Genomic DNA, 57,671 nt, shown 5'->3' with positions numbered 1-57,671 from the left:
GTAAGCCAGACGGTCCTCGGGGTAATCCGGGTCCAGCGGCACGTAAGCGCCACCGGCCTTGATGATCGCCAGCAGGCCGATGACCAGCTCCACGCTGCGCTCGACACAAATCCCCACCAGCACGTCCGGGCCGACACCCGCTTCACGCAAGCGATGGGCAAGCTGGTTGGCGCGGGCATTGAGCTGCGCGTAGCTAAGTTGTTCTGCCGCAAAAATCAGTGCCGGAGCGTCCGGCGTAGCCTGTACCTGGGCTTCGATCAGGCTGTGCAGGCAGTGCTCACCAGGGAAATCGGCAGCCGTGGCGTTCCAGTCGCGAACAATCTGCTGCTGTTCGTGATCATCCAACAGCGCCAGCTCACCAATCGCCGCCTGCGGATCACGCACCAATGCCTGCAAAACCTGCCTCAGATGCGCCGACAACTGCGCCATGTGCTGCTCGCTGAAATGCTGGCGGGCATAGCTGAAGCGCATCGACAGGGTTTCGCCCAGATTGACCACCAGAGTCAGCGGGTAATGAGTCTGCTCCTGGGTGTGCAGGCCGCCGAACACCAGCCCCTGCGGCGCGGACTGTTGCAGCGCTTCGGACACCGGGTAGTTTTCGAACACCAGAATGTTGTCGAACAGCGCCTCGCCAGCGCTGCGTGCCCAGCGTTGAATCTCGTACAACGGTGTGTGTTCATGCTCACGCAGGGCGATGTTCTTCGCCTGCACTTGCTGGACCCAGTCCGCCACCCGCTGTTCCGGGCGCGGGCTGGCGATTACCGGCAAGGTGTTGATGAACAGCCCCAGTTGCTCCTCAACACCCGGCAGGTCAGCCGGACGCCCGGCCACGGTTGCGCCGAAGGTCACGCTGGACTGCCCCGTGTAGCGTTGCAGCACCAGCAGCCAGGCCGATTGCACCAGCGTGTTGAGGGTGACGCGCTGCTCGCGGGCAAACTCGTTCAACTGGCGGGTGCCATCGGCATCGATCAGTTGCAGGTAATCGCCATGCCCCTGCTCGCTCCCGGACGCTTTGAAGGCCTGAACCAGCCGGGTCGGCTCGTCCAGTTCGGCAAGCTGGCCGGTCCAGAAACGTTCACTGAGCGCAGCATCCTGGCGTTGCAGCCATTCGATATAGTCGCGATAACGACTGACTTGCCTCGACAGCGTCTGGCCGCTGTAGCGTTGCAGCACCTCGCCCAGCAGGCGCGAGCTGCTCCAGCCATCCATGAGAATGTGATGGCTGGTGTAGATCAGTTGATGCGTCTGCTCGCCAGTGCGCAATACGGCCAGGCGCAGAAGTGGCCCCCGAGCCAGGTCGAAGCCCTGCTGGCGATCGGCATTCGCCCAATCGTCGATCCATTCGCCTGATTGCGCACGAGCATCCAGTTCGACAAACGGCATGCTGACATTGCGCAACACCACTTGCAGCGACTGCTCAAGATGGCTGACAAAGCCGCTGCGCAGTACTTCATGGGCATCCAGCGTGGTCTGCCAGGCGGCACGGAAACGCGGCACGTCCAGGCCACTGACCTCGACGCGCATCTGGTTGATGTAATTGCCCGCGTCCTGCTCGAATAGGGTGTGGAACAGCATGCCCTGCTGCATCGGTGCTAGCGGGTAGATGTCTTCGATCTGCGCCGCAGGGATTGGCAAACTGCTCAACTGCGACTGGCTCAGGCGTGCCAGCGGGAAGTCCGACGGAGTTACCCCAGCCACGCCGTCAGTGGTGCAATGCGCAATCAATTGTTGCAGTTCAACCGCATATTCGTCGGCCAGCCGCTGCACGGTGTCGCGTTCAAATACCGCACCGCTGAAGGTCCAGCTCAGGCGCAATTCGCCGCCATACACCTGGCCATTGATGCTGAGCGGCGCAGCCAACGGTGCATCGGCGCTGTGCGACGCGCCGCTGCTCTCGGCCGAGGGCGTGAACAACGCGCCTTGTGCGTCGAAGCTGCCGTCGAACTGCCCGAGGTAATTGAACACGATACTGCCCAGCGGCAACGCTTGCAGGGTCTGCCGCGCCGATTCACTGCCCAGATAACGCAGGGTGCCGTAACCGATGCCCTTGTCGGGCACTGCGCGCAGCTGTTCCTTGATGGTCATGAGCGAATCGGCCAACGTGGCCTGCGGCGTGAGCCGGACCGGGTACAGGTTGCTGAACCAGCCGACCGTACGGGTGATGTCCAGTGTGTCGAAGAGGTCTTCGCGGCCATGCCCTTCCAGACGAATCAGGGCATGCGGCTGCGCGGTCCAGCGACTGACCACCCGCGCCAGCGCGGTCAGCAGCAGGTCGTTGATCTGCGTGCGATAAGCCGCCGGAGCGTCTTGCAGCAGTTGCCGGGTCTGCTCGCCATTCAGTTGCGTGACCACCGACAGCGCGTGCTTCTGTTGCTGACCGCCGTACGGGTGATCGCAGGGCAAGGCGTCGCTGACGTCCTGCAACTGCGTCTGCCAATAATCCAGTTCCTGCGTCAACGCAGGGCTTTGCGCGTAGGCCTGCAAGTGCTCGGCCCAGCTTTGCAGCGAGCTGGTTTTCGTCGCCAGCGCCAATGGCTGGCCTGTTGCGATGGCGACATACGCCTGCTGTAGGTCTTCCAGCAGCACCCGCCACGACACGCCATCCACCACCAAGTGATGGATCACCAGCAACAAACGCTGCTCGCCCTGCGGCAAGTCGATCAGCACCGCACGCAGCAACGGGCCGTTTTTCAGGTCGAGACTGCGTTGTGCTTCATCGGCCAGTTCAGGCAAGCGCTCGGCACTGTCCAGTTCGTGGGTCCAGAGCAGGTCGCGAGTGTTCAGCGCACCGAACGTGGCTCGCCATTGGCCGTCTTGCTGAGCAAAACCCAGGCGCAGCGCGTCGTGCTGTTCGATCAGCGCGGTCATTGCAGCTTGAAGGTGGATTGCATCCAGCGTTTGCAGGGGCTTGAGCATCAGCGCCTGATTCCAGTGCTGACGCTCTGGGATATCCTGTTCAAAAAAACGTGCCTGAATCGGCAGCAACGGCAACGAGCCACTAACCTGTTCGACCGCGGCAGTTGGTTTTTTCTGGATCAGTTTTGCCACCGAGGCCAACTGGCTGATGGTCTGCTTTTCGAACAACTGCTTGGGGCTGAGCTTGATGCCCTGGCGCTTGGCGCGAGCGATGATCTGCAGGCTGAGAATCGAGTCGCCGCCCAGTTCGAAGAAGTTGTCGGTGCTGCCGACCTGCTCCAGTTTCAATACGTCCGCCCACACGGCGGCGAGCTTTTCCTCGATCTCGCCGACCGGCGCGGTGTAGCGCTGTTTGACCGCGCCGGGTTTAGGCAAGGCGCGCTTGTCGAGCTTGCCGTTGGCGGTCACGGGCAGCCTGTCCAGCAGCATGATCTGCGCGGGCACCAGGTATTCGGGCAAGCGCGCAGCCAGTTGCTCGCGCAGGCTGTCGACACTGAGGCTCGCACCGGCCGCCGCAACGCAGTACGCCACCAGTTGCAGGCGTGTTTCGTCGCTTTCCAGCGGCTGCGCCAGCACCACGGCTTCGGCGACGTTTTCCAGGGTTTGCAGCAACTGGCCGACTTCCCCCGGCTCGACCCGGTAACCGCGGATTTTCACCTGATCATCCGCGCGCCCCAGATACTCCAGCACGCCGTCCACCCAGCGCGCACGGTCGCCTGCCCGGTACAGGCGCTGACCCTCGGCGTGCGGGTCCGGCACGAAGCGTTCGGCGGTCATCGCCGCACGGCCCAGATAGCCCTGCGCCAGACCGCGACCGCCCAGATACAGCTCGCCAGCCACACGCTCGGCAACCGGGTTGAGATAGGCGTCCAGCACCCGCGCTTTGCCATTGGCCAGTGGTTGACCGACCGGCACACTGCGGCAAGCGTCAACGCGCTCGGCGACTTCATGGGTGAGGATGCCGACCGTGGTTTCCGTCGGGCCGTAGTGGTTGACGATCCGGCAGCCCGGTTTGAGCGCGCGGATTTGCTCGATCAACGCCCAGGAACTGGCCTCGCCACCCAGAATCAGCAATTGGCCCGGCAGCACGTCGGTCGGGTTGGCGGCTTGCAGCAGCCCCTGCAAATGGCTGGGTACGATTTTCAGCACTGCAACCTGATGCTCGGCCATGTAACGGGCGAAGCCATCAGGGTCGAACGCTTGCTCGTGGGAAAGCAGATGCAGCGGGCGCCCAGACGCCAGCGCACCAAACAGCAAGGTATGGCCCAAATCTGCGGCGACAGTCGACACCATCGCCATGCTCGCCCCGTCATCCAGCGACAGGCGCTCAAGCACGCCCTGCACGTAGTTGGCCAGCGCGCCGTGGCTGATCACCACGCCCTTCGGCTGCCCGGTGGAGCCGGAGGTGTAGATGATGTACGCCGGTTGTTCGGCGATGACACGCACATTAAGCGTACTGCCATCCACCTCGGACCATAGCGCAGCATCGAAGGCCAGCACCGGGCACACACCCAGTTGCGCGGCCTTGTCGTCGCCGGACGCGTGAATCAACAACTCCGCGCCGCTGTCACGAGCCAGTTTCTGCAAACGCTCGGCGGGCTGTGCGCTGTCCAGCGGCAGGTAAACGGCACCGAGTTTAAGCACCGCCAGCAGGCTGACCACCCATTCCACAGAGCGGTCCAGGCACAGCGCAATGGTCATGCCCGGTTTGATGCCCTGCGCATGCAGGTAGCGGGCGAACTGGTTACTGCGTTGTTCAAGTTCGTCAAAGCTCAACACTTGCTGACCAACGCGCAACGCGGTCTTGCCACGGCCGATACGCAGGCCCTGTTGCCACAGGCTGAGGAAGTCGCCGCAGGCAAAATCGGCGGTCTGTTCAGCAATCGGCAGCGACACCGTTTGCGGCTGATCGGCAAGTCGCTGGTCGGTGTCTGCGACCAGCGCTTGCAGTACAGCGCGTAGCGCCTCGGCCATGCGCTCGATGGTCAATGGCTCGAACAGGTCGGTGGCGTAAGTGAAATAACCGCGTATGCCGCCCGGCGTGTCGGTGAAGTCGAAGGCCAGATCAAAGCGTGCATCGCTGCTGCCAATCGGAAACTCATCGACAGTCAGGCCCGACACACGTTGCCCGCTGTCTTCGGCCGCCAGCACGTGCTGATTGATCTTGAACTGGAACAACGGGTTGTGGCCCAGATTACGCTCGGGTGCCAGCGCGTCCACCAGATGTTCAAAGGGCAGCTCCTGATGCGACTGGGCACCGGTCACGACCTGTTTCACCTGATCCAGCAACTGCGCAAAGCTCTGCTGTTCATCCACCTGCACACGCAGAACCTGAGTGTTGATGAAGAAGCCGATCAGGCCTTCCAGCTCGCTGCGGGTGCGCCCGGCGTTGGGCGCACCAATGCGAATGTCGGCCTGACCACTGAAACGCGACAGCACCACCGACAGTGCCGCCAGAGTCAGCATGAACAAGGTCTGGCCACTGTTACGCGCCAGGCTTTTCAGTTGCGCGGACAATTGTTCCGGCACATCGACGCGCACCGTCGCGCCACGCTGGCTCGGTTGCAGCGGTCGCGGATGATCCAGCGGCAGGCTCAATAGCGGATGCTCTGTGCCCAACTGCTGTTTCCAGTAGTTCAACTGACGCTCGCCCTCCCCGGCTTCCAGCCACGCGCGCTGCCAGATCGCGTAGTCGGCGTATTGAACCGCCAACGCAGGCAATTGCGCTGGCTGCCCGGAGAGTTGTGCCTGATACAACTGCACAAACTCACGAATCAGCACTTCGCCGGACCAGCCATCGGAGACGATGTGATGCATGCACACGGTCAGGACGTGCTCGGTTTCAGCCAATTGAAACAGCCTGACCCGCAGTAATGTACCGCTGAGCAAATCGAAGGGCTTTTGCAGCTCGGCGCGCACCTGGTTTTCGATGTCGGCTGGCGCAACCGAGGCAAACTCAAGGGCAACGGTCGCCTGCTGAAGAATCTCCTGATAGAACGCGCCGTCCTCGGAAACAAACCGGGTGCGCAGGGTTTCGTGGCGCTGCACCAGATTGTCCAGCGCTGTACTCAATGCCTGCCGGTCCAGCGCGCCATTCAGACGCACTGCCATAGGCACGTTGTACGCGGCGTTGCCCGGCTCCATCTGCCAGAGAAACAGCATGCGCTGCTGGGCGTAGGACAGCGGGATACGCGCTACATCATGCCGGGTTACAGCGATGGGCAGCAGTTTGAAGCTCTGCCCGGTCTCGTGCATCTTGTTCAGAATCTGGCGGCGCTGTTCGACAGGCAAACCGACGAAACGCTGGGCGATACGCTCTGCTGCAGACTTGTCCATGTCAGATACCTGCCATTTCATTCATCATTTTTTCAATATCGGACAAGCCGTCCTCGGTCAGCGACAAACCGCTGCTGGCGAAAGCCTGAATAAATTCGTTCAATTGCGGTTTCTCGAAAATCAGGCGCAGCGGGATGTCGATCCCCAGGCCCGTGTGAATTCTGGAAATCAGTTGTGTGGCCAGCAGCGAATGGCCGCCCAGTTCGAAGAAATCGTCGCTCAACCCGACGCGCTCGACTTTCAGCACGTCGGCCCAGATCGCAGCCATTTGCTGCTCCTGTTCAGTCGACGGCGCAACGTACTGGCGCTGCAACTGGCTGGCGTCCGGTGTCGGCAGGGCTTTGCGATCCAGCTTGCCGTTGGCGCTCAGCGGCATGCTTGCCAGCCAGACGAAGTGGGTCGGCACCATGTAATCGGGCAGTGTTTCCTTGAGATACGCCTTGAGTGCATCACGCAGGTGATCGCCGCTGTGCTCAGCCACCAGATAGGCTGCCAGCTGCTTGCCGGATGGGCCGTCAACGTCGATGACCACCGCTTCCTGAACGCTGCCGTGCTCCAGCAGGCTGGCTTCGATCTCGCCCAGCTCGATACGCAGGCCGCGAATTTTCACCTGATGGTCGATACGCCCGGCGTATTCGATAACGCCTTCATCGCGATAACGCGCCAGATCCCCGGTCCGGTAAAGACGCCCGCCCTGCTCGTCGAAGGGGTCCGGCACAAAGCGTTCAGCCGTCAGCGCAGCGCGATTGTGATAACCCCGCGCCAGACCGATACCGCCCAGGTACAGCTCTGCCGAGACGCCCTGCGCGGCAGGCAGCAATCCGTCGTCGAGGATATGGGTTTTCAGGTTATCGATAGGTCGACCAATCGGCACGCTGAGCACGTCGTCTTTGGTGCAGGTCCAATGCGTCACGTCGATAGCCGCTTCGGTCGGGCCGTACAGGTTGAACAAACCCGTCTGCGGGAGACGCTTGAGCACCTGACCGGCCAGTTCGGCAGGCAGTGCTTCGCCGCTGCACACCACACGACGCAGGCTGTTACAGCCTTCTACCTGCGGATGAGTCAGAAACGCCTGGAGCATCGACGGGACAAAGTGCAGCGTCGTGACCTGATGTTCGCGGATGGTCTGCACCAGCCGCTCAGGGTCGCGATGATCGCCCGGCAACGCCACGGCCAAACGTGCTCCGGTCAGCAGCGGCCAGAAGAATTCCCACACCGAGACATCGAAACTGAACGGGGTTTTCTGCAATACCGTATCGCTGCCATCCAGCCCGTAGGCCTTCTGCATCCAGTGCAAACGGTTAACCAGGGCGCGATGGCTATTGCCCGCGCCCTTGGGCTTGCCGGTTGAACCCGAGGTGTAAATCACATACGCCAGATTCAGCGGATGGCTGAGGTTTTCCGGGTTGGCAGTGCTGTAACCGGCCAGCCAATCGCCCTCCTGATCCAGACAAAGGCTCTGTACTTGAACCGGCAGGCGCTGTAGCAGCGCACTCTGAGTCAACAGCAAACCGACACCGCTGTCCTGCATCATGTAAGCCAGACGGTCCTCGGGGTAATCCGGGTCCAGCGGCACATAAGCGCCACCAGCCTTGATGATCGCCAACAGGCCGATAACCAGCTCGAGGCTGCGCTCGACACAAATCCCCACCAGCACATCCGGGCCAACACCCGCCTCACGCAAGCGATGGGCAAGCTGATTAGCGCGGGCGTTAAGTTGCGCATAGCTAAGTTGTTCAGCCGCAAAAATCAGCGCCGGAGCGTCTGGCGTGGCCAGCACCTGCGCCTCGATCAGGCTGTGTAGACAGTGCTCACCAGGGAAATCGGCAGCCGTGGCGTTCCAGTCGCGAACAATCTGCTGCTGTTCGGCAGCGTCAAGCATCGGCACTTCAGCGATGCGCTGACCCGCATTGGCGCAAATGCCCTGCAACAGCGCGAGCCAGTGCCCGGCCATGCGCTCGATGGTGCTGCGCTCGAACAGCGCGGTGGCATAGGTCAGGCCCGCGCTCAAACCGCCATCGTGTTCGGCGGTGTTGAGGGTCAGGTCGAACTGCGCCGGATAGCTCTCGGAAATCAGCGCTTCGACCTGCAAACCGGGCAGTGCGCGCACCTCGGCGCTGACCTGGCTCTGGTGATTGAACATCACCTGGAACAGCGGGCTGTGGCTGAGGCTGCGTTGAGGTTGCAAGGCCTCGACCAGCTGTTCGAACGGCAGTTCCTGATGCGCTTGAGCTTGCAGGGCCGCCTGTTTGACCTGCTGCAGCAGCTCGCTGAACGTGGTGTGCAGGTCGAATTCGGCGCGCAGCACCTGGGTGTTGACGAAGAAACCGATCAGGCCTTCGGTTTCCGCGCGGGTGCGGTTGGCAATCGGCACGCCGACACGAATGTCCGGCTGGCCGCTGTGGCGATGCAGCAAGGTCTGGAACGATGCCAGCAACAGCATGAACAGTGTGACGCCCTGTTGCCGCGCGACCTGTTTCAAGTCGTCGATCAACGCTGGCGCCAGCTCGACCGCCAGCCGCGCACCGGCGTGGCTTTGCACGACCGGGCGCGGATGATCGGCGGGCAATTCCAGAATCGGCTGCTGTTCGCCCAGTTGCTGCTTCCAGTAATCCAGCTGCCGCGCCTGTTCTCCGGCGTCCATCCAGTTGCGCTGCCACAGCGCGTAGTCGGCGTATTGCATATCCAGCGCGGTCAACACCACCTCACGGCCCTGGCTGTAGCCTTCGTACAGGCGCACCAGTTCATCGACCATGATCGGCATCGACCAGCCATCGGAAACGATGTGGTGCTGGGTCAGAATCAGCACATGTTCGTCAGCAACAAGGTTCAGCAAGCGAACGCGCAGCAGCGGGCCCTTTTCCAGATCGAACGGGCGCTGCATTTCCTGCTGCACGCAGGCTTCAAGGGTTTGACCGGCAGGCACGGACTCGACCATCAGGGTCAAGGCACGCGGCGCATGGATGATCTGCACAGCCTGTTCGCCCTGCTGGCGGAAGGTAGTGCGCAGGGTTTCGTGGCGGGCAATCAATGCGCTGAAACTGTGCTCCAGCGCGGCAATGTCCAGCGAGCCGCTCAGACGCAGGGCCGCAGGAATGGTGTAAGCAGTGCTTTCTGGATCAAGCTGCCAGAGAAACCACTGGCGCTGCTGCGCGTAAGACAAGCCCAGCGGCTGGCTGCGGTCGGCCTTGATAAAGCGTGGCGCAGCATTGCCCTGCCCGTTGCCCGCCGCCTGGGCGAAGGCTGCCAGATCACGTGCCTCAAACAGGTCGCGCAACGACAGTTCGACGTCCAGTTGCTGACGGATGCGCGAGATCACCTGAGTGGCTAGCAACGAATGCCCGCCCAGTTCAAAAAAGTTGTCGCTACGCCCGACCTGCTCGACTTTCAACACATCGGCCCAGATCGCCGCCAGTTGTTGCTCCAGATCGCCTTGCGGGGCGATGTAGGTCGCCTGCAACTGGCTGGCATCCGGCGCGGGAAGCGCTTTGCGGTCCAGCTTGCCGTTGGCGGTCAGCGGCATCTTGTCGAGGACGATGAAATGCGTCGGCACCATATAATCCGGCAGATGCGCACGGAGCTCGGTCTTCAGGGTTTCGCGCAGGCTTTGCTGATCCTGATCAGGCTCGGCTGGGACTAGATACGCGGCCAATTGCCCGTCCACGGCCAGCACGATCACTTCGCGCACGGTCGGGTGCGCTTGCAGGCGCGCTTCGATTTCACCCAGTTCAATGCGGAAACCACGGATCTTCACCTGATGGTCGATACGCCCGGCGTATTCGATCACTCCGGCAGCGCGATAACGGGCCAGGTCGCCGGTGCGGTACAGGCGACCGCCGTCGCTGGAGAACGGGTCCGGCACGAAGCGTTCGGCAGTCAGCGCCGCGCGATTGTGATAACCGCGCGCCAGACCGGCATGGCCGATGTGCAGTTCACCGCTGCAACCCTGGGCGACCGGGTTGAAATCAGCGTCCAGCACGTACCACGACAAATCCGGGATCGCCTCGCCAATCGGGCTGGCCGGGTTTCGCGTGTCGGCCTCGGTTATTGGCCTGTAGGTCACGTGAACCGTGGTTTCGGTAATGCCGTACATGTTGATTAGCTGCGCTGCCTGATCGCCGAAACGGTCGAACCACGGTTTCAGGCTGGCCACGTCCAGCGCTTCGCCACCGAAGATGACTTTTTCCAGTGACATCGGTACGGGCGAATCACACGCCACACGCATCAACTGCTTGAACGCCGACGGCGTCTGGTTAAGCACCGTGACCTGCTGTTCAATCAGCAGCGCATGAAACTCTTCCGGCGAGCGGGTCACTTCACGCGGCACGATCACCAGTCGGCCGCCATGCAGCAGCGCGCCAAAAATCTCCCACACCGAGAAGTCGAAGGCGAAGGAATGGAACAGCGTCCACACGTCCTTTTCGTTGAAAGCAAACCACTCGTCCGTGGCAGCAAACAGGCGCATCAGGTTGTGATGGGCGAGTAAGGTGCCTTTCGGCTTGCCAGTCGAGCCGGAGGTGTAGATCACGTAGGCCAGATTGTCCGGCGTGGTCTGGTTGACCGGGTTTTCCGTGCTGTAACTGTCCAGCGCATCCGCCAGATCCAGTGTCTGAACATGTGCAGGAATCGGTAACTGGCCAAGCAAATGTGCTTGAGTCAGCAACAGTTCGATGCCGCTGTCGTGCATCAGAAAGCTCAGGCGATCCTGCGGGTAATCCGGGTCCAGTGGCACGTATGCGCCACCGGCCTTGAGGATCGCCAGCATCCCTACGATCATGTCCAGACTGCGTTCAGCGGCCAGCCCCACGCGAACATCCGGGCCAACGCCCTGCTCGCGCAGTTTATGGGCCAGTTGGTTGGCGCGGCTGTTGAGCTGTTGATAGCTCAATTGCTCGCCAGCAAAAGTCAGGGCGATGGCCAGCGGCGTGCGCTCGGCCTGGGTTTCGATACGTTGATGGGCGCAATATTCACTTGGATAAACCGCAAGGTTAGGGTTCCAGTCGCGCAGAGTGTCTTGCCGCTCATCGACGCTTAACAGCAGTAGATCAGCGATACGCTGGTTGGCGTCGCGGCACATGCCATTCAGCAAGTTGCGCCAATGCCCGGCCATGCGCTCGATGATTGCGGCGTCGAACAGGTCGGTGGCGTAGGTCAACGAAGCGGCCAGGCCGTTCGGGCGTTCGCAGGTGTCCAGGGTCAGGTCGAACTGCGCCGTGTGTTTGTCGGACACCTGATATTCCAGGCGCAGACCGGCCAGTTCGCGGGCCTCGTTGTGGCCTTCGCTCTGGTGGTTGTAGGCCACCTGAAACAGTGGGCTGCGGCTCAAGTCGCGCTGCGGTTGTAAGGCTTCGACCAGTTGTTCGAACGGCAGGTCTTGATGGGCTTGGGCCTCGACAGCAGTCTGCTTGATCTGTTGCAGCAACCCGGCCACGGTGGTTTGCGTGTCGAAGTCGGCCTTGAGCACCTGAGTGTTGACGAAGAAACCGATCAGCCCCTGGGTTTCGCTGCGAGTGCGGTTGGCGACGGGCACGCCGACGCGTATATCGGCCTGACCGCTGTAGCGGTGCAACAAGGTCTGTAACGACGACAGCAACAGCATGAACAGGGTGATGCCCTGCTGCCGCGCCAGAGTCTTGAGGTCGTTCAGCAGCGCGGCATCCAGCTCGACATTCAATCGCGCTCCTTCGTAGCTGCGCAGCGCCGGGCGCGGTCGATCGGTGGGCAGTTCCAGAATCGGCTGTTGCTCGCCCAGTTGTTGCTTCCAGTACGCAAGCTGGCGTTCCTGCTCGCCCATTTCCAGCCAGTTGCGCTGCCAGAGGGCATAGTCGGCGTACTGAATCGGCAACGGCGTCAATTCGGCCTTGCGGCCCAGCGTGGCGGCCTGATAGCACTGCATCAGCTCGTCGACCATGATCGGCATCGACCAGCCATCGGAGACGATGTGGTGCTGGGTCAGCACCAGTACGTGCTCCTGCTCGCTCAGTTTGAGCAGCCTGACCCGCAACAGCGGCCCGTGTTGCAGATCGAAGGGCTGTTGCACTTCCTGATCGACATAACGCTCGACCGTTTCGCCAGCCGCCAGTTGATCAACGTCTAGCGCAAACGGCGACGCCGGATGCACCACCTGCAACGCCTCGTCGCCCTGCTGTTCAAACGTGGTGCGCAGGGTTTCGTGACGCTCGATCAGGTGTTCGACGCTACGCCGTAATGCCTCGACATCCAGCGCGCCATGCAGGCGCAGCGCCAGCGGAATGTTGTAGGCCGCGCTGTGCGGTTCCAGTTGCCAGATGATCCATTGCCGCTGCTGCGCATAGGAGAGCGCAGACGGGGCCTGCGTCTCCCTTACAGCGATCGGCGTGACCCCGTAGAGATTCACCCCCTGGCGCTTGAGCAGGACCGCCAGCGCCTTGCGTTCACGGGCGGACAGCGATTTAACGGAGTCAAGCAACTGTTGCACTGGGGTCTCTCCTGCTAAGCAATCAAATTATCAATTTCCTCCGCTGATAAACGTTTGAGTGCCTCCAGTGATTTAGTCAATTCGTCCAGCGCATGGTCACTTTCGCCATTTTTTTCTTGCAGCGTGGTGCAGAAGTCCGTCAGCACCGGCTGTTCGAACAGGTCCTTGAGGCCGACCTCGCGCTGCAACTGCTCACGTACTCGCACCAGCATCTGTACCGCCAGCAGCGAGTGGCCGCCGAGTTCGAAGAAGTTGTCGCTACGACCGACCTGCTCGACCTTCAGCACATCGGCCCAGATCGCCGCCAGTTGCTGCTCAAGCTCGCCTTGCGGAGCGATATAGGCCGCTTGCAGCCGGCTGGCATCCGGCGCGGGCAGCGCCTTGCGGTCCAGCTTGCCGTTGGCGGTCAGCGGCATCTTGTCGAGGACGATGAAATGCGTCGGCACCATGTAATCCGGCAGATGCGACCGGAGTTCGGTCTTCAGAGTTTCGCGCAGGCTTTGCTGGTCGTGGTCAAGCTGGGCTGGGACTAGATACGCGGCCAATTGCCCGTCCACGGCCAGCACCATCACTTCGCGCACGGCCGGGTGCGCTTGCAGCCGCGCTTCGATTTCACCCAGTTCAATGCGGAAACCACGGATCTTCACCTGATGGTCGATACGCCCGGCGTACTCGATCACTCCAGCAGCGCGATAACGGGCCAGGTCGCCGGTGCGGTACAGACGACCGCCGTCGCTGGAGAACGGGTCCGGCACGAAGCGTTCGGCAGTCAGCGCCGCACGGTTGTGATAACCCCGCGCCAGACCCGCATGGCCGATGTGCAGCTCACCGCTGCAACCCTGGGCGACCGGGTTGAAATCCGCGTCCAGCACGTACCACGACAAATCCGGGATCGCCTCGCCAATCGGGCTGGCCGGGTTTTGCGTGTCGGCCTCGGTTATTGGCCTGTAGGTCACGTGAACCGTGGTTTCGGTAATGCCGTACATGTTGATCAACTGCGCTGCCTGATCGCCGAAACGGTCGAACCACGGCTTCAGGCTGGCCACGTCCAGCGCTTCGCCGCCGAAGATGACTTTTTCCAGTGACATCGGTACGGGCGAATCACACGCCACACGCATCAACTGCTTGAACGCCGACGGCGTCTGGTTGAGCACTGTGACCTGCTGTTCAACCAGCAGCGCATGGAAGTATTCCGGCGAGCGGGTCACTTCACGCGGCACGATCACCAGTCGGCCGCCGTGCAGCAGCGCGCCGAAAATCTCCCAAACCGAGAAGTCGAAAGCGAATGAATGGAACAGCGTCCACACGTCCTTTTCGCTGAATTTGAACCAGTCATCCGTGGCAGCAAACAGGCGCATCAGGTTGTGATGAGCGAGCAAGGTAGCTTTTGGCTTGCCGGTCGAGCCCGAGGTGTAGATCACGTAGGCCAGGTTGTCCGGCGAGGTCTGGTTGACCGGGTTTTCGGTGCTGTTACCGTCCAGCGAATCCGCCAGATCCAGTGTCTGAACATGTGCAGGAATCGGCAGTTGGCCCAACAAATGTGCTTGAGTCAGCAACAATTCGATACCGCTGTCCTGCATCAGAAAGCTCAGGCGATCCTGCGGGTAATCCGGATCCAGCGGCACGTATGCACCACCAGCCTTGAGGATCGCCAGCATCCCTACAATCATGTCCAGACTGCGTTCAGCGGCCAGCCCCACGCGAACATCCGGGCCGACGCCCTGCTCGCGCAGTTTATGGGCCAACTGGTTGGCGCGGCTGTTGAGCTGTTGATAGCTCAATTGCTCGCCAGCAAAAGTCAGGGCGATGGCCAACGGCGTGCGCTCGGCCTGGGTTTCGATACGTTGATGGGCGCACTGCCCGGTCGGGTAATGCTGCACGCTTTGCGTCCAGGCAGTCGGCAGGGTCAACTCGCCGAGACGTGCCGTCGCGGATGTACTGAGGCTTTGCAGCAAGTGATCGAAATGCGCCGCCAGTTGCAGAATGCCTTCTGCACTGAAGTGTTGGCGGTCGTAACTGAAACGTACCGACAGCACATCGTTGGCCTCGACCACCAGTGTCAGCGGGTAATGCGCTTGCTCCTGATTGCGCAGGTCGCTGAACGTCAGACCGTCCGGCGCGCGCTGCAAGGCTTCAGACACCGGGTAGTTTTCGAATACCAGTATGTTGTCGAACAGCGCCTCGCCACTGTTACGTGCCCAGCGCTGGATGTCATACAGCGGCGTGTGCTCATGCTCGCGCAAGGCAATGTTCTTCGCCTGCACCTGCTGCACCCAGTCGCCGACAGTCTGTTCCGAACGCGGGCTGGCGATCACCGGCAAGGTGTTGATGAACAGGCCCAGTTGCTCCTCGACGCCCGGCAATTCAGCCGGACGCCCGGCCACCGTGGCACCAAAGGTCACGCTGGACTGACCGGTATAGCGTTGCAGCAGCAACAGCCAGGCGGATTGCACCAGCGTATTGAGGGTCACGTGCTGCTCGCAGGCAAACTCGCTCAAGCGCCGGGTGCCGTCGGCGTCGATCAACTGGATGTAATCACCATAGCCCTGCTGATCGGTTGATGCTTTGAAGGCTTGCAGCAAGCGGGTCGGCTCATCCAGTTCAGCCAGCTCTGCGGTCCAGAAGCGCTCGCTGACATCAGCGTCCTGATCCTGCAGCCACTGGATGTAATCGCGATAACGTCCCGCCTGTTTCGGCGGCGCCTGACCGCTGTAGCGTTGCAGCACTTCGCCCAGCAGCCGCGAGCTGCTCCAGCCGTCCATCAAAATATGGTGACTGGTGTAGACCAGCTGCCACGCGTCGTCGCCAGTGCGCACTACCGCCAGGCGCAACAGCGGGCCGTGCGCCAGATCAAAACCCTGCTGACGGTCGGCCTGCGCCCAGTCGTCGAGCCAGTTTTGCGGCTTGCCACGCGCATCCAGCTCGACAAAAGGCAGTGTGACCTGACGTTGCACGACTTGCAGCGACTGTTCGCTCTGGCTGACAAAGCAGCTGCGCAGCACTTCGTGGTTGTTGACCGCTGATTGCCACGCGTTATGGAAACGCGGCACATCCAGCCCGCTGATGCTCACGCGCATCTGGTTGATGTAGTTGCCCGCGCTCTCATCGAACAGCGAGTGGAACAGCATGCCCTGCTGCATCGGCGACAGCGGGTAGATGTCTTCGATCTCGCCCGCAGCAATCGGCAAGCCGTCGAGTTGCGTTTGAGTGAGGCGCGCCAGCGGAAAGTCCGACGGTGTGACGCCCTGATGCCCGGCGGTGCAGTGGTCGATCAGCGTGGTCAGCGCCTGCTCGTAGCGGCGCGCCAGGGTATCGATGGTCGAGGCGTGGTACGCCTCACGGCTGAAGCTCCAGTCCAGTTGCAGCTGGCCATCGAACACCTGACCGTTGAGGCTCAGCCAGTTGCCCAGCGGGCCGTCTTCGCACAGCGCAGTGCCAGTTTTGTCGGCACTCGGCACGAACAACGCGCCTTGTTGTTCGTTGAAGCTGCCGTCGAACTGGCCCAGGTAATTGAACGTGACCCGCGCCTGCGGCAAGGCGGCCAATTGTTGCGTAAACGACGGCTCGCCGAGATAACGTAATACGCCGTAACCAATACCTTTGTTCGGCACAGCACGCAGTTGTTCCTTGATGCCGCACAGGCTCGCACCCGGAGCAATGTGTGGCGTGAGGCGAACCGGAAACAGGCTGCTGAACCAGCCGACGGTACGGCTGAGATCGGTGTCGTCAAACAAGTCTTCGCGGCCATGCCCTTCCAGCTGGATCAGCACCGACGGCTGCTGACTCCACTCGCACAACACTTGCGCCAGCGCGGTCAACAGCAGATCGTTGACTTGCGTGCGGTACGCGGCAGGTGCAACTTTCAGCAGCTTGTGGGTCAGGTCCTTGCTCAACCAGGATGACGCATGGGCCGCATCGCGATTGCGCATCGAACCTTCGGGCTTGTCGCGCGGCAGCGGTTGATCGTCGCCCTGTAAAGCGTGTAGCCAGTAATCGCGCTCGGCTGTCAGCGTTTCGCCGGTCGCATACTGTTGCAATTGCTCAGCCCAATGCTTGAGCGACGTGGTTTTCGCTGCCAACGCCACAAGCTGGCCCTTAGTCAGGGCGACGTAAGCCTGTTGCAAGTCTTCCAGCAGCACCCGCCACGACACGCCATCCACCACCAAGTGATGGATCACCAGCAACAAACGCTGCTCGCCCTGCGGCAGGTTGACCAACAGCGCCCGCAGCAGCGGACCGTTTTTCAGGTCAAGACTGCGCTGCGCCTCGTCGGCCAGTTCAGGCAAGCGCTCGATGCTGTCCAGCTCATGAACCCACAGCAGGTCGCGAGTGTTCAGTGCGCCGAATGTGGCTTGCCATTGGCCGTCTTGCTGGGTGAAACCCAGACGCAGCGCGTCGTGCTGTTCGATCAGCGCGGTCAGTACAGCTTGAAGATGGATTGCATCCAGCGTTTGCAGGGGCTTGAGCATCAGCGCCTGATTCCAGTGCTGACGCTCGGGAATGTCCAGTTCGAAGAAGCGCGCCTGAATCGGCAGCAACGGCAGCGAGCCACTGATCTGTTCGACCGGCGCAGCAGGCTTTTTCTGGATCAGTTTTGCCACCGAGGCCAACTGGCTGATGGTCTGTTTTTCGAACAACTGCTTGGGGCTGAGCTTGATGCCTTGGCGCTTGGCGCGGGCGATGATCTGCAGGCTAAGGATCGAGTCGCCGCCCAGTTCGAAGAAGTTGTCGGTGCTGCCGACTTGTTCCAGTTTCAGCATGTCCGCCCATACGGCGGCGAGCTTCTCCTCGATCTCGCCGACCGGCGCGGTGTAGCGCTGCTTGACCACGCCCGGCTTGGGCAAGGCGCGCTTGTCGAGTTTGCCGTTGGCGGTCAGCGGCAGGCTGACCAGCAGCATGATCTGTGCGGGCACCATGTAATCGGGCAAGCGTGCAGCCAATTGCTCGCGCAGGTTGTCGACGGTCAGGCTGGCACCGGCTGCCGCGACGCAATAGGCCACCAGTTGCAGACGGGATTCATCTTCATCGACAGGCAATGCCAGCACGCTGGCTTGCGCAACCGAAGGCAGGTTCAGCAGCACCCGCGCCACTTCGGCAGGCTCGACACGATAACCGCGCACTTTGACTTGATCGTCGGCACGGCCGATGAATTCCAGCAAGCCCTGATGATTGCGACGCATGCGGTCGCCGCTGCGATAGGCGCGTGCGCCATTCTCTGCAAACGGGTCCGGCACGAAACGCTCGGCGGTCAGCGCAGGCTGACCGATGTAGCCCAGCGCGACACTGTCGCCACCGATGTACAGCTCGCCCGCCACCTGAGTGCCAACGGGGTTCAGCACATCATCCAGCACATAAGCACTGGCCCCCGGCAATGGCGCACCGACCGGCACCTTAGTGGATAGATATAAACCTTGTGGGAGCGAGCCGGGCGACGCTTCGCTTGCTCGCGAAAGCGGTAGTAGAGCCTCAGCCTTTTGCAAGCCTGTGCTGGCCTCTTCGCGAACAAGTTCGCTCCCACAGGGGATCGTGTCCACTTTCAATTCATGGGTCAGTACGCCAACAGTGGTTTCGCTCGGGCCGTAGTGGTTGATCACCCGGCAATCCGGTTTGAGCTGACGCACCTGCTCGACCAGCGCAGGCGAACAGGCTTCGCCGCCGACGATCAGTGCATGCTGCGGCAACACATCGGCAGGCTGGCTGGCCTGCAACAGCGCGGCCAGATGACCGGGCACGATCTTCAGCACGCCAACCTGATGCTCGGCCATGTAAGCCGCAAAGGCATCCGGGTCGAAACCCAGCGCCTCGGTCAGCACATGCAGCGTACGTCCTGAACACAGCGCGCCGAACAGCACGGTATGACCAAGGTCGGCGGCGATGGTCGAGACCAGCGCCATGCTCGCCTCGGGAGCCAGTTGCAACTGCTCCAGCAGTCCACGCACGTAAGAGGCCAGCGCGCCCTGGCTGACCAATACGCCCTTGGGCTGACCGGTGGAGCCGGAGGTATGAATAACGTAAGCCGCTGAATCGGCTGACAGCGTGATATCAGGACGACTGACCGGCAAGTCCTGCCACAGCGCAGGTGTCCAGGCCAGGCCCTCACAACCGGCAACATCCAGTGACGTCTGACGCACATCGCCTTCGGCGCACAGCAGCACTTTGGCCTGGGCGTTGCTCAGCATCTTTTGCAGGCGCGCATCCGGGGCTTTGACGTCCAGCGGCATGTACACACCACCGGCCTTGAAGATCGCCAGCACCGCCGTGAGCCAGTCCAGCGAACGCTCCATCAACACCGCAACCGGCTGGCCTTCGCCAATACCCATCCGGATCAGATGATGGGCCAGCTGATTGGCGGCCTGATCCAGCTCCAGTGTCGTCAGGCTGCGATCAAGACACTGGGCAGCCAGTGCATGCGGCTGGTGTTCAACCTGTTGGCCCCATAGCTGAAGCATGTGCGGCGCGGGTTCGCGCACTTCGCGTGGTGGCTCGATTGCCAGTGCACCGAGGCTGAACAACGGCGCCTGCGGCGCATCGAGCAGGGTTTTGAACAGCGCAAGCATTTCGGGAATGAACCCTTCGACGGTGGCGCGTCGATACAGGTCGCTGGCGTAGGCCATGTCGCCATGAATCAGTGTGCCGTCGTCGGTGATGTCCAGCGCCAGATCGAAATGCGCGCCCTGCTTGTCGAAGGCGTATTCGCTGACTTCCAGCCCGGCCAGCTTGAGCGCGGTTTTCTGTTTGAGGATTACGTTCTGGTTGAACTTGGCCTGAAACAGCGGGTTGTGGCCCAGGCTGCGCTCGGGTGCCAGTTGATCGACCAGTTGCTCAAAGGGTACGTCCTGATGCGCCTGCGCGCCGAACGAGGTGTCACGGATCTGCGCCAGCAGGTCAAGGTAGCTGAGGCGCTCGTCCACCTGGCAGCGCAAAACCTGAGTATTGATGAAGAAGCCGATCAACCCTTCGGTTTCAGCACGACCGCGGTTGGCGTTTGGCACGCCGATGCGGATATCGCGCTGCCCGGCCTTGCGCGACAGAAACAGCGAAAAACCGGCCAGCACCAGCATGAACAGGGTCATGCCCTGCGTGCGCGCAAAGGCGTTGAGCTGGCGCGACAGATCAGCGCCGAAATCAAAGCGCAGGTGCTCGCCCTGATAGCTTTGTGTCACCGGGCGCGGGAAATCCTGCGCGGCGTCCAGCAAAGGTTGTTCGTCACCCAACTGGCTGCGCCAGTAATCCAGTTGCCGCGCGCCCTCGCCCGCCTCCAGCCAGCTGCGCTGCCAGATAGCATAGTCGGCGTATTGCAGCGGCAGCTCTGGCAGCGCTGGTTCGCGACCTTCGCAATACGCCTGATAGCAGTGCACGAACTCCTGAATCATGACGTCCATCGACCAGCCGTCGGAGACGATGTGGTGCATGCTCACCACCAGCACATGCTCGTCACTGGCAAGACGGAACAGGTGCGCACGCAGCAACGGGCCTGTACGCAAATCAAACGGCTGGCTGGTGACGGTAATAACTCGCAACGCCAGTTCGGCATCGCGCAGTTCGACATCAGCCAGACCGGACAAATCAATGCTGTCCAGCGCCACGGTCTGATCATGCAGCAGCACTTGCTGCGCCTGATCACCGTCGGTATGGAACACGGTACGCAGCACCTCATGGCGCTCGATCAGATGATCAAAGGCGCGGCGCAATGCCGACTCGTTCAGCGGGCCTTGCAGACGCAGGCCGGTGGTCATCTTGTAGGCGTCGCTCTGCGGGTCGAGCTGCCAGAGGAACAGCAGGCGTTGCTGGGCGAACGACAGCGGAATCGCGCTGAAATCATGACGGCTGACCGGTACCGGCAACAGGCTGAAATCCTTGCCTTCCTGGCGCAAGCGGGCGAGGAACTGCTGGCGTTGTTCCAGAGGCAGGCCGACAAAACGTTTCGCGATGCGTGCAGCGGTGGTCCCGGTCATGCGCCAAATTCCTCCAGTGAGTCCATGAACTGGTCCATGTCGCTCCAGTCGTTATCCGTGGTGTTGTCGGTCAGCGCGGCCACTTCGAAGGCGAGATCGCTGAGCAGCGGTTTTTCAAACAGGGTGCGCAACGGCAGGCTGATGCCCAGTCGCGTCTTGATCCGGGCGATGACTTGCGCGGCAAGCAACGAATGGCCGCCCAGCTCGAAAAAGTGATCATCCAGACCGACCTGCTGTGCGTGCAGGACTTCTTGCCAAATAGCAGCGAGGCAGATTTCCACATCGCTGTGCGGCGCGCGATAACGCGCCTGCAACTGGCTTGAATCGGGCGCTGGCAGTGCCTTGCGGTCCAGTTTGCCGCTGGGCGTGAGTGGCAACTCCGGGAGCAGCAATAAATGCGTCGGCACCATGTAATCCGGCAGGCTGGATTGCAACTGGCTCTTGATGCCCTGGCGCAGCGCCAGTTGCTCGGCGTCGCCGTTCGCCATGACCTGCGGCACCACGTAAGCGACCAGCTGCGTGCTGCCCGTCAGCTCGACAGCCAGTACCACCGCTTCACGCACGCCTGTGCATTGCTGCAGGCGCGATTCGATTTCGCCCAGTTCAATACGGAAACCGCGGATTTTCACTTGATGGTCGACCCGACCGATGTACTCGACAGCGCCGTCAGCGCGCAGCCTGGCGCGGTCACCGGTGCGATACAGGCGCTCACCGGGCACGAACGGATCAGCCACGAAACGCTCGGCGCTCAGGCCGGGCTGGGCGTGATAACCCCGCGCCAGGCCGGGGCCGCCGATATACAACTCGCCCACTGCACCCTGCGGCAGCAGATTCAGTTGATCGTCGAGCACGTACAGCCGTCGTCCCGCCAGCGCTCTGCCAATCGGCACACCGCGCCACGACACCTGTTCCGCAGTCAGTGCACTGCAATCGTGAATGCTCGATACCACCGTAGCTTCGGTCGGCCCATAGGTGTTGAGCAGGCGCACGTGCCCGAGCCCGGCCTTGTGCCACAGGCGCAGGCCTTCGACGGCCATCGCCTCGCCACCGACGTGAATCTGCCGCAGCGCGCCGTAATGCGCAGGCGGGCTGGCGGCAAAATCCTGAACCAGTGTCAGCCAGTAGGCCGCAGGCAGGTCAGCCAGGGTTACGCCATGTTCGACGACAGCCTGATGGAAGGTGGCGCTGTCCCACAAACGCTCGTCACGCAACACCACGGCCGCGCCGCGACACAGCGGTGGGTAGAACTGCTCGACGAAGCCGTCGAAGCTATGGGTGGCAAATTGCAGCACCCGGTCGCCTTCGCGCAAGTCACTGTAGTTCGCGCCCAGCGTTATAAATTCGGCCAGCGCGCCATGACTGATCGCCACGCCTTTTGGCCGACCGGTAGAGCCCGAGGTGTAGATCACGTAGGCCAGATTGGCCGGATCAACGGCAATGTCCGTGTTTTGCGGGCTGGCTGCCGCACTGCTCATCTGATCGATGCACAGGCACTGAATACCCGCCAGCTCAGGCAGCGTCGTCTTTTGCTGGCTGTGGGTCAGCAGCAGTTTCAGGCCGCTGTCCTGCAGCACATGACGTAGACGCTCGCTCGGCGCGCTCAGGTCCAGCGGCACATAGGCACCGCCTGTCTTGAGCACAGCCAGCAGCGCGACGGGCATGTCCAGCGAACGGCCCAGTGCCACGCCGACCAGAACGTCCGGGCCGACGCCTTGCTCACGCAGTTGCCAGGCCAGACGGTTGCTGCGCTCATTCAGTTCGGTGTAACTCAGGCTGGGCGCCTGGCCTTTACGGGCGAGGATCAATGCCGGGGCGCTCGGTGTGCGCTGCACTTGCGCTTCGAACTGGCGATGCGCGGGGGTTGTGGTGTCGGCTTTGGCTGCGCTGTCGATATCCAGCAACTGAGCGCGCTCATCGGTCGACAGCATCGACAGTTCGGCAACGGTTTGCAGCGGGTCGGCACAGACCGACGCCAGCAGGTTGCGCCAATGTGCGGCCAGACGAGCGATGGTCGCCTGGTCGAAAATATCGGTGGCGTAGGTGAAAGCGGCGTTCAGTTGCTCACCTTCGCCGCTGGTGGCAAGCATCAGGTCACTGGCCGCGGCGTGCGAACGCTGGGCAAGTGCCTGTTGCTCGGCAGGCAGATTGGCCACGCGCAGGCCACCGCTCAATTGTTTGTCCAGCAGGTCGGCAACCACCGGCTGGTGGTTGAACATCATTTGAAACAGCGGGTTGTGGCTCTGGCTGCGCTCGGGTTGCAAGGCGTCGATGATCGCGTCGAACGGCAACTCCTGATGCGCCTGAGCACCGGTCGAGGCATTACGCACGGTGTGCAGCAAATCGACAAAGCGCGTCTGCGCCGTCACTTCACTGCGCAGCACTTGGGTGTTGATAAAACAGCCGATCAGCCCTTCGGTTTCGCTGCGGGTGCGGTTGGCGATCAGGCCGCCGACACGAATGTCGGTCTGCCCGCTGTAGCGGTGCAGCAGGCTTTTGAAGGTTGCCAGCAGGACTACGAAAAGGGTCACGCCCTGACGTTGCGCGAGGGTTTTCAGGTTACGCAGCAGCTCGGGCTCCAGCGCCAGTTCCAGGCGCGCGCCATCATGGCTGGGCAGCGCCGGGTACGGGCGGTCTGTGGGCAGCTCCAGTACCGGGTGCTCTTCGCCCAGATGGCTGCGCCAGTAATCCAGCTGACGTTCCTGTTCGCCAGCCTCCAGCCAGCTGCGTTGCCACAGCGCATAGTCGCGGTACTGCACGGGCAGCGGCTGAAAAGGCAGCGGTTTACCAGCCAGCAGCGCATCATAGCCGCGCAGCCATTCGTCGATCAGCACGTTCATCGACCAACCGTCGGTGATCATGTGGTGCAGGTTGAGCAGCAGTAGGTGTTCCTGTTCGGCGAGGCGCAATACCTGCACGGTAAACAATGGCCCGCGCTGCAGGTCGAAGGTCTTCGCCGACTGTTCGGCCATCGCCTGCCGCGCACTCGCCCAGCGCTGTTCGCAAGGCTGCTGGCTCAGGTCGATCAGACGGATGCTGACGGGTGTCGGCGGCGCAACACGCTGAAACGCCCGGTCGCCTTCCTGACCGAAGGTGGTGCGCAGGCTTTCATGCCGCTCGACCAGCGCACTGAAGGCTCGTTCCAGCAACGGCAGCTCCAGCGGGCCATTCAGGCACACCGACATCGGCAGGTTGTAGGCTGCGCTGTGCGGGTCCAATTGCCAGAGAAACCACATGCGTTGCTGGGCATAAGACAGCCCGTCACGCTCGGCCAGCCCTGCGCAGGAAGGGATCGGGAACAGCGAGAAATCCATGTTCTCCTTGCGCATGCCATCGAGAAACAGACGACGTTTTTCAAGGGGCAACTCGACAAAACGACGAGCGAGTTTCTGGGCGTGTTCGGGGTTCATGGGTCGATCCTTGCTGAATGGGGCTGACCGTCGGGCGGGGTCGTATCAACAAGAACGAATTGGCGGGGAAATATTTAGAAAGGTTTGTTGTGGCGTGGAGCGACTCTTCAGGGTTAGGCACAAGTCCGCTTGTGCTTCTGGCCGAAGGCCGTGGGAGCGTCGCCCGGTCCGCTTCCACAAAAGCACCATTACTTGTGTTCATCAGTACCGGCGTCTACGCGGAGCATCGCACGGTAGTTAAAACCTTGTGGGAGCGAACTTGTTCGCGAAAGGGCAGGTACATCCTCCAAAAATGTACCGGCTGAACTACCGTCTTCGCGGACAAGTCCGCTCCCACAAAAGCACGATTACTTGAGTTCTGCAGGACCGGGGTATAACGCTGGCGCGGAGCGTTGGCACGGAAATCAATAAACAACTACTTATCCGAATGCCCCTGCGCCATGGCCACCACCACTTTGCGTTTGCCGGTGAACGGTGCGCGGGAGTGGGCGGTGAGCATGTTGTCGAGCATCAGTACGTCGTTTTCCAGCCATGGGAAGCTGACGGTGCAGTCGTCGAGCACGCCACGAATCTCGTCCAGCAGGCTTTCTTCGAGGGGTGAGCCGTCGCCGTAGTAAACATTGCGCGGCAGGTCTTCTTCATCCACGACATCCAGCAGGGTTTCGCGCACTTCCGGTTGCAGGTTGGAGATGTGAAACAGGTGCGCCTGATTGAACCAGACGGTATCGCCGGTCACTGGATGGCGGGACACGGCCTGGCAGATCTGCCGGGTGCGCAGTTCGCCGTCGTCTTTCCATTCGCACTCGATGTTGTGCGCCCGGCAGTAGGCTTCGACCACGGACTCATCTTCGGTATTGAATACCTGACTCCATTCCACATCGAGCCCGTTGCCGTAGTTACGCACGTACATCAGCTTCTTTTCGATGAAGCGATCACGAATACGCGCCGGAATGCGCCGGTAGATCTCACGGCTGTCGGCAATCGGCGTTTCGCCACCGGTCTGCGCCGCGATCATGCTGTAGAACCAGATCTTCATCGGCCAGTCCAGCGTGTAGGCCTGCTCGTTGTGCAACGGGATGCTCTGATGCGCCGGGTATTCGGTGGAGGTATACACACCCTTGGTCACGTTACTGCGCGGCGTAGAGCCAAACTCGTAGTTGAGCAGCGGATCGCCGAAACCGGCAGCGAACTCACGAAACGCTTCCGCACCGCCGACGTCGAAGCCGCGAAACAGAATGCCGCCCGCGCTGTACAGGTGCGCGGCCACCAGTGGCTTGAGTTCGCCCAGCGCTTCCATCAAGTCCAGACCGGGTTCGGGTGCCTGTACCAGCATGGGCAAGCTGCCCGCCCCTGCAAGCAGCGGCCGGATATCCAAACTCAACGCATGACTCATGATGTCTCTCCCTTGATGGCAAAAGCGCCCGAGCCCCTGCGGCCTGGCGCAACACCAATGTCCAGATTGAACGTACTTCGCCACGAGAAAATTAGCCGTCCAAGCCCTCTTCCTGTGCCATACGGGGGATTCCGGTAGCTCTGAAACAATTTTTTTCATTTAAACGCAAAATATTCCTACAGGAATCTCATTCTCATTCGTCTTTAATTGAATGCGAGGCTTTATATCGCCCGCGCGTACAGACAGAAGGAGTCGCTTTGCGGCTGCTTTACATCGTGAATCGAGATTGTTTATCCATGTCGAAGAAGTCCCGTTCAAAAATCTGGTTTCTCGTCCACAGCTGGCTTGCCCTGCCCATCTGGTTTTTTGTGCTGATCGTCTGTGTGACCGGCACGCTGGCGGTCATCAGCAAGGAAATCATGTGGCTGGCCAACCCGGAGATGCGTGACAACCGCCCCTCCGACGACGCCCAACGCATGAGCTTCGAGCAGATTCGCGCAACCATCGAGCGCAACGAGCCGGACCTCATCGTCGGTACAATCATGCAGCCTGACGGCGATTACTTCGCCCTGAGCGTGTTCGTCACCTACCCGGACGGCCGCTCGGTGCCGGCTTACGTCAACCCTTACACCGGGGTGATTCAGGGCCTCACGCCGTCGTTCGACTTCCGCCGCTTCACCCGCGCGCTGCACGGCTGGTGGCTGGTGCCGTTCACCAATGGCTATTCGTGGGGCTGGTACCTGGTGTCGATTCTCGGCCTGCCCTTGCTCGCGTCGCTGGTGACCGGGCTGGTGGTCTACAAGAAATTCTGGCGCGGCTTTTTCAAGCCGGTACGCTTCAGCCAGGGCCCGCGGATTTTATGGGGCGACCTGCATCGCCTCAGCGGCGTGTGGTCGATCTGGTTCATTGCGGTGATTTCCATCACCGGCACGTGGTTTCTGATTCAGGCGATTCTTGGCGATAACCAGATCAGTATCTCGAGCAAATCCCAGGTTGCCTCGATCATTCCACACAGCACCGTGCCGCTGACTGCCGACGGCCGCCCGGCACCGACCATCAGTCTGGAAAAGGCCGTGGAAATCGCCAAGGAGCGAATTCCAGGTCTTGAAGCCAGCTTCATCACTCCGCCCTTCAATGCCTACAGCAACATGCAGGTTGGCGGGCGCAGCTGGTATCCGCTGATGTTCCAGACCGCCGAAATCAACCCGTACAGTGGCGAAATCGCAGCGTCACACCTGTTGTCGGACCGCAACAAGCTGGAGTTCGTCACCGAATCCATGCGCCCGCTGCACACCGGCGACTTCGGCGGTATCTGGATCAAGCTGATCTGGGCGTTCTTCGGCCTGCTGTTGAGCATGATGGTGCTCAGCGGGCTGCTGATCTGGAGCAAGCGCACCGCGCTGGCGACGCTCAATGCCCTCAAGCGTGAGTCCAGAACCAGCCCGGCCACCTTCACCCCGGCATCGACTCCGGACACCACCCGCTCGCCACTGGCGACCCGCACCCCGGAGAACAGCCTGTGAGCAAGGCCGCTGTTGCACAACCTGCATCGTCGCTGAGTCGTTTCTGGCACAGATGGCGTTTCCACATCAACGTGCTGCTGGTGCTGATTCCGCTGGGCTTCATGCCCAAGTACTTCTCCGACAACGCGCTGGATCGCGGCGATCAGGGCCTTGGCCAACGCGACGTCGGCGAGATTCAGGTCGACCCGTGGAGCCTGCGTCTGGCCGAAGACCGTAACGAAGCCCCGCGCCTGTCCGGCCCGTCGGGCTACATGAAAAGCTTCAATGCCGCGCTGTGCAACGCCTGCATCGACCGGGTCAAGGCCACTTACCTGCGCATCGGCAAACCACGCAGCCTGCGCACCGCCGGGGTTATTTTCTTTGGCGGTGGCTACCGCATGAGTGCGTTCATGCAGATTCCCGAAAACACCAGCGCCGACTCAGACCTGTGGATCACCATGGAAGGCTGGGACGGCGCCGTGCATCAGACTTCCATTCCGCTTCAACAGGCTTCGCCCACCACCGTGGCGTGGCTGAAAAAACAAGGAGCCAAACCATGAGTGCCCGCCCTTCCCTGCGCTGGCTGACGGCCAGCGCCCTGTGCCTGCTTGGCTTGAGTGGCAACGCACTGGCGCACAACCCGATGTGCGAATGCAAACAGATCGACAACGAGCAGATCCGCTGCACCGGCGGTTTTTCCGACGGCAGTGGCGCACCGGGCGTGACCCTCGACGTGATCGGCTATGACGAAACCATCCTGGTGCCCGGCAAGCTGGGTGAGGATTCGACCGTGACCTTCAAGCGTCCGGCTTCCGAGTTCTATGTGCTGTTCGATGCCGGCCCCGGCCATGTGGTGGAAATCGATCAGGCGGACATCCCCAGCCCATGAGTGCGCCAACCCGACAAATCGTCCGCCCGGCCGGCGCCGGGCATGAAACCCTGTACGTCCTGCTGCTGTGCCTGCTGATCCTCGGCGTCGCGGCCGGGGTAGTCAGCCTGCACCGTGATACTCAGGAAACACACAGCCTTGCCAGCCATCAGCTTGATGCGCGACGAGACCTGACCGCTGCCGAACAAGGCATCTACGCCGACCTGCGCGTGACCCTCGACGAAATTCGCCTGCTGGCAACCGAACAGCAAACCCCTGTTACCCCGCAACAACTGGGTGACGAGGGCTTTGCGCCGTTCGCCCAGGACGCCAGTTCGGTGAGCCGTGGCGGTCACGCGTGGCAAATGGTCGAGCAGTCCTATCTGGGCCTGAGCCAGACGCCGAACGTGGCCGGCTCGTTTCTGATGCGCATCGATTCGGACAACCAGCCTGACATCTGGATCAACCGCAGCGCCTCGATCGCACCTGTCAGCGACCTCGGCGACAAAGCCCTGGTCGAAGCGGGCTGGAAACAGGTCGTCGCGCAATTCGATGCTGGCGTAACCCGTCAGCACCCACACTGAAACTTCGCATTCCTTTGAAAGAAGACCGCTTGCCCATGCCTATTTCATTCAAACGCCATCCCTTGCTGCGCGTCCTGTTGGCAGGGTTGTTTGCCGCCCTGCTGGCACCGTCCAGCTACGCCGCCGACCCGGCCAAGCGCCTGCGCATCGGCATCACGCTGCACCCGTATTACAGCTACGTGAGCAATATTGTCGGTGACAAGGCCGACGTCGTGCCGCTGATCCCGGCCGGTTTCAACCCGCATGCCTACGAACCGCGCGCCGAGGACATCAAGCGCATCGGTTCGCTGGACGTGATCGTGCTCAATGGCGTCGGCCACGACGATTTCGCCGACCGCATGATCGCGGCCAGCGAAACGCCGAACATCAAGACCATCGAAGCCAACGCCGACGTACCGTTGCTGGCCGCCACCGGGGTTGCAGCACGCGGCGCAGGCAAGGTGGTCAACCCGCACACCTTTCTGTCGATCAGCGCATCCATCGCCCAGGTCAACAACATCGCCCGCGAGCTGGGCAAGCTGGATCCGGACAACGCCAAAACCTACACCGCCAACGCCCGCGCCTATGGCAAGCGCCTGCGGCAGATGCGCGCCGACGCCCTCGCCAAACTGACCAAGGCCCCCAACGCCGACCTGCGCGTGGCCACGGTACACGCCGCCTACGACTACCTGCTGCGTGAATTCGGCCTGGAAGTGACAGCAGTGGTGGAACCGGCACATGGCATCGAGCCCAGCCCGAGCCAGTTGAAAAAGACCATCGACCAACTGCGCGAACTGGATGTGAAGGTGATCTTCTCGGAGATGGATTTCCCGTCCACCTACGTCGACACCATCCAGCGTGAATCCGGGGTCAAGCTGTACCCGCTGTCACACATTTCCTATGGCGAATACACCGCCGACAAGTACGAGAAGGAAATGGCCGGCAACCTCGACACCGTGGTGCGGGCCATTCAGGAGTCGGGCACATGACTGTCGCGCAGAACCTCGACATCGTCAGCCAGGGGCCAGGCATCGAGTTCAACCAGGTGAGCCTGACCCTGGGCCGCACGACGATTCTCGACCGCGTGCATTTCAACGTGCGCGCTGGCAGCGTACACGCGCTGGTCGGGCCGAACGGCGGCGGCAAAAGCTCGCTGATCAAGACCCTGCTCGGGCAGACACCGCATCAAGGCCAATTGAGCCTGCAATGGCCTGCCGCGCCGGGCCTGATTGGCTATGTGCCGCAGGCGCTGGAGTTCGATCGCGGCCTGCCGATGACCGTCGACGATTTCATGGCTGCCATGTGCCAACGACGCCCGGCGTTTATGGGCTTGTCGAAACACTACGCGGCAGCAATTGGCGATGCGCTGGAACGGGTCGGCATGCAGGACAAGCGCAAGCGGCGCATGGGCGCGTTGTCCGGTGGTGAACGGCAGCGCGTGCTGCTGGCGCAGGGGCTGATTCCTGCGCCGCAATTACTGGTGCTGGATGAGCCGATGTCGGCTCTGGATGAAGCTGGCATTCAAGTCTTCGAGCGCCTGCTTGGTGACTGGCGCCGAAGCGGTATCACCGTGCTGTGGATCGAGCACGATCTGGATGCGGTGCGGCGTCTGGCGGATCAGGTGACCGGGCTCAATCGCCGCGTATTGTTCGACGAGCCTGCCGCCACGGCACTGACGCCGGAACGCCTGCTGACGTTGTTTTCTGCTCATCCGCGCACTGCCGATGCCGTTAACGGGAGCGCTGCGTGATGGATTACGAAACGTTTCGCCTGTTCATTCAGGGCCTCGCTTCATCCGGCTATCTGCCGGAGGCGCTGGCCTATGGCTTTGTGGTCAACGCCCTGCTTGCGGGCCTGTTGATCGGCCCGGTGCTGGGCGGTCTGGGCACGCTGGTGGTGGTCAAGCGCTTTGCGTTCTTCTCCGAAGCGGTGGGCCATGCGGCACTGACCGGCGTGGCCATCGGTATTCTGCTCGGTGAGCCGTACACCGGGCCTTATGGCGCGCTGTTCGGCTATTGCCTGCTGTTCGGTATCGTCCTCAACTACCTGCGCAACCGAACCGGACTGGCACCGGACACGCTGATTGGCGTGTTCCTCTCAGTGTCCCTGGCGCTCGGCGCAAGCCTGCTGCTGGTGCTGGCCGGCAAGATCAACGTGCACATTCTGGAAAACGTGCTGTTCGGCTCGGTACTGACTGTCAACGGCAATGACCTGCTGGTGTTGCTGATCGTTGGTTCGCTGGTCATGGGCCTGAGCCTGCCGTTGTACAACCGCATCATGCTGGCCAGCTTCAATCCGCAACTGGCTGCGGTGCGCGGCGTGGCAGTGAAGGCGCTGGATTACCTGTTCGTGATTCTGGTCACACTGATCACCGTTGCCGCCGTGAAAGTCATCGGCGCGATTCTGGTCGGTGCGTTGCTGGTGATTCCAGCGGCGGCGGCACGCCTGTTGAGCCAGTCGCTGAAAGGCTTTTTCTGGATTTCAGTGGCCATCGCAACCGTCAGCACCCTGTGCGGCATTCTGCTGCCTATCGTCTTCGACCTGCCTGTGCCGTCCGGCGCGGCGATCATTCTGGTGGCTGGCGTTGCCTTTGCCCTGGCCGCCATCGCCCGCGGCACGCTGCCCGCCCTGAAAGGGAATATTGGATAAATGCCTACTTTACGTACATTGACCCTGGCGCTGGCCATGACCGGCCTGTTCAGCAACAGCCTGTATGCCGCCGACGCCAAAGCCGACAGCGCTCAACCGGTACGGGTGCTGGCCAGCCTGCCGATTACCTACGGGCTGGGGGAAATTCTGCTCAAGGACAGCGGTGTCATGCTGGAACGCGCTGCCGCGGCCAACCTGCCCGGCTCGCGCCAGACTGCTTACTTCACAGGGCGCGGTGCCGATGCATTGCGCGGCTTGGCGAACAACGCCGATGCGGTAATCGGCTTGCGGTCGATCTGGGCCGATGACCCGCTTTACCCGAACGCACGCCGCAGTAATATTCGCATCGTCGAAATTGATGCAGCCCGCCCGGTGGACGGTGGTTTACCGGGGATTGCCGTGCAGCCGGGCCAGGGCACTGACGGGCTGAACAGTCAGCCGTGGCTGGCGAGCAACAACATGGGGCGCATGGCCGATGTGCTGGCGGCGGACCTTGTGCGCCTGGCACCGAGTGCGAAGCCGAAGATCGAGGCCAATCTGGCGGCGTTCAAGCAGCAGTTGCTCAAGCTGAGTGCCAGCAGCGAAGCGGCACTGGCCGGTGCCGACAACTTAAGTGTGGTGAGTTTGTCAGACCACTTCGGCTACCTGATCAGCGGGCTGAATCTGGAGCTGATCGACAGCCAGGTGCTGACCGACGAACAGTGGACGCCCGAGGCATTGAGCAAACTGAGCGCGACCCTCAAGGATAACGACGTGGCGCTGGTGCTTGATCATCGTCAGCCGCCAGAAGCGGTGAAGTCTGCAATTGAAGCGGCAGGCAGCACGTTGCTGGTGTTGGGGATTGATGGCGCTGATCCGCTGGCGGAGTTGCAGGGGGATATTCAGGGGGTTATCGGGGTGCTGGCTGGCAAGGGGTGAGGTTATCGTTGCTCACGCTCCAGCGTGGGGAATGCAGGTCGCGACGCTCTGCGTCGCACGATAGCCGCGCGGAGCATCGGCACGATAGTTGAGATTATCGTTCCGCACGCTCCAGCGTGGGAATGCAGGTTGCGACGCTCTGCGTCGCAAAGAGGACGCGGAGCGTCCAGAACGGCATGACGACGCGGAGCGTCGCACGATAGCCAGTTGCGGAGCGTCGCACGATAGTCAAGGCTGTACCGGCCTCTTCGCGAGCAAGCTCGCCCCCACAGGACTTGTGTATAACACTCAATCAGGCCGTCTGCGCTTCCATTTTCTGGCGCAGGCTCAGGGGGCGCATGTCGGTCCAGACTTCTTCGATGTAGGCCAGGCACTCTTTCTTGAAGCCGCTTTTGCCAACGGTGCGCCAGCCGTTGGGGATGGCTTTGTAGTCGGGCCAGATCGAATACTGTTCTTCGTGGTTGACCACAACTTGAAAGACGATGTCTTCCCGATCGAATACTGAAGTCATTGCTGTTCTCCGTGTTGGTTCAGTGCTGCTGTGCCAATTCATAGCAGCTATAGGGATTGAACGTATCGCTACGTCGAAAAATTAAAGCTGTGCGACAGCGGCGTTGAGTGCGCGACCAAAGATTTCGGCCACTTCGTCGACCTGCTCGGCGGTGATCACCAGCGGTGGCAGGAAGCGCACCACGCTGCCGTGTCGACCACCCAGTTCCAGAATCAGCCCGCGCTTGAGGCATTCGCGCTGGACCAGCGGTGCCAGACGGGCAAATACCGGCGGATGACCCTGCGCATCGCGCACACCGGCCGGATCGACCAGCTCGACACCCAGCATCAGCCCGCGCCCGCGAATATCGCCCAGTTGCGGGAAGTCACGCTGCAAGGCATGCAAGTGCCTAGACAGGCGCGCGCCCATCGCCGTCGCGTGCTCGCAAATATTGTGTTCCTGAAGATAGCGCATTACCGCCGAACCGGTAGCCATCGCCATCTGGTTGCCACGGAAAGTTCCGGCGTGGGCGCCCGGCAGCCAGGTGTCGAGCCATGACCGATAAACCACCACCGCCAGCGGCAGGCTGCCGCCGATGGCTTTGGACATGACCACGACGTCCGGGATAATCCCGGCGTGTTCGAAGGCGAACATCTTGCCGGTGCGGGCAAAACCACTCTGGATTTCATCGACAATCAGCGCCACACCGGCCTTTTCAGTAATACGCCGCACGCCGCGCAACCAGTCCAGGTCAGCAGGAATGACCCCGCCCTCGCCCTGCACCACTTCAAGAATGACCGCTGCAGGCAACTGCACACCGGCTTCCGGGTCGTTGAGCAGGTTCTCCAGATAATGCAGGTTGGCACGCACGCCCTGTTCGCCGCCAAGCCCGAACGGGCAGCGGTAATCATAGGGGTACGGCAGAAACTGCACGCCTGTGCCGAGCAACGCGCCGAGCGGCTTTTTCGGCCCCAGGCTGCCCATCAGGCTCAACGCGCCCTGGCTCATGCCGTGATAACCGCCCTGAAACGACAGCACCGTGCTGCGTCCAGTGGCAGTGCGTACCAGTTTCAGCGCGGCTTCCACTGCATCGGTACCGGTCGGGCCACAGAACTGTATCTTCGCGTCATCGGCCAGTTGTTGCGGCAGCAGGCCGAACAGGTCCTGAACGAACTGGTCTTTGACTGGTGTGGTCAGGTCCAGGGTGTGCAGCGGCAACTCATCATTGATCACCTGCTGAATCGCTTCGATGATCACTGGATGGTTATGCCCCAACGCCAGCGTACCCGCGCCTGCCAGGCAATCGATGAAGCGCCGCCCTTCGACGTCCTCGACGTGAATGCCCTTGGCTCGTTTGAGCGCCAGCGGGATGCGCCGCGGGTAACTGCGCGCATTGGATTCCTGGCGATTTTGCCGGGCCAGCAATGGCGACTCTTCGAATTGATAGAGCGTTTCAGCCGCTGCCGGGGCAACCCGTGTCAACTGATCATCGATAAGCCTGGTAGCAACTGACATCTGTGCAACCCTCAATACGCTGGTTGAATGACCTGATGCATGACGGTTGGCCATGCGGGTTCAGGCGTTTATTCCTTCCCTTGAAAACGCGCCAGCGAGCTGCGGATTTACACCCGGTTACGAGTTTTTTATCCGCAACGCCAGCGCGCCGACGAGAGGCCGATCAGAGCCCTTCCAGTTCCGCCATCAAGTCCGCCAGACGGTCGAATTTCTGCTCGTCAACCTGCGCTCCGCCAAGGCTTTGCAGATGCTCGGCCAACGCCTGAACGGTGTTGAATTCGAACATCGCCCGCAATGGCACGTTGCGCTGCAACAGCTTCTGCGCACGGGTCACGACCTGGGTAGCGAGCAGCGAGTGCCCTCCCAACTCGAAGAAGTTGTCGGTAATGCCCACCCGCTCGACCTTGAGCACATCGGCCCAGATGGTCGCCAGTTGCTGCTCCATCTCGGTCTGCGGCGCGAGGTATTCCTGCTGCGCCTGACTGACGTCCGGCGCAGGCAGGGCCTTGCGGTCAAGCTTGCCGTTCGGCGTCAGTGGCATGGCCTCCAGAATCACCAGATGCGCAGGCACCATGTAGTCCGGCAGGCTGGCTTTGAGGTGGTTTTTCAGCTCGTCTCGCAGCGCATCGGGATCCTGCGTGGCAGCGCTTGGCACCAGATAGGCCGCCAGCACTTTGCCCAGCGGACCGTCGACGTCCAGCACCACCGTCTCGCGGATCGCCGAATGCTCCAGCAAGCGGGTTTCGATTTCGCCCAGCTCGATGCGATAACCGCGAATCTTCACCTGATGGTCGACCCGGCCGACGTATTCCAGCACGCCGTCCTTGCGCCGCCGCGCCAGGTCACCGGTGCGGTATAGACGCTCGCCCGGTGCACCGAACGGATGCGGCACGAACACCGGCACGCTGCGCGAGGGATCAGCGACGTAACCACGGCCGACCCCGGCCCCGGCCACGCACAGCTCACCCACTGCGCCCAGCGGCACGAGGTCCAGCGCTTCGTCGAGCAGGTACAGGCGGTTGTTGTCGGTCGGCGAACCGATCGGCAGATAAGCGCTGCATGTGGACGCTGCATCAACGCGGAAGAACGCCACGTCGTCGGAACACTCAGCCGGGCCATAGGCATTCACCAGCCCGATCTGCGGGTAGCGTTGCAGCCACTGGCTGGCCAGCTCGGGCGGCATGGCTTCGCCTGTCGGCAGCATCCAGCGCAGACTGTCGAGCGTTGCCTGTTGCTCGGCGAGCAGGCCGGTTATCAGCGACGGCACGCTTTCCAGCACGCTGATGCGCTGGGCCTGCACATGCGCCAACAAGGCCTGCGGGTCGCGGGCGATGTCGTTCGGGACAATGTCCACCCGCGCGCCAAACAGCGGCGCAGCGAGGAACTGCCAGACCGAGATGTCGAAACTCTGCGAAGCGGTCTGGGCGATGACATCTCTTTCGCTCAGGCTCAGATATGGCACCTTGCTCAACTGGTTATTGAGCATGCCGCGCTGCTCGACCATCACGCCCTTCGGCAGCCCGGTGGAGCCGGAGGTGAAGATCACGTAAGCGAGGTTGTCCGGTGCGCTGTAGCGGCCGGGGTTGTGCTGCGCTGATTCGCTCTGCTGCACAGTTTCCCAGACCAGCAACTGCGGACGAGCGGACTCGGGCAGCGCTTCAAGTAGCGCCCTGCCCTGTTCCAGACATTGCGCGCTGCACACTAGCAGCGGCGTGCCGCTCTGGCCGATGATGCCGCTCAGTCGCGAATCGGGCAGCGCCGGGTCCAGCGGCAGGTAACCGCCACCGGCCTTGAAGCTGCCGATGATCATGCCCGGCAGTTCAACGCCACGCTCGGCGAGCAAGGCAACCGGCTGATCGAAACTGACACCGGCCTCGATCAGGGCATGGCCCAGACGGTTGCTGGCAATATTCAGCTCGGCATAACTGAGCTGGCGATCCAGGCAACTGACCGCAATGCGCTGCGGATGTGCTTCGACCTGCGCTTCGAACAGCTCGACGTAGCTTTTATCCAGCGGGTACGCGTGCTCGCTCTGGTTGCAGCCCTCGATCAGGAACGTGCGCTCCTGCTCGCTGACCAGTGCCAATTCGCTCATGTCGCCGTGGAAGCCCTCGATCAGCGCCAGCAGCAGACGCTTGAACTCGCCGAGCATGTTCTGCACGGTGGACTCATCGAAATAACGCTGGTCGTAAGACAGATGCAGGCTCAGGTCATCACCCGGATAGCAGACGGCCGTCAGCGGATAGTTGGTGTGGGTGCGACCGGAATCCGACGTGGCGTTGAGGCTTTGCGCACGGTCGAGCACCGAAACTTCCACCGGCGCATTCTCGAACACGAACAGGCTGTCGAACAGCGGCTGGCCTTTGGGCAGTTCGCTGTTTTCCTGAATGGTCACTAGTGGCAGGTATTCGTACTCGCGCAGTTGCATGTTGCTGTCCAGCAACTGGCTCAGCCACTGGCGCACGCTGCAACGCTGATCGTCGCCGGGCATGCCGACGCGCAGCGCGATGGTGTTGATAAACAGCCCAACGGTGCGCTGCATTTGCGGCAGTTCCACCGGACGACCGGCCACCGTGACGCCGAACACCACGTCGCGATCACCGCTCATGCGCCGCAGGGTCAAGGCCCACGCTGCCTGGGCGAAGGTGTTGACGGTCAGTTGATGCTGCTGCGCCAGCTCGCGCAGTCGTGCGCCGTCGCGTTCATCAAGGCGGGTATAGCAATCGCCCACGACCATGCCGCCGCTGTCGCCCGCATGTTCACGCAGGAACGGCCGGTCGCTGGGGATCGGCGTCGGCCGTTCGAAGCCGCGCAGGTTGTCTTGCCACCAGTCACGCGCCTGCGTCAGGCCACGGCGTTGCAGCCAGCCGATGTAGTCGCGATAACGCGGGGCAGGCGTCAGTTGTGCTTCACGACCTTCGCCCAGCGCAGTGTAGATATCGAAGAAGTCGTTCATCAGCAGCGAACGGCACCAGGCATCGATGAGGATGTGGTGGTTGCTCATCATGAACCAGTAGCGCGCTTCATCGACGCGAATCAGGCGCAGGTGGAACGGCGGCTGATCGAGCAGGTTGAAATCGGCCTCGCGCTCGGACTTGAGCAAGGCCTGCAAACGCGGCTCCTGCTGGTCCTCCGGTACATCACGCCAGTCCAGATAATCAATCGGCGTGCTACCCGGCTTGTGGATGACCTGCAGCATGGTTTCGCCGATGTCCCAGCAGAACGAGGCGCGCAGCGCTTCATGACGGGCGATCACCGCCTGCCAGGCCTGGGCGAAACGCTCCGGGTCGAGCGCGCTGTTGATGCGATAGCGGTCCTGCATGTAATACAGGCCGGTGCCCGGTTCCAGCAGGGTGTGCAGCAGCATGCCCTCCTGCATTGGTGTCAGCGGGTAGACGTCCTCGATGTGCGTCGCAGCGACCGGCAGTGCGTCGAGTTGCGCCTGATCCAGATCGGCCAGCGGGAAGTCCGAAGGCGTCAGGCCACCGCTGCCATCGCTCAGGCAATGGGCGATCAGCGCCTGCAACCGGGTCAGGTAATCCTGCGCCAGCGCTTCGATGGCCGCGGGTTGATAACGCTCGGCACTGAAGGTCCAGCGCAGCAGCAGTTCGCCGCCATACACCTGGCTGTCGATGCTCAGCTCGTTGGGCAGCGGCGCATGCGGATCGTGGGCCGCGCCCGCTGACTCTTCCAGCGGACGGAACAACGCATCGCTGGCGAAGCTCTGGTCGAACTGACCGAGGTAGTTGAAGGTGATCGGTGCCACCGGCAGCGCCTGCATGGCGGCTTTGCTGGCACTGTCGGCCAGATAGCGCAGCACGCCATAGCCCAGGCCTTTGTGCGGCACCTGACGCAGCTGCTCCTTGATCGCCTTGATCGACTCCCCCGGCGCTGCATCGCCAGCCACTGCTGGCGTGAGGCGCAGCGGATAAGCGCTGGTGAACCAGCCGACCGTGCGGGTCAGGTCGATGTCGTCAAACAGGGTTTCGCGGCCGTGCCCTTCCAGCTGGACCAGCGTCGATGGTTGCCCGCTCCAGCGGCAGACCACTTGCGCCAACGCCGTCAGCAGCAGGTCGTTGACCTGAGTGCGGTATGCGCTGGGTGCCTGTTGCAGCAGTTGTCGGGTACGTTCGGCATCCAGCCGCACGCTGACGGTTTGCGCATGACGATTCTGCTGGCCGCCCTGCGGGTTGTGGCACGGCAACTGCGCCACTGGACCGCCAAGCTGACGCTGCCACACGTGCAGCTCTTCACGTAACGATTCGTTACCCGCGTAGGCCTGCAAACGTGCGGCCCAGTCACGGAACGCACTGGTCTTGGCGGCAAAGCGCACTGGCGTTGCTTCGCTCAACTGTCGATAGGCAGTTTGCAAATCGTCGAGCAGCACCCGCCACGAAACGCCATCGACCACCAGGTGGTGAATGACCATCAGCAGACGTTGCTGACCCTGCGGACCATCGACCAGCAAGGCGCGCAACAGCGGGCCGTTTTGCAGGTCGAGGCTGCGCTGGGTGTCGGCGTACAGCGCGGCACATTCGGCCATGTCGGCGACCTGCGCCTGTATTAACAGGGTTTCGGCGGTGACGGCGCGGTGCTCGGCCTGCCATTTGCCGTTTTGCCCGGTGAAGCTCAGGCGCAGTGCGTCATGCTGTTCGAGCAGCGCCCGCAGTGCCTGCTCCAGCAGACGCGGGTCGAGTGCATTGATCGGTTCCAGCACCAGCGACTGGTTCCAGTGCTGACGCTCGGGGATCGGCGTGTCGAAGAACCAGTGCTGGATCGGCGTCAGCGCGGATGCGCCTTGCAGTAGGCCCTGTTCGGCCTGAATCAGTTCGCTGGCGGTCGCCACGGCGGCCAGGGTCTGCACGGTCTGGTGCTGGAACAGATCACGCGGGCTGAAATGAATACCCACCTGACGCGCCCGGCCGACCACCTGAATCGACAGGATCGAATCGCCGCCCAGTTCGAAGAAGTTGTCGTTGAGGCCGACTTTCTCCACATTCAGCACCGCACACCAGATCGCTGCCAGCTGTTGCTCCAGTTCACTGGCCGGGGCTACGTAATGCTGACGATTGAGTTCCGGGTCCGGTGCAGGCAATGCGCGTCGGTCGAGCTTGCCGTTGGCGGTCAGCGGCATGCTGTCGAGCAGGATCAGGTGAGTTGGCACCATGTAATCCGGCAGTTGCGCCTTGAGGTGCGACTTGAGCGATTCACGCAATTGCGCCTGCTGCTCGTCGCCCTGCCCGGCCACATCACTGACCAGATAACCCGCCAGTTGCTTGCCCGACGGCGTGTCCAACGCCAGCACCACGGCTTCGCGGATGGCCTCGTGTTCCAGCAAACGGGTTTCGATTTCCCCCAGCTCGATACGGAAGCCACGAATCTTCACCTGATGGTCGATACGCCCCAGATATTCCACCAGCCCATCGGCGCGCTGGCGCACCAGGTCGCCGGTTCGATACAGACGCCCGCCGTTGCTGGCAAACGGGTCGGCCACGAAGCGCTCGGCGCTCATGCCGGGGCGCTGATGGTAGCCCTGCGCCAGACCGGCACCGCCGATATACAGTTCGCCGCTCGCGCCCTGTGGCACCAGGGCCAGATCGGCGTCGAGAATATAGGCAACCCGCGCCCCGACCACACGACCGATCGGTACGCTGGCTTCGCCCTCTTCCAATTGCTGCGGGGCCAGGCTGGCCAACGGCATGACCACGGTTTCGGTCGGGCCATAGGCGTTGAACAACAGTTCCGGCTGGAAGACTGCGCGAATACGCTGCAAGTGTTCACCGGTCAGCGCTTCACCGCCGGTGATGCACATGCGCACCGGCAAGGTCTGGCCTTGAGTGGCCAGCCACTGCGCCAACTGGCTGCCATAGCTGGGGGTGAAGCCGAGAATATTGACCTGCTGCTGGCGAATCAGCGTGCAGATTTCTTCGGCGTCCCACTGGCCTTGGGCGCGCAATACCACGCGCGCACCGCTGAGCAGTGGCACCAGCAGGCGCTCAGTGGCGGCATCGAAGTTGATCGAATAGAAATGCAGTTCGCAGTCATCGGGCTGCATGTCGAAGCGACGAATCACCGCCTGACAATGCATGGCGATTTCACCGTGGGACACCACCACCCCCTTGGGCTTGCCGGTAGAGCCGGAGGTGTAAATCAGGTACGCCTGATGCTGCGGCAGGCTGATAAACGGCAGTTCATCGGTTGAGAAAGACGCCAGCAGCGGCTGATCGTCTTCCAGGCACCAGCGGGCCACACCGGCAGGCAGCTCGCCCAGCGCGGCAAACAGCGCACGGTCGCTCAACAGCAGGCCGACGCCGCTGTCTTCGATCATGTAGTGCAGGCGTTCCAACGGATATTCCGGGTCCAGTGGCACGTAGGCACCACCGGCCTTGAGGATCGCCAGCAGGCCGACAACCATATCCAGCGAACGTGGCAGCGCCAGGCCGACGCGAACCTGCGGGCCGACGCCGCGCTGGCGCAGCATTCCGGCCAGTTGGTTGGCGCGGGCGTCCAGCTCGGCGTAGCTCAGGGTTTCCCCGGCAAAGGTCAACGCAGGCGCATCTGCGCGCAGCCGGGCCTGTTCGGCGAACAGGCTGTGAATGCACTGATCAAGTCGTTGTTCGCCGGCTTCGACGCCGAGGCTGTCGAGCAGTTGCTGACGCTCGTCGTCCTGCAACAGCGGCAGTTCACTCAGGCGCTGTTGCGGGTCGGCGAGCAGTGCTTGTAGCAGGTTCAGCCAGTGCTCGGCCATTTGTGCGATGCGCGGCTCGTCGAACAGATCGGTGCTGTAGGTCAGGCAGCAACCCAAGCGGTGATCCAGCTCAGTGACCTCCAGGTTGAGGTCGAATTTGGTGGCACGCGCATCGTTGACCAGATAGTCAACGGTCATGCCCGCCAGCTCGCGACTTTGCTGGAATTCCCAGCGCTGCACGTTGCACATCACCTGGAACAGCGGGTTGTAGGCCGCGCTGCGTGGCGGTTGCAGGGCTTCGACCAGATGATCGAACGGCAGGTCCTGATGCGACTGGCCTTCAATGACGGTGTGACGAACCTGTTCGAACAGCTGCGCAACGCTCATTTGCCCGTCAAGCTGCACGCGCAGCACCTGGGTGTTGAGAAACACGCCGATCAGCCCTTCGCTTTCCGGACGGATGCGGTTGGCCACCGGCGCACCGATGCGCAGGTCATTCTGGCCGCTGTAACGGTAGAGCAGCACCGCCAGTGTGGCGGTCATGGTCATGAACAGGGTCAAGCCATTGCGGGCGTTGAACGCGCGGACTTTCGCGGCCAGTTCGGGATTCAGGTCGAAACGGTACAGTTCGCCCTGATGACTTTGTACCGCTGGGCGTGTCCGGTCAGCGGGCAGTTCCAGCAGCGGATGCTCGTTACCCAACTGCGCGGTCCAGTAATCCAGCTGGCGCTGGCGCTCGCCCGCCTCCATCCACTGACGCTGCCAGACACTGTAATCCAGATATTGCACCGCCAGCGGTTCCAGCGGCGACGGCTTGCCTTGCAGAAATGCTTCGTAGAGCAGGCCCAGTTCGCGGGCGAAAATGTCCATCGCCCAGCCTTCGGTGACGATGTGGTGCAGGGTCAGAACGAAGTAATGCTCAAGATCACCCGCCTTGACCAGACAGGCACGCAGCAGCGGACCGGTCTCCAGATCAAAAGGCTGATGCGCCTCGCTGTCGGCCAGTGCCTGAAGGCGCTGCTGACGAAGCTCGGCAGGCAGCGCTGAGTAATCCTGCCATTGCACGCGCAGGCCAGTCTGTTCGCTGACCTTCTGGCAGGCTACGCCGTTGACGCTCGGGAAGGTGGTGCGCAGGGTTTCGTGGCGCAGGATCAAGGCTTGCAGCGCGGCTTCGAAACGTTCGATATCGAGCACGCCGTTCAGGCGTGCCATGCCGCCGACGTTGTACGCCGGGCTGTCCGGTTCCATCTGCCAGAGGAACCACATACGCTGTTGCGAATAGGACAGCGCCACCGGTTGACTGCGGTCGACACGGGCAATCGGTTGCAGGCTGCTGCGTTCGCCCGACAGCTGAATGGTTTGAACCTGTTCGACAAACGCGCCCAGCTCGCTGGCTTCGAACAGCGCACGCAACGGCAAATCGATATCGCAGGCCTGACGCACCCGGGAAATGATCTGCGTGGCCAACAACGAGTGCCCGCCCAGCTCGAAAAAGTCGTCGCGCAGGCTGACGCGCGACACGCCCAGCACTTGGCGCCAGACAGCGGCAATCTGCTTTTGCAGGTCGGTTTGCGGCTCGACATGCTCGCGAGTCTGCCATTGCGGCTCGGGCAAGGCGCGTCGATCCAGCTTGCCACTCGGGCTCAGCGGCATGCTGTCGAGGCGCACCAGCTGCGCCGGGACCATGTAATCCGGAAGTTCCAGAGCCAGCGCCGATTTGATGCGCTCGGCCTGAACATCCTGCCCGGCTTCGGCAGTGTAGTAACCGATCAGTTGCGGGCCGGCGGCGGTTTCGCGCACCAGCACGGCAGCATGACCAACACCCGGCTGGGCCAGCAGACGGGCTTCGATTTCCTGCGGTTCGACGCGGAAGCCACGCAGTTTGACCTGCTGATCCAGACGCCCAAGGTATTCCAGCGCACCGTCAGCGGCCCAGCGCACCAGGTCGCCGGTGCGGTACAAGCGCTCACCCGGCTGGCCCAGCGGATCGGCGATAAAGCGCTCGGCGGTCAGGCCCGGACGATTCAGGTAGCCACGCGCCAAGCCGATGCCACCGATGCACAGTTCCCCGGCAACCCCACGCGGCAGCGGGTTGAGCTCGCTGTCCAGCACCCGGCACAGCACGTTACCCAGCGGACGACCAATCGGTGAACGCAGGCCGTCGCTAACCTGACATTGCCAATGGGTGACGTTGATCGCAGTTTCGGTCGGGCCATAACGGTTGTGCAGTTGTACGCCCGGCAGATGCTCCAGCACCCGGTTGCGCAGTTCGCTCGGCAATGCTTCGCCGCCAGAGAACAGGCGACGCAGGCTGGTGCATTGCTGCGCCAGCGGCTCGTCGACAAACAGCTGTAACAGGGGCGGCACAAAGTGCAGCGTGGTCACATTGTGCTCGTTGACCAATTGCGCGATGCGATGCGGGTCGCGGTGTTCGCCGGGGCCTGCCAGCAGAAGGCGGCAACCGGTAATCAGCGGCCAGAAGCATTCCCAGACCGACACGTCAAAGCTGATCGGTGCCTTCTGCATCAGCACGTCGCTTTCATCCAGCCCATAAGTGTCCTGCATCCATTGCAGGCGCTCGGCCAGTGCCGCGTGGGTGTTGCCGACGCCTTTGGGCTGACCGGTGGAGCCGGAGGTGTAAATCACGTAGGCCAGGTTGTCGCCGTGCAGGTGCAGGCCCGGCGCGCTGACCGGCCAGTTGTCCAGGTGCAGCATGTCCATCGCAACCGTGCAGACCCCGTCTGCGCTCGGCAGGTCGCCGAGCAGATGGCTCTGGGTCAACAGCAGCTCAACCCCGCTGTCTTGCAGCATGTAGGCCAGTCGTTCAATCGGGTAATCCGGGTCCAGCGGCACGTAGGCGCCCCCGGCCTTGAGGATTGCCAACAGACCGATCAACAGTTGCGGCGAACGCTCGGCGGCGATTGCCACCTTGACGTCCGGGCCGACGCCCTTGTCGCGCAGGTAATGCGCCAGACGGTTGGCCTGGGTATGCAGGCTGGCGAAATCGAGGCTGCCGCCCTCCCACACCAGCGCGATGCGCTCGGGAGTCTGTAGTGCCTGACGCTCCAGCATTTCAGGCAGCCAGACGTGTGCAGGCGTGCAGTCGGCAGCGCTCCACTGCGCCTGTTCGGCCAGCTCGTCAGCGCCAAGTAATTGCACGTCGCCCAGCGCGACCTGTGCCTGCTGACTGACCTGGGTCAGCAACTGAACGTAGTGCCGCGCCAGACGCACGATGGTGTCGCGCTCGAACAGCTCGTCGGCGTAGTCGAAGGACAGATTGAGGCGACCGTTACGGTCTTCCTCGCTGTGCAGTTGCAGGTCGAACTTGGCCTCGCGGCTGTGCCACGGCAGTTCTTCGGCGAGCAGCCCCGGCAGGCGACGCAATGCGCCGAGGTCGCGTTGCTGGTGGTTGAACATGACTTGAAACAGCCCGTGTTCGCGGGCCTGCGGAAACGCTTCGACCAGTTGTTCGAACGGCACGTCCTGATGCGCCTGAGCGTCCAGCGCGGCCTGGCGGGTCTGGGCCAGCAGTGTGGAAAACGGCAGGCGCGGATCGAGTTGCGCACGCAGCACCAGGGTGTTGATGAAGAAGCCGATCAGGCCCTGGGTTTCATGACGAGGACGGTTGGCACCGGGCACGCCGATGCGAATGTCGGTCTGCCCGCTGTAGCGATGCAACAAGGCCTGGAAGCCCGCCAGCAAGAGCATGAACGACGTTGATTGCCAGGCTTGCGCGGTGTTGCGTACGGCGGCGCTCAGCTCGGCACTCAGGCGCAGGCTGTAACGCGAAGCGCTGTGCTGCTGATGTGTCGAGCGCGGACGATCAGTGCTCAATTCCAGGGTTGGCTGCTCATCGCCCAGTTGCTGCTTCCAGTAGTCGAGCTGGCGCTCGGCCTCGCCGTTTGCCAGCCATTCGCGCTGCCATTGGCCATAGTCGGCGTAACGCAGTGGCAGAGGTGCCAGTTCCAGTGGCTGCCCCTGAACAGCCGACGCATAGAGCCGCGAGAATTCGTCGATCAGCACATTCAGCGACCAGCCATCGGCAATGATGTGGTGCAGCGTGACCAGCAACTGATGCTCTTCCTCGTCCAGTTGCAGCAGCGTAACGCGCAGCAACGGGCCGTTTTGCAGATCGAATGGCAGACGCGCCTGCTCTTCGCGGATCGCCAGCGCACGCGTCTGGCGTTCGTCGCTCGGCAGGTCGCTGATATCCAGAGTGTCGAAATGGAACTCACCGGGCGCGTCGATGCGCTGCAGGGCGACACCGTCATGCTCGTAGAAGCGCGTACGCAGCGATTCATGGCGCTCGATCAGGCGCTGGAAGCTGGTACGCAACGCCGTGGTGTCCAGTTCGCCACGCAGGTACAGACCACCGGGAATGTTGTAGGCGCTGCTTTGCGGGTCAAGTTGCCAAAGGAACCACAGGCGGTTCTGTGCCAGCGATTGTGGCAGATGCTCGTTGCCCGGCAGGCGGACGATAGCGTTCTGCGTCTGGCTGTCGCCTTGCGATGCGGCGATTTGAAGCGCTTCGATCTGCGCCGCAAAGGCGGCCAGCGTCGGCGCTTCGAACAGCAGGCGCAGGTTCAGGTCGATGCCCAGTGTTTCACGCAACCTTGCCACCACTTGGGTGGCGACGATGGAGTTGCCGCCCAGCAGAAAGAAATGATCGTCGGCGCTGACCTGCTCACACTGCAAATGCTCGCACCAGACACTGGCGATCTGCGCTTGCAGGTCCGATCCTGTGCTCAGGGTCCGGTTTTGATGCGTTGTATTGTTCGCGGGAAACACCGCGTAACTGTCCAGGCTGCCATCGGCCAGACGCGTGCGGCAGGCCGAACGTTGCAACTTGCCACTGGAAGTTTTGGGCAGAGCGCCCGGATTGAGCAGCACCACAACGCTCGGCGCCTCCTGAAACGCCTCGGCAACGGCTTGGCGAATGATCTTGATCAGCGCCTCGGCGGACAGTATTTTCTGCACGCTGCGGCTGACCTCGGCGGCAATGCCGATGCCTTCGCTACCGTCCTGATTGACTGCGAATGCCGCAATACGGCCTTTGCGTACCACATCGACCTCGCGCTCGACGACTTTCTCGATGTCCTGCGGGTACAGGTTGTGGCCACGGACGATCAGCATGTCTTTCAAACGACCGGTGATGTACAACTCGCCATGCCGCTGAAAGCCCAGGTCGCCGGTACGCAGCCAGGTCTGGCCGTCATGCTGGACGAACGCCTTGGCGGTGGCTTCAGGGTTGCGCCAGTAACCGTGGGCGATGCTCGGCCCGCTGGCCCACACTTCGCCGATACGGTTTTCGTCCAGTACTTGCAGTGTGGCGGGGTCGGCAATCAATACGCCATGCCCCGGCTGGCCGGTGCCGCAGCTCATGACTGGCTGACCGTCGCCCAACTCTGCCACATTGCGCGCCAGCGCCTGCGCATTCAAACGCAACGAAGGAATGCCTTTGCCGCGTTTGCCACCCGCTACATACAGCGTGGCTTCGGCCAGCCCATAGGAGGCCATGAAGCTGTCCGGCGTGAAGCCGCAACTGGCGAATTTATCGGCAAACGCATTCAGGCTGTCTTCGCGGATAGGCTCGGAGCCGGAATACGCCACGCGCCAGCGACTCAGGTCAAGCCGCTCCAGCGCAGAATCACTGACCCGCGCGCTGCACAGCTGGTAGGCAAAGTCGGGCCCGCCGCTGATGGTGCCGCCGTATTCGCTGATAGCTTCCAGCCAGCGCAATGGCCGCGTGAGGAAGTAAGCCGGGGCCATCAGGATGCACGGAACGCCGCTGAAAATCGGCTGCAACAAGCCGCCGATCAGGCCCATGTCATGGTACAGCGGCAGCCAGCTGACGATCACGTCGTCCGGATTGACGTCGATGCCGAAGCCATGACGAATCAACAGTTCGTTGGCAACCAGGTTGCCATGGCTGACCTGCACGCCCTTGGGCAAGGCGGTCGAGCCCGAGGTGTATTGCAGGAAAGCGATGTCGTCGGCCTGCAATTGTGGCCCCTGCCAATTGTCGGCAGACGCACTGTCCAGCGTATCGACGCAGAGCAGTTGCGGGGCATCGGCAGCAGCCAGCTCATCCATCTGCAGCAAGGCGGGCTGCAGGTCGGAACCGGTCAGTACCAGCCGTGGCTCGGCATCGGCGATGATCGACAGCAGCCGTTCCTGATGATGACGACGATTGGATTCCGGCGGGTAAGCCGGCACCGCAATGACCCCGGCGTACAGGCAGCCGAAAAACGCAGCGACATAGTCCGGCCCACTGTGAAACAGCAGAATTGCCCGATCACCCGGCACGGCTTGACGTTGCAGCGCAGCAGCGATGGTCCGCGCGCGCAGGTCCAGGTCACGGTAGGTCAACACCAGCCCCTGGTCTTTCTCGTCGGTGAGGAAACGCAGCGCCAGCCGATCCGGCGTGTGCAAGGCGCGACGCTGAAGAGCCTGGGCCAGAGTGTCGGGGAGTTCAAACGCATCCATGATGGAGTTCCTGCTAGATTCGGCGTGCCAGATAAGATCTGAATTTCAAAAAAAGACACGCGCCCTGCTGAGAGGCCGCGCGCGAGGCAAACAGGGTCAACCGGCGGCCCGGTTCATTTGCCGTGAGGTGCTGTTGCGCCAGCGGGCCAAGTGCTGTTCGCAATAGCGCCGCAGCAGACGGAGCAGCTGTGTTTGCTCGTCGACCAGATAAAAGTGATGGCCCTCGAACATGTCCAAAGAGAATCCGGTGCGGGTCTCTTCCTGCCAGTCGAGCAGTTCCTCGACGCTGATGCTGTCCTGCTTGCCGCCAAATACATGGATCGGCACGCTGAGTGGCTCGCGCACGCCATACACAAAGCTGCCGCAGAGCAGAAAATCGGCGCGCAGGATCGGCAGCATCAACTGCATGAGCTCCTGATTGGCGATGACGTTTTCGCTGGTGCCCTTAAGCGTGCGCAGCCGATCGATCAGTTGCGCATCGGTCTTGGCGGCGACGTATTCGCTGACATCGCGGCGCACCGGACCGGCAGTCGCTGATGCGAACAGCGCCAGCGGTGCGGGCAGACCGCGCTCGCGCAAGGCGTGCGCCAGCTCAAAGGCCAGCAGCCCGCCCAGACTGTGGCCAAACAACGCATAGGGCTTGTCCAGCTCGGCGCTGATTTCGTCGGCCAGACGGTTGGCCAGTTGCACGATATCGGTCTGCAACGCCTCGTCCATACGCATACCGCGGCCGGGAAGCTCCAGAGGCCGTACATTCAGCCACTCCGGCAATTTGCGCCGCCAGGGGCTGTAGAACATCGCGCTGGCGCCGGAAAAAGGCAGGCAGAACAGCGTCAGGCTCACAGACGTACTCATATCTGAACCGTCCGTCTGTTGGCGCGGATGTGAAAGCGGCGTTGCGCGTGATCGAAGCGCATGGGGTTCTCCTGAGGTATTCCCTGGCCGCAACCGTGGTCGGGCCTGTCACCAATGAGAACGGATGGCGTCTGCAAATAATTAGTGGAGATGCGCGTCGCGAGAGCGCACCTGACGAGGCCGCACTGTTAAAGTGCGCTGATTGGCTTTCGCATTTGACAATAATTATCATTAAGGCTAATTTGTTGCCCCATGTGACGGCGCTGCCCCTCCTGCAGCCCTCCCCCTCAATTGTTCAAGCAGCAAGGTGAATTCCATGACGGAACACGTAATCACAAGTAAGTGCGACTCACCATTACTCCAGGCATTCGTCGACAACTACTTGCTGCTGGTCAAAATCGCGGCGCGCATCGTGGGTTGCCGGTCCCGGGCCGAGGACGTAGTGCAGGACGCCTTTTTCAGACTGCGCTCGGCACCTCAAGCCACGCTGACTTTCAAGGCCCAGCTCAGTTACCTGTTTCAGATCGTGCGCAATCTGGCCATCGATCATTACCGCAAACAGGCGCTGGAACAGAAATACACCGGCCCCGAGGCCGAGGGGCTGAATGTGGTCATTCAGGGTGCATCGCCGGAAACCTCGCACATCAACTTCTCCAGCCTGGAGAAAATTGCCGACGCCCTGACCGAACTGCCGCCCCGCACGCGCTACGCGTTCGAGATGTACCGTCTGCACGGCGTGCCACAAAAGGACATCGCCAAGGAACTGGGCGTGTCGCCGACGCTGGTCAACTTCATGATCCGCGATGCGCTTGTTCATTGTCGCAAGGTCAACGGTGCCAACGCTGAAGCGTGATAATTCAGAAAGACAAAAAAAAAATCCGGAGCACTGGCTCCGGATTTTTTGTTTCTACCTTGAATAGACAGTCGATCAGCGGCTGACCTGATATTCAGGCTGTACTTCCGGCATGGCCGAAGAGTGGTGGTTGAGAATCTTCCACTCGTTGCCGATGCGGTGGTAAAGGAACGAATAACGCGCCTGTACCTTGGTTTTCTTGCCGTCTGCAGCCGTCAGAGTGAAGGTGTAGACACCGTTGTCCGCAGCGGCATCAGGCCCCAGACGACGAATCTCACGGTAGTTGATCTCGCCAACCGGTTTAAGCGCCAGGAAGTGATCGAAGTAGTCGGTGATCTCTGCCGGAGTAGCACGTACCTTGTTGGAGACCGTAGGCTGCAAGACTGCGTCCTGCGCATATAACGAGGCGACTGTCTTCGAGTTACCGGTCTGCAGGGCCTTGTTCCAACGGTCAAACAGACCGGCGATTTCCTTGTCATTCACATTGCTTGGCGTCTCGGCCACCATGCGGTAGGTGTAGCCGGACGGCTCGGCAGCAGCCTGAACCATCGGTGCACTCACAGCCAGCAACAGGGCCAGGGCGGTCAATTTAGTTTTCATCGCTACTCTCCTACGGGGTATCTGTTCAGGGATTCAGTGAGTGCCACTTTGCCCTCCCCGCCACTGCGCGCCATCGGCCAACCGGGGTTAACTGTGTATGCCAATCGGCAGATAGGCTTTATCTCCTGATAAAGTTCTAATAGCGTCACTTCCGTTATGCCCGCGCGGGCATCCACCCTCGCTGGAGCTCCCCATGCAAAGCCCCCCCCATGACCCGGCAAGCGCGCTGGCAATCCGCAATCAGTATCGCCAGTCGCAAAGCCGCGCTGCTCGCCTGCGTCTGTTAGTGGATACCGGTCAGGAGCTGACCCAATTACCTCCAGAGGCCATGCGCCAGCGAGTGCTGCAGCGCGCCTGCGCATTCGTCGCCATGGACCATGGCCTGCTGCTGGAATGGGGCACCGACAACAATGTGCAGACCACCGCCAGCCATGGCAATGCCGACCGCCTGAGTACCCTTGAAACAGTTGCCGACCCGCTGGCCATCGGCCCGCAATGGCTGGAGCGCAGCGGTCCCGACTTGCCTTGTGTGCTGTTATTGCCGTTGCGTGGTGCCGACGAAGGCTGTTTCGGCACCTTGATGCTGGCCAACAGCGTAGGCATCAATGCCCCGGACAATGAGGACATCGAGTCCCTGCAACTGCTGGCAACGTTGCTGGCGGCACATCTGGAAAACAATCGACTGCTTGAAGCACTGGTCGTCAGAGAGCGCACCATGTCTGAACTGGTCCGCCAGTTGTTCACCGCTCAGGAAGACGAACGCAAACGCATGGCCTACGACCTGCACGACGGGCTGGCCCAGACACTCGCCGGTCTGCACCAGCGACTGCAGGGTTTTGCCGGTCGCTGTCCGGAACTGCCTGAACCGCTGGATGCCGACCTGCAAGCCATTCTCAAGCTGGCGCAGCACTGCGTCGGTGAAGGTCGGCAGTTGATCAGCGGTCTGCGACCAAGCGTGCTGGATGATTTCGGGCTGTTGCAGGCAGTCGACAAGGAAGCCGACCGGCTGCGTGAAGCGGGCATCGCCGTGCAGTGGACTTCGCGTTCCCAGGCACGCTTGCCCAGCCACCTGGAAATTGCGTTATTCCGCATCGCTCAGGAAGGCATCAACAATGTCTTCAAACACGCAGGTGCCAGCCGCGTAGAATTGGCGTTGGAACTGAGTAACGACAATGTTTCACTAAGCCTGGAAGACAACGGCCGGGGTTTCATCACCGAAAAGCCGCGTAACGGCAGTAGCGTTCAAAAGCTGGGCTTGGTGGCCATGCAGGAACGCGCCAGCCTTCTGGGCGGTCGCCTGACCTGCTTCAGCCGCCTTGAGCGCGGCACCCGGCTGCGCGCCATCGTCCCTTTTACCGCAGACAAGGCAACAACATGACTGACACTGTGCGACTGGTTTTGGCGGACGATCATGAAGTGACCCGCACCGGGTTCGTCTCGCTGCTGGCGGGGCATCCGGAATTCGAAGTGGTCGGCCAGGCCGCAGACGGCCAGCAAGCCATCGACCTGTGCCAGGAACTGCAACCGGACATCGCAATTCTCGACATTCGCATGCCAGTGCTCAACGGACTGGGCGCTGCGCGAATTCTCCAGCAGCGTATGCCGGACCTGAAAGTGGTGATTTTCACCATGGACGACAGCACTGATCATCTGGAAGCCGCGATCAGCGCGGGGGCGGTGGGCTATCTGCTCAAGGACGCCAGCCGCGACGAAGTAATCGCCGGTCTGCAACGTGTGGCCCGTGGCGAAGAAGCCTTGAACAGCACCGTCAGTGCGCGCCTGCTAAGGCGCATGACCGAGCGCAACACCAGTGGCGCAGCTCTGCCGGAATCCCTCACACCTCGCGAACGTCAGGTACTGGGACTGGTGGCGGGCGGCTTCAGCAATCGTGAAATCGGCGAAAAACTCGGCATTACTACCGGCACCGCCAAGGCACACGTGGAAAAGGTCATCGGCAAACTGGGTGCCTCGGACCGTACTCAGGCCGCCGTGCGTGGCGTGGCGCTGGGCCTGGTGAGCCAGTCGACGAGCGAGTGGCGATGACGACAACCGGAAGCAGTCGCTGGGAAGACCTTCCGTTACGCGGCAAGGCGCTGGTGGCCATTTCTTTACCGCTGGCGATTCTCATGTTCTCGCTGGTGCTCATCTATATCGCTGAACGCCAGACCGCTCAGGCAGAGGAAGATGTACGCCGTGTGCTGCTGGTGCAAGGCGACATCCAGACATTGCACACCCAGATCGCAGAAGGTGCGGCCAGCGTACGCGGCTACCTGTTGACCCATCAGGAAGACTTCCTGCCTGGCTACATCAACGCGCAGCCGCTGATCGGTGCGGCATTGGCGCGACTCAACGACAATGTGCGCGATGAGCAGATGCGCGAACACCTCAAAGCCATCGAGCCGCTGATCAACACCAAGGTCGACGGCCTGGAAAAACTGCGCTCGATGAGCATGGAAGATCAACAAACCGTTGCCCGCATTCTGGTCGAAAACAAGTACGTGCTCGACCAGTTGCGCGAGCGGATCGGCATCATGCGCGAGCGCGAAGACGCCTTGCTCGCCGAACGCACCGAAGCGGCGGCCGCTACCCGCGAACGCCTGCTGCGCTCGACCCTGCTGGCAGCCGCCTGCGGAATATTCGGAGCCATTCTGGCCGTGCTGATGCTGTCCAAAGGCATCGTCGCGAGGGTGCATCAGGTGCAACGCAATGCTCAGCGGCTGGCGCTCGGGCACCCGTTGCTGCCCCAACCCCCGGAAAAGGACGAAATCGGCCAGCTCGGCACCCGACTGGTCGAAGCCGGCCAATTGCTGGCCGAACGCGAACGCGCGCTGCGCGACAATGAAGAACGTTTGCGGCTGATCATCGAAGGCGTGAAGGACTACGGCATCTTTGCGCTGGACCGTAACGGCTATGTCACCACCTGGAACGCAGGTGCCGAGCGCATCAAGGGCTACACAGAGCAAGAGATCATCGGTAAGCACTTCTCTGTTTTCTACCTGCCGGAGGAATGTCCGCAACACCCTGACATGGCATTGCGTGAAGCAACGGTCAACGGCCGCTACACAGAAGAAAGCTGGCGCAGACGCAAGGACGGCAGCCGTTTTTGGGCCAGCGTGGTGATTACCGCCCAATACGATGGCAATGATGAACTGCGCGGCTTTTCCAAGATCACCCGTGACATCAGTGATCGTCGTGTCGCCGAAATAGCCCTGGGTACGGCCCGCGAGGAAGCCGAGCGGGCCAGCCGGGCGAAAAGCGAGTTTCTCTCGCGCATGAGCCACGAGTTGCGCACGCCCCTGAACTCGATTCTGGGCTTTGCCCAGTTGCTGGACATGGACTCGCCTGCAAGCCAGCGACCGCAAATCGGCCATATCCTGAGAGCCGGCCAGCACCTGCTGAAACTGATCAATGAAGTGCTCGACATCGCCAGAATCGAAGCCGGGCATGTGTCCCTGAGCCTGGAACCGGTATCACTGTCGAGCGTACTTGAAGAAGCGCTGGTGCTGGTCTCGCCGATGGCGGCTGATGCCAACATCGAATTGAAGGCGTTGCCGCAGTTGCCTGACAAGCTTGGCGTGGTCGCGGACCGCCAGCGCTTGATTCAGGTGTTGCTCAACCTGCTGTCCAACGCCATCAAATACAACCGCCCCGAAGGTCAGGTGCGGATTGAAGTCGAGCAGTCGGACGAGCGCGTTACCGTGAGCGTAATCGATACCGGCTACGGAATTGCGCCAGAGCGTATCGGGCAGTTGTTCAAACCGTTCGAACGACTGGATGCCAACCCGAGCGTCGAGGGCACCGGGCTGGGGCTGGCGCTGAGCAAAAGCATGCTGGAAATGATGCACGGTACCCTGTCAGTGCAGAACACACCAGCTGAAGGCTGCCGCTTCATACTGGAGCTGCCACTTGTTCTGGTGCACGCCCCCACAGCTCCCCTGCCACAGACTGGCATGCCTGCTGACGCCGCCCCTGTCGCCCGCCTGCCTGCTCGCCCGGCTTATCACGGCAAGCTGCTGTGCATCGAAGACAATCTGTCGAGCATGGCCTTGATCGAGACGCTGATGCAGCGCAGGCCCGGTATCCAGTTGCTGTCGAGCATGCAGGGTCAGCTGGGGCTGGATCTGGCCCGCCAGCATGCGCCGCAGCTGATTCTGCTGGACCTGAACCTGCCGGACATCAAAGGCCTTGAGGTGCTGCATCGTCTGCGGCGCTTGCCGGCTACGGCCAATACCCCCGTCCTGATGATTGCAGCTGACACCCGTGATAAAGCCAGTTGCGAACTGAAACAGGCCGGTGCAACGGCCATTCTGACCAAACCCATTCAGGTGCCGGTGTTTCTTGCCCTCCTGGACCAGTATTTACCGGAGCCAACATGACCGGAGATTTCCGCATTCTGATCATTGACGACCAGCGGCCCAACCTTGATCTGATGGAACAACTGCTTGCCCGTGAGGGCCTGACCAATGTGCTGAGCAGCACCGAGCCGTTGCGCACGCTGGACCTGTTCAACAGCTTTGAGCCGGACCTGGTGGTGCTTGATCTACACATGCCCGAATTCGATGGTTTTGCGGTTCTGGAACAGCTCAACCGGCGCATTCCGGCCAATGACTATCTGCCGATCATGGTGCTGACCGCCGACGCGACACGCGATACCCGACTACGCGCACTGGCGCTGGGCGCACGGGATTTCATCAGCAAGCCGCTGGATGCGCTGGAAACCATGTTGCGTATCTGGAACCTGCTGGAAACCCGCGCGCTGTATAAATCGCTGCGCAAGCTGGTGCCGCCGGAAAACATCGAGCTGTTGCGCCAGCCACGGACGCTGGCGCAACAGTGAGGCGTCTTTATTTATTTGATGAGCGTCACCGGCACTGACACTTCATGGATCACCCGCGTGGCTACCGAGCCCAGTAGCAGGCCGCCAAAGTTGCCTAGCCCGCGGGTGCCCATGACCACAGCATCACACCCCAATCGCTGAACCTCGGCTTCTACCTGCTCGGCGACGTTGCCCAGCTCGACATGGGCCTGGAACGGCACGCCCGCTGCGGTCAGCAGCGCAATCGCATCATCGAGCACCCGCTTGCCTTCATTGGTCAGCCCGGCCTTCACACCATCAATCATGTCGGGGGCCAGATAAAGGCTGTAATCAATGGGGCTGGCCTGCACATTGAGGATATGCACCTCAAGCGATTTGGTGAGGTCGCCAGACAATTCGATGACATAGCCCAAGGCACGCATGGCGTGCTCGGAGCCGTCGAAGGGAACCAAAACTTTGTGCATGTGCGCTTTCCTTGAGGGGGTATGCGATCAATATAATCCGTTGACTGGCAGGCAACCACTGCTGAACGGCAGCTTGTTGATTCAGGGCAATGTGTGCTGGCCTACACCTCTGCGACCGCAACACACGATGGGCTGGAAGATGATTTGATTTGACGAAGGCATTTATTCTTCTAGAGTGAGTGCAGTAGTGCAAGCAACGACCGGCAGTGTCGGTATCGGTCTCATGGAACGATCAGTCAATGACTGCCCATTGGAACAAACGCCTCTCGAAACAGGCCACGCTGCTATTCATCCTGGCTGCCAACGTTTTCTATATTCTGCCGTTACTGCTCGCCAATGCGCCCTCTGCCGAAGATGACCGGATCTCAAGCAATGCTCAGGGGCAATGGGCAGAGCAAGGATATCCACTTGCCACCCTCGCCTATCGCGCGCTGACCTTTACAACCGGCGCACCCGAACTCTTCCCACTGCCACTGTTAATCGCTACAGCGCTGATTTCGTGGGCCATGTTCAAGTGGGTGCGTGACTGCTTTGCGACGCCCACAGTGATTGACTGTCTGGTGGTACTGCCGCTTTGGTACAACCCGTTCCTCCTGCAAAGCCTTTCTAGCCACTACGACGGCCCGATCATTGCGCTGGGCATCGCTTTGATCGTTTTCGCAATTGTTTATGACTCCCCCTCAATGGTCAGAAAACTGGCCATTCCAGGCCTGATGATCGCCTGCGCACTGGCGTCCAGTACAACAAGCCTCAATGTTTTCCTCGGCCTCTGTTGCGTTGAATGCATGAGAGCGCTGATACAGCAGCGCATTCCGGGTTTCATTGGCAGGCTGATGATGATCAGGCTGACGCAGTTGTTGTGCGGATTGTGCCTTTACGCGACGGTCGGCGCATACGACTTGCTGACAATGGACAGTCATTGGCTTGCGGAAATAATCAGGCGGCTGGCCCTGCTTCACCAGAACGTGGGATTTTTGTTCAACACAGGCACCACCTGGCTGGCTATCGCGCTTTTACTGGTTGCGCTACCTGGTTACGTCAGCCACGTACTCAATGCATTCAGGCGACCGAACGGCGTTGCCCGCAAGGCAGTCGCTGTCCTCTTTTACCTGAGCCTGCCTGTTGCACTCTTGCTGCTGATTCCCGGAACAGCCTTGTTGGCAAATGATTTCGCTGGCCGGGCCGGAACATTGACGGGATTCTCTACACTGCTGATCGCGCTTTTTTTCCTGATCAACACGCATGCCTGGAAACAGCATGATGCAGTGCGTCTGGTGCTGATCCTGCCGGTCGTGTGCATGCTGTCCTTTTCCTATGCCTACGCCAGAGTGCTGATCCTGCAGAAAGAGCTCGGCACTTATGTACTTTTCAGCCTTGCCTACGACATCGACACCCTGCCTGATCTGCAAAATATAGACACTTTTCACTTCGACAGTCAGCCACTTCAAAACTGGCTGCCAGCGGCCAGCGGAACCTTCGAAAAACTTCCTGCGATCAAATACATCATGAATGTCGACGAGCGCGCGACACCTGCAAGACTGCAACGCGTAGGTATCACTCGCGGTGAATGGCTGACATCGCCATGCACTGCGCAGGACCTGACGTCCAGTGCACCGATAGTTGATCGCACGTTCTACAGCATTAAGGTTCATCAGCAGACCGGCTGCATCGTCATGAAAAAAATTACAACCCCCGATACTTATATCTGGGAACCGTAACCCACTTTCCGCAGCGACACTTCCCATGCCCCCTATCAGATGGCTGAGTCAAGCACTTTCCTGGCAACACTCATATTGGCTACTGCTCGGGGCAAGCCTGCTGTACATAGTTCCGTTTCTCATGGCCGACCAGACTTACGCCGATGACTACTGGAGGTCGCAACTTGCACAGGGTCGCTGGACAGAACAAGGCCGCCCCGGCGTAGACCTGCTTTATATGGTGCTCGGTTTTTCGTCAGGCGCGATCAATCTGTTCCCGCTGCCGTTATTGCTGACCACTGGCCTGCTGGCGGTATCCCTGACCCGCTTGGCGCATCATTACTTTAGCCGCCCTACCGCGCTGAACTGCCTGATTGTGTTGCCTGTTCTGTACAACCCCTTCTTCCTGCAGAACCTGTCTTACCAATACGACGGTCCAGGGATGGTACTGAGCCTGTGCCTGGCGGTGGAGGCACTGCTGCATTCGACCTGCAAGCCGTTGAAAAGCAGCTGGAAAGCGGCCTTATGGGTGGCTGCAGCGCTTGCACTCTATCAGCCGGCACTCAATGTTTTAGTGGGCCTGTACTGTATTGAGTTTATTCGCAGCGTCGAGGTGAGAAAGACGTTCAACGCCTTGTTCTCTTCACTACTGAGCCAACTGATCATCCTGGCAATGGGGCTTCTGATTTATGCGTGCCTGGCGATACCGTTCATCAAAGGCAGTCGCACGCATCTGCTGAATATAAATCAGGGCGCGTTACAGGAGTTAGATGACCGTATACAGTTTCTGGCTCAGCAAATAGCACTGCTCGTGCACGGTGAGTTACTTGAAATGACCGCCACGATTATCACCCTTGTTGCCACTGTGAAACTCATTTCCATCGCGACAGCCCTGCTGCAATATTCCGAGCCCCTCTGGCGCAGAGTGGGCGTGTTTTTCATATTTCTGGTCACCGCCCCACTGCTGATATTTCTTGTATCGGGTACAACCCTGATGCTCAAAGACTTCATCCCGGAGGCCCGAACCCTGACCGGTTTTTCGATACTGATTGTCGCAGCGCTCTATCTTTACGAACGTTCCTGCCCGCCGGAAACGCTGTTACCCAGACTGTTTATCGTCCTGCCACTGGCGGGCATGCTCTCGCTTTCGTTTGTCTACGGGAATGTTCTGAGCGCGCAAAAAGAGCTGGGCCAGCATGTTGCACGAAGCATTGCCTACGACATCGACGCGCTATCACAGTCA

General features: G+C 61.3%; 26 protein-coding genes (2 of these 26 running past the window's edge). 15 read left to right on the top strand and 11 right to left on the bottom strand.

Annotation, left to right across the window (positions count from 1 at the left end):
• From LJU29_RS10380 to LJU29_RS10360, 5 genes are all read right to left on the bottom strand, one after another.
• A protein-coding gene (locus LJU29_RS10380) for a non-ribosomal peptide synthetase (RefSeq protein WP_257112252.1) crosses the window boundary here: on the bottom strand, positions 1–6,252 show its 5' portion. The gene continues 2,376 nt to the left of window position 1, outside the view; the window shows 6,252 of its 8,628 coding nt (coding positions 1–6,252); it begins with the start codon at positions 6,250–6,252; its stop codon lies beyond the left edge, outside the window.
• A gap of 1 nt (position 6,253) precedes the next feature.
• On the bottom strand, positions 6,254–12,709 hold the full coding sequence (locus tag LJU29_RS10375) for a non-ribosomal peptide synthetase (protein ID WP_257112250.1): 6,456 nt from the start codon (positions 12,707–12,709) through the stop codon (positions 6,254–6,256).
• 14 nt (positions 12,710–12,723) lie between these two features.
• Entirely contained in the window at positions 12,724–20,664 is a 7,941-nt protein-coding gene (locus LJU29_RS10370; RefSeq protein ID WP_257112248.1) for a non-ribosomal peptide synthetase, read from the bottom strand.
• The gene (locus LJU29_RS10365; protein ID WP_257112247.1) at positions 20,661–24,071 is read right to left on the bottom strand and encodes a non-ribosomal peptide synthetase; all 3,411 of its coding nucleotides are present in this window, start codon (positions 24,069–24,071) and stop codon (positions 20,661–20,663) included. The genes LJU29_RS10370 and LJU29_RS10365 overlap by 4 nt, the downstream gene beginning before the upstream one ends.
• 415 nt (positions 24,072–24,486) lie before the next feature.
• Positions 24,487–25,464 carry a TauD/TfdA family dioxygenase gene (locus LJU29_RS10360; RefSeq protein ID WP_005746825.1) on the bottom strand — a complete coding sequence of 326 codons (978 nt, stop codon included), beginning with the start codon at positions 25,462–25,464 and terminating at the stop codon, positions 24,487–24,489.
• Positions 25,465–25,760: 296 nt separating this feature from the next.
• Between LJU29_RS10360 and LJU29_RS10355 the strand changes: the two genes are divergently transcribed.
• From LJU29_RS10355 to LJU29_RS10320, 8 genes are read left to right on the top strand one after another with little or no spacing between them, the layout of a single operon-like run.
• On the top strand, positions 25,761–26,987 hold the full coding sequence (locus LJU29_RS10355) for a PepSY-associated TM helix domain-containing protein (protein WP_257112246.1): 1,227 nt from the start codon (positions 25,761–25,763) through the stop codon (positions 26,985–26,987).
• On the top strand, positions 26,984–27,526 hold the full coding sequence (locus tag LJU29_RS10350) for a PA2404 family protein (protein ID WP_257112244.1): 543 nt from the start codon (positions 26,984–26,986) through the stop codon (positions 27,524–27,526). The genes LJU29_RS10355 and LJU29_RS10350 overlap by 4 nt, the downstream gene beginning before the upstream one ends.
• A complete protein-coding gene (locus LJU29_RS10345) occupies positions 27,523–27,855 on the top strand; it encodes a hypothetical protein (protein ID WP_004664615.1) in 333 nt (110 codons plus the stop codon). Before LJU29_RS10350 ends, LJU29_RS10345 begins: the two co-directional genes overlap by 4 nt.
• Positions 27,852–28,418, top strand: a complete 567-nt coding sequence (locus LJU29_RS10340) for a DUF6162 family protein (RefSeq protein WP_054076454.1) — start codon at positions 27,852–27,854, stop codon at positions 28,416–28,418. The genes LJU29_RS10345 and LJU29_RS10340 overlap by 4 nt, the downstream gene beginning before the upstream one ends.
• A gap of 35 nt (positions 28,419–28,453) precedes the next feature.
• The gene (locus LJU29_RS10335; protein ID WP_054076453.1) at positions 28,454–29,386 is read left to right on the top strand and encodes a metal ABC transporter substrate-binding protein; all 933 of its coding nucleotides are present in this window, start codon (positions 28,454–28,456) and stop codon (positions 29,384–29,386) included.
• Positions 29,383–30,147 carry a metal ABC transporter ATP-binding protein gene (locus LJU29_RS10330; RefSeq protein WP_005746819.1) on the top strand — a complete coding sequence of 255 codons (765 nt, stop codon included), beginning with the start codon at positions 29,383–29,385 and terminating at the stop codon, positions 30,145–30,147. The genes LJU29_RS10335 and LJU29_RS10330 overlap by 4 nt, the downstream gene beginning before the upstream one ends.
• Complete coding sequence (locus LJU29_RS10325; RefSeq protein WP_005734064.1) at positions 30,147–31,046, top strand: metal ABC transporter permease; 900 nt, start codon at positions 30,147–30,149, stop codon at positions 31,044–31,046. Before LJU29_RS10330 ends, LJU29_RS10325 begins: the two co-directional genes overlap by 1 nt.
• A complete protein-coding gene (locus tag LJU29_RS10320; RefSeq protein WP_257112242.1) occupies positions 31,047–31,964 on the top strand; it encodes a metal ABC transporter substrate-binding protein in 918 nt (305 codons plus the stop codon).
• A gap of 292 nt (positions 31,965–32,256) precedes the next feature.
• Here the strand turns inward: LJU29_RS10320 and LJU29_RS10315 are convergent, their stop codons facing one another.
• The 4 genes from LJU29_RS10315 to LJU29_RS10300 form a co-directional block, all read right to left on the bottom strand.
• The gene (locus LJU29_RS10315; RefSeq protein ID WP_003304661.1) at positions 32,257–32,475 is read right to left on the bottom strand and encodes an MbtH family protein; all 219 of its coding nucleotides are present in this window, start codon (positions 32,473–32,475) and stop codon (positions 32,257–32,259) included.
• An 81-nt stretch (positions 32,476–32,556) separates the two neighbouring features.
• Complete coding sequence (locus LJU29_RS10310; protein ID WP_257112240.1) at positions 32,557–33,969, bottom strand: aspartate aminotransferase family protein; 1,413 nt, start codon at positions 33,967–33,969, stop codon at positions 32,557–32,559.
• A 163-nt stretch (positions 33,970–34,132) separates the two neighbouring features.
• Positions 34,133–47,143 carry a non-ribosomal peptide synthetase gene (locus tag LJU29_RS10305; protein ID WP_306459397.1) on the bottom strand — a complete coding sequence of 4,337 codons (13,011 nt, stop codon included), beginning with the start codon at positions 47,141–47,143 and terminating at the stop codon, positions 34,133–34,135.
• 96 nt (positions 47,144–47,239) lie between these two features.
• Positions 47,240–47,998, bottom strand: coding sequence for a thioesterase II family protein (locus tag LJU29_RS10300; RefSeq protein WP_005746812.1), 759 nt, complete (start codon positions 47,996–47,998; stop codon positions 47,240–47,242).
• Positions 47,999–48,314: 316 nt separating this feature from the next.
• On the opposite strand from LJU29_RS10300, the gene LJU29_RS10295 reads away from it, so the two are divergent.
• The gene (locus LJU29_RS10295; RefSeq protein WP_002552913.1) at positions 48,315–48,851 is read left to right on the top strand and encodes an RNA polymerase factor sigma-70; all 537 of its coding nucleotides are present in this window, start codon (positions 48,315–48,317) and stop codon (positions 48,849–48,851) included.
• Between the two features lie 75 nt (positions 48,852–48,926).
• On the opposite strand, the gene LJU29_RS10290 is transcribed toward LJU29_RS10295, so the two are convergent.
• Positions 48,927–49,451, bottom strand: a complete 525-nt coding sequence (locus LJU29_RS10290; protein ID WP_002552912.1) for an SgcJ/EcaC family oxidoreductase — start codon at positions 49,449–49,451, stop codon at positions 48,927–48,929.
• A 193-nt stretch (positions 49,452–49,644) separates the two neighbouring features.
• Here LJU29_RS10290 and LJU29_RS10285 point away from each other — a divergent pair, with 193 nt between their 5' ends.
• The 4 genes from LJU29_RS10285 to LJU29_RS10270 are packed head-to-tail and all read left to right on the top strand — an operon-like array spanning position 49,645 to position 54,288.
• On the top strand, positions 49,645–50,829 hold the full coding sequence (locus LJU29_RS10285; RefSeq protein ID WP_005746811.1) for a sensor histidine kinase: 1,185 nt from the start codon (positions 49,645–49,647) through the stop codon (positions 50,827–50,829).
• Positions 50,826–51,494, top strand: coding sequence for a response regulator (locus LJU29_RS10280; RefSeq protein WP_002552911.1), 669 nt, complete (start codon positions 50,826–50,828; stop codon positions 51,492–51,494). The genes LJU29_RS10285 and LJU29_RS10280 overlap by 4 nt, the downstream gene beginning before the upstream one ends.
• Positions 51,491–53,827: an ATP-binding protein gene (locus LJU29_RS10275; RefSeq protein WP_257112238.1), complete on the top strand. Its 2,337-nt coding sequence runs from the start codon at positions 51,491–51,493 to the stop codon at positions 53,825–53,827. The genes LJU29_RS10280 and LJU29_RS10275 overlap by 4 nt, the downstream gene beginning before the upstream one ends.
• The gene (locus tag LJU29_RS10270) at positions 53,824–54,288 is read left to right on the top strand and encodes a response regulator (RefSeq protein WP_002552910.1); all 465 of its coding nucleotides are present in this window, start codon (positions 53,824–53,826) and stop codon (positions 54,286–54,288) included. The genes LJU29_RS10275 and LJU29_RS10270 overlap by 4 nt, the downstream gene beginning before the upstream one ends.
• Before the next feature lie 11 nt (positions 54,289–54,299).
• Here the strand turns inward: LJU29_RS10270 and LJU29_RS10265 are convergent, their stop codons facing one another.
• On the bottom strand, positions 54,300–54,731 hold the full coding sequence (locus tag LJU29_RS10265; protein WP_002552909.1) for a universal stress protein: 432 nt from the start codon (positions 54,729–54,731) through the stop codon (positions 54,300–54,302).
• A gap of 239 nt (positions 54,732–54,970) precedes the next feature.
• Between LJU29_RS10265 and LJU29_RS10260 the strand changes: the two genes are divergently transcribed.
• Together LJU29_RS10260 and LJU29_RS10255 are read left to right on the top strand one after the other, a co-directional pair.
• Positions 54,971–56,449 (top strand): hypothetical protein, encoded by a 1,479-nt coding sequence (locus tag LJU29_RS10260; protein WP_257112234.1) that lies wholly within the window; start codon positions 54,971–54,973, stop codon positions 56,447–56,449.
• Between the two features lie 25 nt (positions 56,450–56,474).
• On the top strand, positions 56,475–57,671 hold the 5' portion of the coding sequence (locus LJU29_RS10255; RefSeq protein ID WP_306459396.1) for a glucosyltransferase domain-containing protein. The gene runs 300 nt beyond the window's last position; 1,197 of the gene's 1,497 nt are visible here — the first part of the coding sequence; the start codon lies at positions 56,475–56,477; the stop codon falls past the right edge of the window.

It is taken from the genome of Pseudomonas ficuserectae, assembly GCF_024584585.1.
Lineage (GTDB): Bacteria > Pseudomonadota > Gammaproteobacteria > Pseudomonadales > Pseudomonadaceae > Aquipseudomonas > Aquipseudomonas amygdali.
This window is presented reverse-complemented; position numbering and strand designations above follow the sequence as displayed.

Bases quoted from the DNA above. Each gene is read 5' to 3' on its own strand.
- LJU29_RS10275 (WP_257112238.1), top strand. From the start codon at position 51,491: ATGACGACAACCGGAAGCAGTCGCTGGGAAGACCTTCCGTTACGCGGC.
- LJU29_RS10340 (WP_054076454.1), top strand. From the start codon at position 27,852: ATGAGTGCGCCAACCCGACAAATCGTCCGCCCGGCCGGCGCCGGGCAT.
- LJU29_RS10365 (WP_257112247.1), bottom strand. From the start codon at position 24,071: ATGAACCCCGAACACGCCCAGAAACTCGCTCGTCGTTTTGTCGAGTTG.
- LJU29_RS10305 (WP_306459397.1), bottom strand. From the start codon at position 47,143: ATGGATGCGTTTGAACTCCCCGACACTCTGGCCCAGGCTCTTCAGCGT.
- LJU29_RS10270 (WP_002552910.1), top strand. From the start codon at position 53,824: ATGACCGGAGATTTCCGCATTCTGATCATTGACGACCAGCGGCCCAAC.
- LJU29_RS10335 (WP_054076453.1), top strand. From the start codon at position 28,454: ATGCCTATTTCATTCAAACGCCATCCCTTGCTGCGCGTCCTGTTGGCA.
- LJU29_RS10325 (WP_005734064.1), top strand. From the start codon at position 30,147: ATGGATTACGAAACGTTTCGCCTGTTCATTCAGGGCCTCGCTTCATCC.
- LJU29_RS10265 (WP_002552909.1), bottom strand. From the start codon at position 54,731: ATGCACAAAGTTTTGGTTCCCTTCGACGGCTCCGAGCACGCCATGCGT.
- LJU29_RS10315 (WP_003304661.1), bottom strand. From the start codon at position 32,475: ATGACTTCAGTATTCGATCGGGAAGACATCGTCTTTCAAGTTGTGGTC.
- LJU29_RS10370 (WP_257112248.1), bottom strand. From the start codon at position 20,664: ATGACCGGGACCACCGCTGCACGCATCGCGAAACGTTTTGTCGGCCTG.
- LJU29_RS10355 (WP_257112246.1), top strand. From the start codon at position 25,761: ATGTCGAAGAAGTCCCGTTCAAAAATCTGGTTTCTCGTCCACAGCTGG.
- LJU29_RS10295 (WP_002552913.1), top strand. From the start codon at position 48,315: ATGACGGAACACGTAATCACAAGTAAGTGCGACTCACCATTACTCCAG.
- LJU29_RS10290 (WP_002552912.1), bottom strand. From the start codon at position 49,451: ATGAAAACTAAATTGACCGCCCTGGCCCTGTTGCTGGCTGTGAGTGCA.
- LJU29_RS10285 (WP_005746811.1), top strand. From the start codon at position 49,645: ATGCAAAGCCCCCCCCATGACCCGGCAAGCGCGCTGGCAATCCGCAAT.
- LJU29_RS10330 (WP_005746819.1), top strand. From the start codon at position 29,383: ATGACTGTCGCGCAGAACCTCGACATCGTCAGCCAGGGGCCAGGCATC.
- LJU29_RS10260 (WP_257112234.1), top strand. From the start codon at position 54,971: ATGACTGCCCATTGGAACAAACGCCTCTCGAAACAGGCCACGCTGCTA.
- LJU29_RS10300 (WP_005746812.1), bottom strand. From the start codon at position 47,998: ATGAGTACGTCTGTGAGCCTGACGCTGTTCTGCCTGCCTTTTTCCGGC.
- LJU29_RS10320 (WP_257112242.1), top strand. From the start codon at position 31,047: ATGCCTACTTTACGTACATTGACCCTGGCGCTGGCCATGACCGGCCTG.
- LJU29_RS10280 (WP_002552911.1), top strand. From the start codon at position 50,826: ATGACTGACACTGTGCGACTGGTTTTGGCGGACGATCATGAAGTGACC.
- LJU29_RS10310 (WP_257112240.1), bottom strand. From the start codon at position 33,969: ATGTCAGTTGCTACCAGGCTTATCGATGATCAGTTGACACGGGTTGCC.
- LJU29_RS10345 (WP_004664615.1), top strand. From the start codon at position 27,523: ATGAGTGCCCGCCCTTCCCTGCGCTGGCTGACGGCCAGCGCCCTGTGC.
- LJU29_RS10360 (WP_005746825.1), bottom strand. From the start codon at position 25,464: ATGAGTCATGCGTTGAGTTTGGATATCCGGCCGCTGCTTGCAGGGGCG.